The sequence below is a fragment of the Kangiella shandongensis genome (genome assembly GCF_020005365.1).
Classification (GTDB): Bacteria; Pseudomonadota; Gammaproteobacteria; order Enterobacterales; family Kangiellaceae; genus Kangiella; species Kangiella shandongensis.
This window is the reverse complement of sequence record NZ_JACNML010000001.1, coordinates 288,356-346,026: the sequence shown is the minus strand read 5'-3', so window position 1 is coordinate 346,026 and position 57,671 is coordinate 288,356. Positions and strand designations below refer to the sequence as shown.

Genomic DNA, 57,671 nt, shown 5'->3' with positions numbered 1-57,671 from the left:
ATATCAAGACTCTCAGAGATCAAAACATCGGAGTTATGCTGGCGAATTGCGACGGGAAGGTGGATGGATACACGAAAAAAACGACGAGCATCGCTTTGAATTTGCTCATTAGTGGCATCGGCCTCAGTCTTGGCAGCATTTCTTTTATGCTGATCGTCTTGCTCTACTCTCATAAACTGCTCCTCTAGACTTGCATCCTTTACCTATACTAGACTAGCAAAAAATGTGAAAAAGTCCACATTTTTTGCTTAGCCGGACTGCTCCACATATCGGCAAATATGGATAAAATCATCTAATGACAAGCGCTCTGCCCTTTCTGTGCCAGATAAACCGACTTTCTCGAAATCCTCCGGCTGAAGCCATTGCTTTAAGCTGTTGCGAATAGTCTTTCTTCTCTGGTTAAAGGCTGCCGTAACAATTTTCGCTAATATATCAGCATCGCTAACGGCTTTAGGCAGGTTAGTGTAAGGTTGCAAACAAACAATTGCCGACTCGACTTTAGGGGGAGGGGAAAATGCACCCGGAGGTACTGAAAAGAGCATACTGGCCTGGCAATAATACTGTGTCATCACACTCAGGCGGCCATATTGTTTGCTGCCTGGGCTGGCACATATGCGTTCAACAACCTCTTTCTGCAACATAAAGTACATATCCTGAATGACATGTCGTTGCTTAAGAAGGTGGAAAATAAGAGGAGTGGAAATGTTATAGGGCAAATTACCGACAATACGTAGCGGCTGCTCTGGATCCGTCTGGAGCTGGGTAAAATCGAACTTTAAGGCATCACTCTGGTGGATCTTAAAGTTAGCATAGTGGCTGAATGTGTTCTCGAGCCGCGGAATAAGATCGCGATCCAGTTCTATAACATCCAGCATACCCGCTCGTTGGATAAGGTGCTGGGTAATGGCTCCCAGCCCCGGGCCAATTTCAACAATGTGTTGATCGGTTTGTGGCGCAATTGATTCAATAATCTTAGAAACATAAAAGTCATCAGACAGAAAGTTCTGACCAAACCGTTTTCTTGCTTGATGACCTTGAACAACTTTAGAGTGAGCCATGAGATTGCTTACGTCGCTGGATGAGATCTTGAGTAAATTGTAGCGCATATTGCATGCTTCCGGTATCGGCAATACTTTGGCCGGCGATATCCAGGCCGGTGCCATGGTCAACGGAAGTTCGAATATAAGGAAGGCCCAATGTCACGTTAACGGCTTTGCCAAAGCCTTTGTATTTTAGCGTAGGAAGACCTTGGTCATGGTACATGGCTAAAACTGTATCGACGTCTGCTATTTTATTCGGTTGAAAGGCCGTGTCCGCTGGTAGGGGCCCGATAAGTTCAGCTTCAAGCTGTTGCCGAAGTGTTGCCAGTGTTGGCTCGATTACTTCTTGTTCTTCTGAGCCCAGGTGGCCATTCTCTCCGGCATGTGGGTTGAGACCACAGACTAAGATCTTAGGTCGTTTGATTGCAAACTTTTGTCGCAATTCAGCATCTACAATGGTAATGACCTGAGTTAAGAGCTCTGATGTAATGGTTTTGGATACATCTTGTAACGGTAAGTGAGTGGTTGCTAAGGCTACTCTAAGCCCCTCGGTAGCCAACATCATCACGACCTTATCGCACCCACTTCGATCGGCAAAAAACTCAGTATGGCCTGAGAAGTGTAGCCCTGAGTCATTAATAATGCCTTTATGAACGGGACCGGTCAGTATCGCGTCAACAGAGCCATTTTGCGCCATATCGTTGGCGGTTTGTAGTGTTGCTAGTACATACGGTGCATGTTCTACATTGAGCTGCCCGAAATGAACGCCATCACTATCAAGTTCATGAGGGATCAGCCAAAGATGGCCGGGGCGATGTGGCGTTGGCTCCGCCTGTGGATCAAATTCGGTTAATTCGAGGGGTAAGCCAGTGCTCTTGGCTGCTTTGTTGAGTAACTCAGGTGCTGCACAGACTATGATTTGGTCAGAGCATGGCGCTTGTGCTAACTTTGCAACCAGTTCTGGACCTATGCCGGCGGGTTCCCCCGCCGTAATTAGGATTCTAGCAATATCCATCGCTGCATTACCTTTGGGGATTAGGCTGAGAATTACGAGTCTTCTTCAACCACTTTTTTTACATAAGCTTCGTCGCGGATTTCACGGACCCAGTTCTCAACTTCTTCAGAAAACTTACGTTGACGCAAGATTTTTGCGGCCTGTTGACGCTTCATTTCATCCGTTTGATCGTCTTGTCGCTTACCCGTTAATTGCACGATATGCCAACCGAAACTGCTTTGGAACGGTTGACTGATTTCATCAATTTTCAGATTGGCTAAAGTTTCTTCAAACACTGGGTCGTAAACACCGACATTATTCCAGCCCAGCTCACCACCTAAGTTAGCCGAACCGGGGTCGTCTGAGTGCTTTCTCGCCATATCGCCAAAGTCCGTTTCCCCGGTCAGTACCTGTTGGCGTATATGCTGTAGTAAGTCCTTGGCATCTTCTTCTGTGGTAATGGCGTCGGGTTGAACGAGTATATGCCGTGCTTTGGTTTGCTGTACAACGTGTTCCAGATCGCCCCGTTTATCGTATAACTTTAAGATATGAAAGCCTGCAGGGCTTCGGATCAGACGGGAGATCCCGCCTTTTTTCATATAATAAACGGGATCTCTAAAGAGCTCCGGTAGGTTCTTCTCGGTATTCCAGCCAAAGTCACCGCCGTCACTGGCATCAGAGCCATCGGAGTGTTTTTCAGCCATACCGGCAAAGTCCTTACCTTGTTCCAACTGGCGTTTGATCGTTAAGGCTTCTTTTTTGGCGGTTGCGACTTCACTTTCAGTGGCGCTTTCATCGGCAGCGATAAGAATGTGCCCTAGATGGTATTCAACGCTACTCTTAGAGTCCATGGCTTTGACCAGTGAATCGATTTCTTTTTCGCTGATCTTAATTCGACGGGCGACAAAGGCATCTCGAAAACGAGACGTTAGAATCTCTTTACGTAAGTCATCTAGAAATAACTCATAGGCAATACCCTGTTGCTCCATATGAAGGCGAAACTCATCCAGTGACATGCCGCTCTGCTGGGCAACACGTGTAGCAATTTGTTGTAACTCGGCAGATTGAATTTGCATACCAGAGCGTGACGCCATTTGATACTGTAGACTTTGTATAATTAATTGTTCGAGTAATTCTCTTTCAAGGATATTCTGTGGCGGAAGCTGTCCACCTCGGGCCTGAATTTGTTGTTTTGCCTGTATAACCTTTCGCTCGAGCTCACTCTGCAAGATCACGTCTTCATCAACTTGCGCAATAACTTTATCAATAGTCTCGGCAGCGTGTACATTTTGTGCCGTTAATGAGCTTAATGAAGCAACCAGTAAGCAAGCCGAAATCAAATGTTTCAATGTCATATTATTTGCCTAATAAATCTTCGTATCCGTAAATACTGTCTTCTAAAAATTGTGTGGTGCTGCCTCGGAGGCTACCAATTCCCTTGAGAACAAACTGGAGGTAAACCCCAGAGCTGTGTTCGTCTGGTTGATTAGGGAGGAGTGCACCTTGGCTATCGAGTTGTATATTTATATAGCGTCTTGCGACCATTCTAACCGCCCAACAACAGGACTCATATTCTAGACCAATAAATGAGTCGTTAGTTCGATTTTCAGTGAGGTCTTGGTTATATCGACCCAAAAGACGCCAATCTTGGGCTAATGGCCAAGCAAATGCAAGCTCAGCTTCTTCCTGAGTACGACTTGGTGTTTTACGATAGCGATGCCCTAAGTTTATGATGTGGTTCGTCTGGGGCTCATAGTGCATATTAATCAGGCCATGGGTGGTTTCATTCTCCTGATCATCCCACTCGATAGCTGATTTAACTTCAATATTATCGGTCCAGCGCCAATTAATTTCAGCCAATAACCCTGACTGCTTATTGGTTTCAACCGGCATATCCAGCATCGTAACTTTACGATCTTTCAGGTAAACCGTTCGACCAACTGAAATAGAGGCTTTCTCCCGGCCTTCATCATCGAGGAAGCGACTGGTAAGAGCGCCACTGATCTGGTTAGCGTCACCGATGCGATCGATACCGCTAAAACGGTTACGGCTGAACAGCTGGGTAAAGTTAAACGTCGGCAAACTGGTATCGTAAATACCTATCTCGCTCTGATCCTGATAGGGGGTATAGAGATAGAAAACCCTCGGCTCGAGCGTCTGTGTCAGATCGCCGTCGTCGAAATTCAGCGTACGCTCAAAGAACAGGCCAGTATCTATCGATAGTGTGGGTAAACTTCGATCAGCGGTTTCTACATTGTCACTAATATCGGTTTGCTTGTATTGGGTGTAGGCAAAGCTGAGTTCTGGCCGGAAAAAGCTATAAAGCGTTTCGTGACTCCAGCCAATGGAAGGTTCAATATGGTAGCGCTCCGCGGTGTCGGCACCATCCTTATCAAAGCGTGTCAGCTCACTGTGAATTTTGGCTTCAAAGCTATTCTCATTGGGTTCGAAAAAACGGGTTAACTGGACTCGTGGAGCAATCGTATAGCGCTCTACAGGACTGTTTAGCAGCTGCCAGTCCTGATACTCAGTGCGCATAAACCAGTCCTGGCTTAAGTATTGTACATAGAGGTTCTGGCTTAATATGTCCTGGTTACTGTCCTGAATACTCCCACCAAAATCCTGATAATAACTGTCATCACTTACCTTACGAGCCACCATGCCGGTGCTCCAGTGATCAGAAAGTTGTGTTAAATGATCCACGCTGTACTGCCAGCGCTGATCCGGTAGGTTTTCAGGATTATCGGAACCAGCTGCTTTATCATCCGGTAAATATTCGAAGAAAAGTTCGCCATTACTCTGCTCAGTCAGGTAACGAAACTCTGAGCCAAGCATGGAACCCCGAGACGTCATATACCTTGGCGTCAAGGTCAGATCATAATTGGGTGCCAGGTTTAAATAATAGGGGATACTTAAATCGCGACCGTTGCGGTTTGAGTTGCTGAATGACGGTGGTAATAAGCCTGTTTTGCGGCGATCATCGACCGGAAAGGTAATATAGGGTATATAGAAAACAGGAATATCAGCGACTTTGACCACGCTGTTGTAGGCTTTACCCCAGCCGCTCTCACGATCAATGATGATTTCACCAGACTCGAAGACCCAACTTTTCTGATCTTCTGGACAGGTTGAGAAGTCCGTATCAGTTAACGTCAGTAGTTGCTTGTTATCAACGCGAATCTTTTGAGCAGTACCGTTTCCGTTATTACTGTATAGGTGGAAGCGAGTATTTCTGATTTCCGTTGAGCCCTGAAGCGAGTAATAGTCAAGACTATCCGCACCCACAACAAAATTATTGTTGGTAAATAACAGGTCTCCCTGCGCATGATACGACTTGGTTTCATTATCCGCGGTTAACTGGTCTGCTGTTAGCTTCTGTTGGGATTGGGTAACCTGAACATTACCGGTTAAATAGGCTTTATTGCCTTCACGATAAGCTTCATCGGAATAAACCCGAATGGGGGCATTAGTCTCGACCAGTTGCGGCTGGTAACGAGTTGGTTCAACTGGTTGGCTGGGACAGGTCTTGAATTCAGGGAATTGATAAGCCTGATGATTTTCATTAGTTGTAGGCATAGCCTCGGCCTCAGCCGAGTTGAGCTGAGGCTTATCAACGATGTTTTGTTCTTTACTAGACTCTGCGGCGAGACCTGACGGCGTAGCCATCATTACTGCGATACTAACGCTAGAGACCAAAAAAGATTTTACCCAACGGACTTTCTTGCTTACCATGTACTTTTCGTGTTTTTTTACGGGTTGGTCACAAAATAGATAGCCCGACAATTCAAGGGCCTACGCTTTGTAACTGTCATCAGTTATAAAGGCCTAATGATAAACGCTTACGGGACAGATTGAAAATCAATAATGACAAAAGATAGCCGACAGACATTATTAAAGGAGTGGTCACAGCAACGTGTGAGTCGTTTGCTGGCTGACGAAGAGCAGATATTAGCTAATCTGAAATGGAGCATGGTCTCGGGAGATGCCAGTTTCCGACGATATTTTCGTTGGCAGGATGAACGGAGCGGCAATAGCTGGATTGTGGTAGACGCCCCGCCTGAGCATGAAAACAGCCGACAATTTATAAGGGTTGCGGAATTACTTGAAAGCGTGAATGCGCCGAGAGTTCTGGCGCAGGATTTAGAGCAGGGCTTTATGCTGCTGTCGGATCTGGGGGACCAACTGTATCTGCCTTTACTCAAAGAAGCTCAGTCTTCGGGTAATTTGGGCGCTGCTGATGAGCTATACCACAACGCCATCAATAGCTTGATTGAAATGCAGAAGATATCACCGGGTCGATTGCCGGATTATGATGACAAACTGCTCCGAACAGAAATGGAGCTGTTTAGGGACTGGTTCCTTAGCAAACATTTGTCGATAGAGTTAACCCCAGTCGAGCATCGCCTGTTAGATACGACCTTTGAGCATCTCATCCAGAGCGCTCAGTCACAGCCGCAGGTGTTTGTCCATCGAGACTATCACTCGAGAAACCTGATGCAGTGTGACGATACCGATGAACCGGGCATTATTGATTTTCAGGATGCTGTTCGAGGGCCATTAACCTACGATCTACTATCTTTATTGAGAGACTGCTATATCCAGTGGACGCCTCAACAAGTGGATGCCTGGGTTAATTATTACCTGAAGCGCTCGCCGGCCATTTTAGATAAAGAGCAGTTTGAACAGTGGTTTGACTGGATGGGGCTGCAACGTCATATCAAGGTCGCTGGTATTTTCTGTCGTCTGAATTATCGCGATGGCAAAGCGGATTACTTGAAAGATATTCCCTTAACCCTCACTTATATTATTCAGCAAGCGGAAAAATATCCTCAGATGACAGAGTTTTATCAGTGGCTGACCAGTAAGATCATTCCTGCTTTTGAAGAGAAGCAAGGCTCTATTTCATGAAAGCAATGATTTTAGCGGCCGGACGCGGCGAGCGCATGCGGCCTTTGACTGAGCGCCATCCCAAGCCATTGCTCAAGGTGGACGGACGAGCACTGATCGAGTGGCATATTGAGGCGCTTAAAGACGCGGGTATTAAAGATATTCTGATTAATACCTCCTGGTTAGGTGATCAAATCCCGGAATATTTGGGCGATGGAGCTTACTGGGGGGTGAGGCTGACCTTCTCACACGAAAGACAGGCCCTGGAAACGGCGGGCGGTATCCGTAATGCCCTGGATTTTTTTGACGACGAACCTTTTATTGTTGTGAATGGCGATGTTTGGTCCGAATACGACTATGAAAAGTTGTTGCTGCAACCAACTAAAAAAGCTCATATCGTTTTAGTACCAAACCCTGACCACCATCCACAAGGTGACTTTCAACTGAGAAGCGATGGTCTGGTTATTGCTGAGGGTGACGATAAACATACTTTTACCGGAATTGGCGTTTATCAACCAGAGGTATTTGCTGATGTACCGCTTGGGGAGCCATGTCGGCTGGCACCAGTACTAAGAGAGTTGATGGTAGAAGCGGAAGTAACAGGAGAATTATTTCAAGGGCGTTGGTTCGATATCGGAACACCCGAGCGACTGAAGCAGCTGAATGAAAGCTTTCAGCGGCGGATTAAAACAATTGAATATGACGGAAAGCTATAACGATGAGTTGGTTTGGTAAAGTAATCGGTGGTGTCCTGGGTTTCTCCCTTGGCGGAGGGCCATTAGGAGCCATTATTGGTGCTGTGCTGGGACATCAGTTGGATAAAAAGAGCGATGATTATCAAGAGCGCTATGCGCCGGGTGATCAGGAGCGGGTACAAGCCGCTTTCTTCACGGCGACCTTTTCAGTCATGGGCCATATCGCAAAAGCGGATGGGCGCGTGACGCAGAATGAAATTCGGCACGCTGAAAATGTCATGAGCCGGATGGGCCTGGATAGTGATGCGCGTAAGTTTGCTATTGACTTGTTTCAGCAGGGCAAAAGCAGTGACTTTGACCTTGAGGCTGTGGTCGATCAATTTAAGCAGGAGTGTCATCGTCGTCGTAATTTGATGCAGATGTTCCTCGAAGTACAGATTACCATGGCGCTGGCGGACGGAACCATGCATGAATATGAACGTGCCGTGTTGCACCGCGTAGGAAAGCACCTCGGTTTTGCCAACTTTATGATCGATCAGCTGATCAAAATGGTACAGGCGCAACAACGTTTCTATGGCTATTCGGAGCAACAAGGACAGGCAGGCGGTGGACATGGAGGTACTTATCAGCAGGCACCAGACGCACCCAGTGTCGACCAGGCCTATCAAGTGCTGGGTGTGAAAAGTAGCGATGATCAAAAAACGATAAAGCGGGCTTACCGTCGCCTGATGTCACAACACCATCCTGATAAGCTGGTCGCCAAGGGCTTGCCGGAAGAAATGATCAAAATGGCTAATGAAAAGACTCAGGAAATTAAAGCGGCATACGAACTGATCAAAAGAAGCCGCGGTTGGTAGTGAAGGCCTTATTTTTGCTATGATGGAAGTGTAGACAGGATCTTAAATTTTACTTATGTGGGTAGAGTCATGAATAAAGCATTAATGGTAAAGCAGGTTGCAACCATGCTGGAAATGCAAAATGCAATGAATACGAAAGTCCATGAAAAATGGTTCGAGCAGAACTATGAATGGTATCGAGCAATTTGGATTGAGTGCGCTGAGATGCTGGACCATTATGGGTGGAAGTGGTGGAAGCACCAGACGCCTGAGATCGAACAGGTCAAAATGGAATTGGTGGATATTTTTCACTTCGGTTTAAGCTCGCGTATTGATGGTGAGCGGTCATTTGATGATATTGCCGAAGAGCTAACCAATGAAATGTGGGAGCCTTTGGAGAAGGATGACTTTAAACAGACGCTTGAAGCGTTAGCCGGGCAGGCCGTAATGTATCAGCACTTTGATGGCTCCAGTTTTGCCGGCTGCATGAAACAAATCAATATGCCGTTTGAAGAACTGTTTAAAAGTTATGTTGGTAAAAATACCTTAAACTTTTTCCGTCAAGACAAAGGCTACAAAGAAGGTACTTATATCAAAGAATGGTATGGCAAAGAAGATAATGAAGTCTTAGTCGAGATTCTAGAGAAGTTAGATGCTTCTGAAGATGATTTTAAGCATCTAGTATATCAGGGGTTAGCGGATAATTATCCTCGCCCAGAATAAAAAGAGGTCCCTATATGTCTGAAGGTGGATACAAGGTCGTCATAAAAGGGTATGGCGACTCTGAACGTGGTAAGTTTTATATCGAGCAAGAGTTAGCCGAGTTATTTAACATCGAACAAAAGGTCGCGAAGAAATTACTCGAAGTTTCCGGTGAGTCGCCACGTGACGTAAAGCTGAATGTGAATAGTGAAACGGCAGAGCGTTACTTAAAAGCATTAAAAGCGACCGGTGCTGACGGCGAAGTGATCGACACCCGTTTTGACTTTAGCCACTTATCGTTGGAGTAAGCTTTTATATCAATGGAAATTGATAATGACGCTCTCTATCATATTAAAAATGCAAAATGCGTGACTATTCTTACCGGCGCCGGAGTCTCTGCAGAATCCGGCGTTGCCACATTTAGATCCTACAAAGATGAAACGAAAGAAAGCCTGTGGAGCCAGTACGATCCACAAAAAATGGCGAGTCTCGAAGGTTTCCTGGAAAATCCGAACCGCGTATGGCAGTGGTATCAATGGCGTCGAAGTGAACTGAAAACCAAAGAGCCCAACGACGCACACAAAGCCATCGCCAAATGGCAACAATCCAATTCACAAAGCGTCACACTAATCACGCAAAATGTTGATGGCCTGCACCAGGCTGGTGGCTCTCAAAACGTTACTGAATTACACGGTAATATCTGGGGCAATCACTGCCTACAATGTCGAACTGAATACAAAGAAGGTGTAGATGACATTGAAGAAGTAATAGAATGTCCTGAATGTGGTGGACAGATTCGTCCTTCTGTGGTCTGGTTTGGCGAAGCCTTACCCGAACACGCCTGGCGCGACGCCGAAAGCGCCTCTTACTCCTGTGACCTATTTTTATCGGTAGGAACTTCCAGCCAAGTCTATCCGGCCGCAGGGCTCGCCGCGCTCGCCAAAAGCCAAGGCGCTACCGTGATAGAAATTAACCCAGAGCCAACGGAGAGTTCGGTAGTGGATTATTGCGTTAAAGGGATAGCCTCTAAATTCTTTCTGGAGTCTCTTTAATGAAGAAAGGCATAGGGTTATTAATTATTCTAGTTATTATTTCAATCTTCTTTATCTGGGGTGGACTTGAAGATGGTACCCATAACTATAAACAAACGATTAGCAATAGTGCAGAGCTTGTTAGTAAAACTAGTAAAAAAATTGTTAGACAAAAGGAAGCACGCTCAAAAAACTCCGAAGCTACAAGTAGTAAGAATGAATATTTTATAGCAGGTAACAGATATAAGATTAGCGATAGCTGTTCATTTGATATTGCTAGTTATTTATATCAATATATTGAGGCTGACTTAAAAGGAAGGGTTTGGCTTGAAAAGAGAGGTTACACGCTGTTTTATAGTGGGTTTAATTTCCGAGATTATCAAGACTTAAACAACGAAGATCTGAAAATACTTGTTGAGAGTAATGACGTGGTAGCTATGTGGCAACTAGCAGATAATATGTTTTATGAAGATGAGGATGCTGCAAAAAATATATTGGAAAATATGCTGGTACAGACAGGTAATTTCACAGCTTTAAATACAATAATTAATACGAGTCCTTATACTGAAAAGCCAGATATGAAGCCTTTAGTTGAGAGTTATGAAGAGTGGTTAACTTGGTTAGCTTTGAATAAGAAACTTAATGGACTATTTGTTTTTGCGTTTGATGATCAATATAAGTTAATTCAAGCCGAGCATGAGCTGCTTGCAGACAAAAAGTTAGAAAGTATTAATCAGCGAAGAAAGAGACTTGGCTTGGATAGCCTTCCCAATGATCCTCTCCCCAAGCACCTGCAAGATGAAGTAGATAAGTTTTATATATTTGTAAAATCTCAAAAAGACAAAGGGGTTACTAATAAATTAACTTGTAATAGCTAGATTCTCTCAACAAGATATGCGAACAGTGAGACCTAAGAGTAGGAAACTATTCAACTATTGGTTGAGATAAGATCCAAAGACTTAGCATGGTATAAGCAATCATTAAAATCAGCATTGGGATTTGGCTCATTAACGTTTGTTTATGGTTTTGGTAAATTTTTATAGCAGAATAATGTGCTAAAACAACAGCTATGATATGGCCAATGATGATGGCGTATATAGAGATAAACCATACCGTCTTAGCATTAATGACTCCAATATCCATAGTGTAATTTTTAGTGCCAAAAATATCCCAGCCGTAACCAAATGGATCTGACAGGAGTGGAATGATTTGTTGCCCTGCGATCATTAAGTAGAAAATATAATGAGCTATATGATAAGCCAGAGCAATTGGGACTAGCGACAAAACGTAATGCCCCGCAGCTTCTGTGAGAGACATTTTCTTGCCGCCAGTTTTCACGCTGAGATAACAAAATATTAGAAACACACTTAATAGCAGACAAGGAACTATTAACAAAGCCAAACTCTTAATGAGTGTGATGATATCAATACCATTGCCCTGTAAATCGATCAGCAGGGGTCTTATCAATTGATTCTCAGCAATAAAGTCGAGCAAATTTTTCCACAGCGGCGTTTCTAATATGCCATCAAAAGATACGGTAGAAAGCAGTAAAACTACGAAGAAAGTTTCGGAAAAATGTAATGGCTTGTCATGGGTTAATCCGGAACCAGGCAAACGCAGTTGCACCTTATCACTTTTCACATTGAACAATGCAAAGCGACCAAAGAGGTTAAAGAAATGACTGAATACATCGCCATGGCGTAACCAGTTGTTGATGCCAAAAATAGCCATCCCCAGCCAGGTATAGAAGCTATAGATAGTGATTAACCAGAAGAGGACCTTGGGAGTTTCCGGTCCTTGTGCAATAAGTTCTAACCAGGCAAAAATAATAAAGATGATAACGACTGGCCATGCACCTAGTTTTTCCGGATAGGGGCGGTGACTTTTTACTTTAAATAAATGACTCCATAGTGCCAGTGTTCGCCACGGGTTAAGAGCTGGCCAGAAATTACCAACTAGCGCAACGATAAACGTGAATCCTACCCACCAGATTATCCAGACAAATGTTGGGGAAAAATTATTGAAAGTATTGTTGTCTCCGACATAAGCCGTAACCAATGTTAAAGCAAATAGTGTAACGCCAATTAATTGCAGAATGCTTGTGATGATTTTCCGACTTAAAGAACCGCGCGGGAGAAAACTCTTCAGTTCAATATAAGGTGATAAGTTTGCTAGGCGTGATTGTCGTAAAAAGACTGCCGTAATGACAAAAGAAACCAGCACGACAACAGCTGCCGAAGTTAAATACATTGATAGGGGTAAGGGTAAGTCGTAACGCTCACCAAAGGAGTGTGCCTGAACTGTATTGAAAATTAAATGGCTATAGGCAATGGCTAGAAGTAACGTGCATATGGATTTAATCCCCAGACGTCTCATTGTGGGTAGATCTCAATGTAAAATAGCGCACCATGGCTGTCGTTACCATGAGCGTCGTGGCGTGTTACTGAAAAGCGCCCCGCAACCTGAGCATCAAAACTGAGCTTGGCAGTGATACCTGCTTTTAGATCCAATTTGATATCGTAGCCATGTACATGAAGTTCCATATTCTTGTCCGACTTAATCTCGATATTGATGCTGGTACCCTGATTAAACTTCAGAGTTTGTTCTCCTTTAACTTTACCCTCATGAATAACAATTCGATGAGTGGTAATATCGTTGGTCGCGCCGAGTGGTAAGGGACTTGTTATAACCAGCAAAGTAAAGAGTATATTCAAAACAACTGTAAAAGAATTTGACAGTTTCATTTTACTTATTCTCCACTGAGTCTATTGATTAAAATGTATACATAATCAAGGTTCATTCTAGCAAAGTGCTGTACAATTATTAACCGATTCAAGACTGGTTAACAAGGAGGAAGTTATGTCACGATTGATTATGTTATTCTTCATCATATTGCTCGGTTCACTATCGACTTCGAGCCGAGGAGAGATCTTGGCTTTAATTAATTACGAAAGTAAGCCGGCTGACTCACTGAAGTCTTTAAAGCTCAGTGGGCAACAGCAAAGGGAGGAGGGCATTGCGGTTATGAATGTGGATCCTGACTCGGATGCTTTTGGTCAAATTCTGATGGAGATTCCTTTACCTCCAGATCTCGTCGCGCATCATATCTTCTATGATAAAACCATGAGTAAAGCCTATATCACCGCATTAGGTCGAGGGAATGAGTTAAGGGTGATGAACCTTAAGGAGTTTCCTTACCGTTTGAAAGTGATCAATGTCGATAACTGTAAAGTGGGTGAGGATGTAGTTTTCTCAGACGATAACAGTAAGTGGTATCTGACTTGCATGGGATCGGACACTGTCTATGTCGGCGATGTCAAAAGCGATAAAGTTCTGGCTGAATTGAAAACGCCAAAACCCTACCCACACGGAATCGCTATTAATAATGACATTGATCGTATATTAGTGACCAGTACTGTCAGTCCTGATATGACGAAAGCTGGTGATCATATTTCTGTGTTTGAAGCGAGTACGAATAAAACTTTAGGTGCGATTAAGGTCTCCAATAAGGAGACGCCAGCCGGTGAGGCTCCTGTGGAAGTTTTGTTTGTGCCTAATAGCGACCCTGTCGTTGCTTATGTAACTAATATGCAGGGGGGGACTTTATGGACTTTAACCTGGAATAAACAAACCCAGGATTTTGATGCTGCTGAAGCGTTTGACTTTGCTTCAGAAGAGGCTGCAATGCCGCTCGAAATCTATTTCAGCGATGATGCAAAGACCATGTATGTGACGACAGCCAAGCCTGGTAAAGTTCATGTCTTTGATATTGCAGATAAGGTCACTGAGCCGAAGCTGGTTAAAACTTACAGCACTGCTGAAGGCGCACATCATATTGCATTTACTAAAGATGGTAAGCTGGGTTTCGTTCAGAATTCACTACTGAATTTACCCGGGATGAGCGATGGAGAAATTACGGTGGTGGATATGGAAAACCACTTAGTGACTCATCGAATCGACACTTTTAAAGAAAATGGGTTTAACCCAAACTGTATTGTGTTGTTACCCGAGTGGAATCATCTGGCAGGACATTAGAGTAAGTTGGCGGCCCTAGTGAGCCGCCAATTATCGTACTGTTAAAGCTTAATCAACCAACTTAAATTCGTCTTTTAAGATTTGGATGATTTCGGCTTTTGGATTATCTGACAATTCAATTTTTTCGCCAGTAATCTTTTCAGCAATACCGGTGTAGGTATTGGATACGTCCATCAGAGCTTCAGTTGGCAGCGCGTTATCACGAGCCAGTGCCTGACGCTCGTCCATGCGATCTTTGTTTAATAGAATGTCTGAGTCTTCGAAGTGGTTCAGCAGGAACTGACGGAAACCTTCTTTTGAGTTTTCGACCACTTTGCCGCTGTCGCGGAATGCTGGGCCGTCCCAGATACGTGAGGAATCAGGGGTACCTACTTCATCCATGTAGATCAGTTTTTCGTTGCCTGCTTTGTCAGTGACATAACCAAATTCAAATTTGGTATCGACAAACATCTGGTCCAACTTTTCCAACTCAGAACTAATCACATCGAAACCTTCTTTCAGAAGCTTTTCATACAGGTTGATGTCGTCTTTACTGCGGAACTGGAATGCTTCGTAATTATCGTCGATGTCTTGACGCGTAATGTTAACGTCGTCCGCTTCTGGTACGCCAGGAATACCTTTCAGGATGCCTTTAGTTGAAGGTGTGATTAACAACTCATCAAGTTTCTGATCTTTTTCCAGACCGTCTGGGATACGAATACCGCAGAATTCACGTTCACCTTTAGCGTAAGCGCGCCACATAGAACCAGTGATGTATTGACGCGCAATCGCTTCGATCATGACGGGCTTTGCTTTTTGCACAATCCACACGAATGGATGCGGAATTTCAAGGATATGGCTGTCAGCCAGGCCATTCTCGCGGAACAGTTTAAACCAGTGATTAGAAATAGCGTTGAGCGCGGCACCTTTACCCGGTACACCGTTCATACCGCCTTCACCATGCCAGATGGCATCGAACGCAGAGATACGATCACTGATCACCATGATTGCGAGTGGTGCGTCAGCAGCAACGTCGTAGCCACGTTCTTGAATTAAACGTGCGCTATCTTCTTCGGTTAACCAGTAAACAGAGCGAACTTTACCGCTATGGACAGGTTGATTGGTACGGATCGGTAGATCGTCATTAACGGCTAAAACTTTATCAGCAAGGCTCATGGAATAGTCCTATTGTGTCATGCAGTTAAATTCAATGGGTTATCGGCTTCACCGTAGGTGGTGGAAGCCAAATACGAGGACGCAATGATACCAGAGTTTACGAAATTCTCCACGTATTACGGGCTGTGTAGCAATTTTACAGGATCTTCACGGTCTAAATTTTAAGTTACGTATTATCTGATGTATAGTGAAGAATAGCGTGAAAAAATCATCAATTTATTGATTTATAAGGGAGCCCATGATGAGTGAAGAGGTTATTAATTGTAAGCAGTCTCTCGCTGTTGGCGGTAAGAACTTCGATATATGGAGTCTGAGAGATTTAGAGGCGCAAGGCCATGGTATCAAGAAGATGCCTTTTTCTATCCGAATCCTTCTTGAGAATGCATTGAGAAACTATGATGGGCTGGCGGTAACCAGCGATCATGTGAATACTTTGTTGCAATGGAAGCCGAACCCGGAAAAGAAAGAGGTTCCCTATAAGCCTGCACGAGTGCTGATGCAGGATTTTACGGGGGTACCGGCGGTGGTCGACTTGGCGTCGGTTCGAGCTGAAGCCAGTAACCACGGTGTTGATGGTCAGAAAGTGAATCCTTTGATTCCTGTCGATTTGGTGATTGATCACTCGGTTCAGGTGGATTTCTACGGTGATAAAGATTCCCTAAATAAAAATATCGATATGGAATATGAGCGCAATAAGGAGCGTTATCAGTTCTTAAAGTGGGCACAGACGGCGTTTAATAACTTTACGGTGGTGCCGCCAGGTATGGGTATTTGCCACCAGGTGAATCTGGAGTATCTGGCACAGGGCGTTGTAGAGCGTGATGGGGCCTTATTTCCAGACACTCTTGTCGGTACCGACTCACATACGCCGATGGTTAACGGTATTGGAGTTGTTGGCTGGGGCGTTGGTGGCATTGAAGCCGAAGCGGCTATCCTTGGCCAGCCTATCTTTTTCTTATTACCTGAAGTGGTCGGTTTAAAACTGACGGGTAAGTTACCGATCGGCACTACAGCAACCGACATGGTGCTAACCATTACTGATTTATTGCGTAGGCACGGGGTCGTGGGCAAGTTTGTCGAGGTGTTCGGCGATGGGTTGGATCATCTGACCGTGACCGACCGTGCGACCATTTCCAATATGTCGCCGGAATTTGGTTGTACCGTGACTTATTTCCCAATTGATGATCGTACATTGGATTACATGCGCGACACCAATCGTAGCGAAGAAACGATTGAGCGTGTTGAAGCTTACACCAAGAACAACATGCTGTGGCGCGAAAACGAAGAGGATATTGAATATAGCAGTGTGGTTGAGTTGGATCTGAGTACAGTGGTTCCTACTGCCTCTGGTCCAAAGCGTCCTCAAGACAAAATTGCCATCAGTAACTTAAAAGCCCAGTTTAAATCCCTAATGGAGTTGAATTATGGGCGCGGTTATCAGCCTCTGGAAGATCGCAGTCCGGCCGATAATGATAATGGCCTACTGAAAACGATTAAGGTCGATGATAAAGACAGTGATCAGGATTATGAGTTACACGATGGTTCGATTTCAATTGCTGCGATTACCTCTTGTACCAATACGTCGAACCCGACGGTGATGATTGGCTCTGGTCTCGTGGCGAAAAAAGCCAATGATCTCGGTTTAAAAGTTAAGCCCTGGGTTAAAACCTCGTTGGCACCGGGCTCAAAGGTCGTTACCGACTATTTACACCATTCGGGCTTACTGGATGATCTGGAAGCATTAGATTTCTTCCTGGTCGGTTATGGCTGTACCTCCTGTATTGGTAACTCAGGTCCGCTACCGGATGCGGTGGGTAAAGCGGTGACCGAAAACGATCTGGTGGTGGCATCCGTCCTGTCGGGTAACCGAAATTTTGAGGCTCGCGTGCACCCGGACGTGAAAATGAATTTCCTGATGTCACCAATGCTGGTGGTGGTTTATGCGCTTGCTGGTCGCGTGGATATTGACTTTGAAAATGAGCCTGTAACTCATACACCAGACGGAAAACCGGTGTATTTTAAAGATATCTGGCCTTCAAACGAAGAAATTGAGGAGGTTATGAATAAAGTTCTGACGCCTGCTGACTTCGCCAGAAACTATGGTAAAATCTTCGATGGCAACAAGCAATGGCGCGATATGGAAGTGTCGAAAGACAAAGTTTATCAGTGGGATGATTCTTCTACTTACATTAAGCAGGCACCATTCTTCCAGGGGTTGAAGCCGGAGGTTGGGCAACCGCAGGATATTGTTGGCGCCAACGTGCTATTGAAACTCGGTGATTCGATTACGACTGACCACATTTCTCCAGCCGGCGGCTTTTCTGAGGATAGCCCCGCGGGCCAGTACCTGAAAGGACGAGGCATTGAGCCGCGGATGTTTAATTCCTACGGTTCGCGTCGAGGTAATGATGAAGTGATGGTTCGTGGTACTTTCGCTAACGTCCGCATTAAAAATCAACTGGTTGATAAAGAAGGTGGTTATACCCGTTATATCCCTAGCGGTGAAACCATGACAGTATTTGATGCGTCACAAAAATACCAGGCTGAAGGTATCCCGTTGATTGTGTTAGCGGGACAAGAGTATGGCAGCGGTTCATCGCGTGACTGGGCGGCTAAGGGTACGACGCTGTTAGGTATTAAGGCTGTGATTGCCGAAAGTTATGAGCGAATTCATCGCAGTAATCTGGTCGGTATGGGCGTGATGCCATTGGAGTTTGTCGACGGTCAGGACGCCGAAACGTTAGGGCTAAGCGGTGACGAAAGTTTTACTATCAAGGGTATTGCTAATGGTCTTGATGTAAACCAAATGCTTACGGTTGAAGCGAAAAGCAATGATGGTAGAACCATACACTTTAAGGCTCGCTCACGCCTGGACTCCAAGGTTGAGCTGGAATACTACAAAAATGGCGGTATTTTACATTACGTATTGAGAGACTTTATTAATAAGAAGTAACGGTAACGGCGGCCGGGTCTGCAGGGGTATTCCCAGCAGACCTGGTATATCGCAAGCCATACGACTTCCATGCATGGCCCGGTATTTGGGTAATATCGTGGGGTGGGAGTGATGATTGTTTAGCGCAGATAGCAGAATAGCCTTACAGACTGTGGGCTGTAAGTTCGAGTGACTCAGAGTATAATGCCAACCTAATTTTTCACCTTCACGGCATAAGCCATGAATTACCTTAATTTCGTTAAAAGTAATAAGTACTTGCTTTTATTCGGATTTCTTTGTGTTTTTATCGGAAATCTGGGCCAAACATTCTTTATTTCACTATTCAACAAAGACCTTATTGCGAACTTGCTGTTGGAAAAAGATAACCTGAGTCTGGTCTATTCTATGGCGACGCTGATCAGCGGGTTTACGATATTTTTTGTTGGCGCCAAGATCGATGATATTGAAGTAAAGAAGTTTATGAGCTTCGTCATCATTGGCCTTATTGCTTCCTGTATTCTCTTTGCCAACAGTACCAATTTAATCATGCTGTTCCTTTCTTATCTGGGGATCCGTTTATGCGGTCAGGGCTTGATGACCCATATCGCTGTAACCACTCTCATGCGCTATATTCCAAAACACCGGGGTAAGGCGGTTAGCCTGTCATTACAGGGGATGGCTTTTGGCGAGATGATGATGCCGGCGATTGCGGTCAACTTATTGAAAAATTATGGACATACAGCAAGTTGGCATAGCTACGCTGCTTTCGCATTATTGCTGGTATTCCCGTTATTATTATGGCTACTAAAAAAAGCTGATTTGGTTCCAGTCCATAACGTTACAGAAAGTAGTCTGGAGGCGGGGGAAAATAAAGATTGGTCTCGTGCTCAGGTCATGTCCGATTGGCGTTTCTGGCTAATATTGCCAGCGATAATTGGTCCTGCATTTTTAATTACCGGAATTTTCTTCCATCAGACTGTATTGATTGATGGCAAGGGCTGGACGTTGGACTGGTTGTCATACGGTTTAATGGTGTATGGTCTGACTCACTTCCTGGGAGCCATTCTATCTGGACCCTTAGTGGATGCGTCCCATCCACGAGTCTATATGCGCTGGTACCTGCTGCCATTGGTGCTTGGTATATTTTGTCTGTTCATCGGAAGGCATGAAGCCTGGTTATTTGCATTTATGTTTTTAGCTGGCATAACGGTCGCATCAAGTGGTCCTGTGATTAATTCTTTCTACGCTGAAGTATTTGGCAGTACGCACTTAGGTGCTATCAGAGCACTGGTATCAGCGACCATGATTATCTCAACCGGGGTTGCGCCATATCTATTTTCTCTGTTCGATACCATTGATAGTTTTCTGCTTTTTGCCATTGGCTACGGAATTCTTGCTTCGGTCATGATTCAGAAGAAGTTACTGGCAGAGAAATAAATTCGTGATGCAATAAAAAAGCGCTCCTGCGAGCGCTTGTTTGTCTAAGCTATTGTGGCGAGGAAAGGTAGCTTTCTACGTCCTCCTTATGGAACTTAACTTGAGCTATACAGAGCTCTATCGACTCAATGCTCTGTTGGTAAGGACGTGGTGCGCCAGCCAGTTCATCAACAATAGGTTTAAAGAACTGAATAAAGTCTTTCTTCATTGGCGCGGAACAGAAGTATCGGCCTATGATCGGCATGCGGTGTTGGCCGAACGGTGGAATTCTGGATTTGACAGCATCGATATTGGCCTTAAACCATTCCCACATCGGCTCCTGTAACTTTTCGTCATTCAACTGGCCTAATAGAATTGAGTATATCTCATTATCACGTAGCGATTCTGACAAAACCAGTTCACGCAGTTCTGCCGCATACTGTGGATCTTTTACCGCACCTAAGCCACCGAGCAAGCGGCCACGAACGGTACCGTCGTTGGATGACTCAAGCAGCATTCTCAGGTGCTTGGCAAACGGAGTGCCGAGATCTTCTGTGGCGACCTGGAGGGCAGTTCCGATAATGTTGCTATCAGCGCGATCGGGATGGATATTACCGTCTTCCTGATAACCGGTATAGGCTACGGCCATGTCCGTCAGATACTGCCTCACGGCTTTATCTTCACCTTCTTTGGCCAGAAAGTTAATCAGATCGTTACGTAACTTGATGGTATTAACGGCGTCGCCTTTTTTATTTTCAAGGCCGAGCTCTGTCAGGCGCTGGCCGTAAAGTTCTCGATTCAACTTTGCCAGCTTTGCTTTTTGCTCATCATTTTGTGCCACTTTATGATAGACAAAGCTGAACAGTTGACTCGGTCCCATCACCGTTGCCGCTGACTCGGAAGCAATAATTTGGGGAGCAATATCGATCAAATCGCTAAAGGTTAATTTCCCAGCGTTGATAGCACCCTGTAAGCTGTTATTGACCGACATAAGCTCTCGGGTGCTGAGCTGAGCTTTATTATTGAGAAGAGCTTGCCAGCCATCGTGGGACAGGCTGAAGCGATAATAGCCAGCGCCATCGGCATTCGGCATAAAATAGGCTGGGCAGCCTTGCTCAGGCAGTTCTATCGTTTGGTTTTTACCCTCCAACACTTCACATAACTGGTGCTGGTTACCGTCGATGGCATACTTAAAGCAGGCCGGAATTTTCCAAGTTTGCCTGGTCGAGCCTTTCGAGCCCAGAGGTAAATAACGTGACTGTGACAGTTTGATAACGGATTGCTTCGACTCATCACAAGTCAGTTCAATATTAAGATGCGGGATCCCCGGTTGCTCAAGGAAGCTATTGAATGCATTTTGAATAGTTTCTAATGGCACTTGAGGTGACTTCTCACCAATGGCGGTAATAAAGTCCTGTGCTGTAGCATTATCAAATGCGAACTTTTGCATATAATGCTGGATCCCCGAGCGGAAGTTCTCAGGCCCCAGAAAGGCCTCGAGCATACTTAACACACCGCCCCCTTTCGAGTAGGTGATACCGTCGAAAGCTGACTGAATGTCGTGATTGCTCTGAATTGGCTGACGAATCTGGCGCGCAGTGATCAAGCTATCAGATGCCATAACGCTCAAAGAGCGCTCGAGAAGAGCCTGTCGAAATTTTTGCTCTGGATAGATGTTGTCGTTGGAAACGTGTGCCATCCAGGTTGCAAAAGCTTCATTCAACCAAATATCATCCCACCAGACTGGAGTGACTAAGTTACCAAACCACTGATGCGCTAATTCGTGCGCATGAACATTCATATAGGCGCGTTTCTGCCCGAGAGAAATCGTATTGTCGAACAATAACAGTTGTTCACGATAAGTGATTAAGCCCGCATTTTCCATGGCGCCTGCGTTGAAGTCAGGCACCGCTACAATATCTAACTTTTTATAAGGGTATGGAATCTGGAAGTAGTCTTCGAGAGAATTTAGAATGTCTTTGGTGTTTTTCAGGGCATAAGTCAGGCGATGGCCTTTGCCTTTGGTCGCAATGCCGCGCAGAGGAATCGTGCGATCACGAACTTCTGTTGCTGGGATATCCTGCCATTCGACAACGTCAAAGTCGCCAACAGCAAAGGCGATTAAATACGTAGGCAGAGGCTTGGACTTGGCATAGACGATTTTTTTCCAGCCGTTACCTAAGTCCGTCTCTGAAATCGCTGGCGTATTGGTAAATGCCCTGTGCTCATTACGGACGGTGAGTGTGTAGGTGAAAGGAACCTTAAATGCGGGTTCATCAAAGCTGGGAAAAGCCAGGCGTGCCGCAGTGGCTTCAAACTGGGTAAAGGCATAATTAAGCTCGCCGTCTTTAACCCGGTACAAGCCTTCTAACGCCTCATTAAAAGGTGCCTCGTATTCTATAACTAGCGTTGCGGTTGAGGTCGTAACAGGGTGTTCCAGCGACAGTTTCGCAACGCCCGTGTCATCAAGCTGCTCATAGCGAGCCTGTATAACGGATTTACCCTCTGGAGTGATCGTAACTTTGCTTGGTGTAATATCTTTACCGTGAAGCCAGATATGAGCGGTTGGTATATCCAGAGCGAGATCGATAGTGACTGTTCCGCTAAACGTCGGTTTGTCCGGATCGACTTTCAGTTGAACATCATATTGAGTCGGTGCGATCCCTTCGGGTAAGCGGCCTGTTGGTACCTCTTCCGGGTAGTCAGAGTTAGCAAGGGCTTCTTTAGTTTGCTTATCCAGTGTTTGCTGTTCTTTGGATTGCTGCTCTGCCAGCGATTGAACGACTGTTGTATTTGCCTCTACTTCTGCTGCTTTATCCTGAGACTCTTGTTCACAGCCGGTTAAAGACAGGAGAATTAAGGTGGTGGTCAATGCTATTGTTTTCATATTATTGCCTTTGCTACCTGGTTTTGGTCATAGCATACACGGTTTACCTGCAATTTTTAATAGCTTAGCCAGTGATGCGGGGCTCTCAAAGGACATGAAGTGGTATGTTGTACTGACTCTATTTGAAGATTTTGTTAATTATAAAAAAGTTCTAGGTAAGTAACCATCTAGCGAACATGTCGAGTTCATTTAAAGTAGTCTATTTTTTTGCCCTAATTTATTTCTAAGCAGCGGTATTGTACAACACCATCATTAAATAATAATCTAAGCTTATAAATCGGAACCTGATACTACTATTATGAGAAAAATACTATTGACAATACTGTTGCTACTGACGGTGTTTTTATCGGAAGCAAAAGAAATCGCTATTACGTTTGATGATTCACCAAGAAGTGCCTCGGGTTATTTCGATGGGCCTACTCGAGCGAAAAAGTTAGTCGCCGAGCTGAAAGAACATAACGTAGAGCAGGTGGCTTTCTTCTCTGTCAGTAAGCGCTTGGACGCGGAGGGCATAGAACGCCTAAACACTTACAGTGAGGCTGGGCACATTATCTCTAACCATACCCACAGTCACCCAGACTTTAACCAGCTATCTTTGCAAGACTATTCAAAAGACTTCCTATTAGCTGATGTTAAACTCCAGCAGTTCAATAATTTTCGAAAACTGTTCCGTTTTCCTTATTTAAGAGAAGGTAATACCGCCGAAAAGCGAGACGGTATGCGCAAGTTGCTTAACAAGCACGGCTATAAAAATGCCTACATCACTTTGAATAACTATGACTGGTATATTGAGTCGTTGTTTCAAAACGCTGTTAAGGAAGGGCATGACATTGATATGGAGAAGATGAGTCAGTTTTATGTGCAGCTCTTGATAGAAAGTATCGAATACTATGATGAAATGGCTCAGGAACATTTAGGACGATCACCTAAGCATGTTTTATTACTGCATGAAATGGATATTTCCGCTCTCTTCATCGGTGATCTGGTTAAAGAACTGAGAATACGCGGCTGGAATATTATCACTCCCGACGAAGCCTATAGTGATGACATAGCGAAGTATAAAGTCGATAGAGTCTTAAAGTTTAATCCTGGTCGGATTGGTGAAATAGCTCTGGTCAACGGCCAAAGAAAGGGGTTGTGGCATAAGAATCTGGATGAACGGTATTTAGAAAAACTATTTATGCAGCAAGTGATTAATCACTAGAGCCGGTGCTATATAAAATATAATAACAGCCCTATCTCATATCTCGCATCATTAACACATAATAGCCTGAACCCCAGCGATTATGTGTTAATACGATCAGTCAGCTGCAAACCCAGCGAAAAGGTTAGCTGAGAGGGCATTTATTGGCAAAAACTTAAGCTATTATCGCTGGGTATTAGTGTTGATTAGCCGATATATCAACCTGTAAGATCATTTGTCCGCACTAAATACTCTGCCTGTTATGAGAGCTTTAACTTTTGTCAGGACGGCACGGCGAGCATTGACTATAGCGACACCGAGCAGCAGTGCCGTTAACCAAAAGCCAGTTTCTGTAAGTACAGCGGCTATAGTAACAAGAATAATTAACGCATTCTTTGAGACACCAAATAATAATATCCCACCCGTAATTAGCCAGCTGAGCACGACTATGGACCAAATAACAGAGAGTGCCAGCTTTTTATTAATAGTCTGTAAACGATTAAGCAATGTCATTACTTTTCTCCTGTTAGAAACATTTTAATTTGGTATAAAGTTCATTAATGTAGTCGTGTCCAAAAATTTTTTCTTACATAAGTTTTTGTAATATTTTTGACTCTTCAACGACTGTGATAGTAAGAAATATATTTCCAGTGGAGCTTGACGATTGGCAAAAGAAAATGACTTTAACGACTATGATGTGATCATCCAAAGGTTTTGGCCAAATATAGTGCACTCAGCTTCAGGTTATGAGATTCGTCCAGCATTACGCGAAGAGCTGGCGCAAGAAATGGCGTTAGAAGTTTGGCGTGGGCTCCCTCGGTTTAATAACAAATCCACCTTGAAAACGTACATTTACCGTATTATCCATAACGTTGGCGTTGATCATATTCGACGCTACAGCCGAGCTAGTGAGACGATGCTTGATAGTGAGTTGCTTGATGAGAACTCCAGTCTTGAGACCGCACTTCAGTACGATCAACGTCAAGAGCAACTCGCTCTAATGCTACAGCGCTTACCATTAAGCTTACGCCAGGTCCTTATGCTTAAGCTCGAGGATTTGAGTAATATTGAAATTAGCGATGTTCTGGGACTAAGCGAATCCAATGTAGCCGTACGGCTGAATCGTGCTAAACACAAACTTTCTGAGTTAATGGCAGGAGTTGATAAATGAAAGAATCAGATGACCTAGCTGCTTTATCGCGCTTATGGCAGTCAAAAGTTAGTGAGCCTGCACCGCAGTTAGCCAAGTTAACTAAAAAGTACCGTCGTCAATTTGTCCTGATGGCGATAAATATCATACTGGAAACATCCATATTGTGTGGAGCTGGGTATTTCTTCGCTCAGTCATTGCTAGGAAGCAGTAGTCTTTATATGCAACTTTGGCTGGGTTTTGTAAGCAGTTGGGGGCTGGTGACGTATATCCTGATTAATCGCAGTCGCTGGAAGAGTATCAGATTACTTAACACGCGCTCGGTTAACGCCTCGCTAACCGAGCAAATCAATTTAGTTCGACAAGAAATTGTCCGTTGGCGGCTGAGCTTTATTGCAACGCTAATATTTATGGCTGTATGGGTTATTTTGTTTGTGGCTCGTTCCATTTTTAACGAACAGGAGCTCATTACTACTGCTCAAGTGGTGGTAACAGAGACCATATTAATGTTAGCTCTCGTATTGTTTAAGTGGCGAGAGTATCTGTCCAAACAAGTTCTTAAAAAAATATCTGAATAACGTGTAAGGAATTCTAAATAGCAACGACTCTTAAGTATAAGCAAACCTAAGTGATTAAAGGACTTTATTATGTACCGAATACTTTTTTGTGCGTTGCTAATACCAAACCTTGTTTTTGCACAGGGTCAGACCTTGTATAAAAACGCAGCTTTAATTTTTCCTGAACGCTCTGAAGTGCTACCTAATGGCTATCTTGTGGTTGATGATGGTCATTTCGTTGAGGTGGGTCAGGGGGAGCCAAGCCTCAAGCTTTCTGAATCAGTAGAAACAGTAGACCTAAGGGGAAATTATGTCAGTGCGGGGTTTATTGATACTCATGCACATATCAACCTCGGTGCAGTGAGTTATGAAGTAGCCAATGAAACCATGGTCCTTAAGGCTGATAACTCTCTTGATATAGCGCGCTGGAACGGTCAGCAGTTGCTGAAAGCTGGAGTCACGAGTATTCGTAACCCTGGTGGTGACACGGCAACGAACATTGCATATAGGGAAGCTCAAACTCTCGGTAAAGTAGCTGGTCCTCGAGCCTTTGTTGCGGGAAGCATCATCAATACGGAAGCTTTTGACGGTCTGGTTGATATTGTTAGCGATGAGGATGACATTATAGCAACAGTCGATCGTCAGGCGGCAATGGGTGTTGATTTCATTAAGCTCTACACTGGTCTCGGTGAAGAGCAAATTAAAGTTGCCATTAAGCGTGCTAAGCAGCACAACCTTCCGGTGATTGCCCACCTTGAGGAAGTTAGCTGGACCCAAGGTGTAAATCTGGGCATTGATCACCTGGTTCACGCAATGCCAATTTCATCAGAACTGCTAACAGCTAAAGCAGGTGATGCTTACATCAAGGCTAAGCGTCCAGGGAGTGTTAGTTGGTATCAGTGGTATCAATATATGGAACTTAACAGTGAGCCGATGCGGGAACTTTTTCGTGAGCTAGTAGCGCAGAATACCGCCGTCGACCCAACACTTATCGTGTTCTACAACGCATTCTTTGCGGATCAGGAGAGTGTCACGGACACTACGATGTTACAACAAGCCTACCCAGGAAACCTTAAGAACTGGCGAGACTTTTATCACTTCAATATTGGTTGGCAGGAAAAAGATTATCAAAATGCACAAAGGACTTGGCCTAAGGTACTTGAATTTGTAAAGCAGCTGCATGAGCAAGGGGTTTTACTCAGTGTGGGCACTGATCTTGGTAATCCGTGGGTAATACCTGGTGAAAGCTTCCATCAGGAAATGGAGTTGCTGGCCTCAGCAGGAATACCTCCGATGCAGGTACTCAAGCTAGCTACTGTAAACGGTGCTAAAGTCCTTCACCGAGAAAATGAACTAGGTCGACTGGAGAATGGCTGGCGAGCAGACTTTGTCGTTTTCAGCAGTGACCCGACACAAGATATTTCCAATGTTCGAGACATTGTTGCCGTCTATCAGAGTGGGGAAAGAGCTCATTAACTTTTGCTCGACTGGGTATTGGTGAGCTGTAAAACTATAAAGAGCAGGCCCTCGTGGCCTGATACTTTCTGCCTTGGGGTTAATATGTACGAATGCAATGCAAAAAAGTGTACCTATATTTAACTAAATAATAACTAAGCTCGAAACTGCTTATCCCATGCAGCACGCTGTAACCTTCTTTTCATACTGTCGATCAGAGCTTTTTGCTGTATAAGATTTGAAAGGAGTCGTCGAAATAACTAGTGACAGAAGTTATCACATATGCCACCAAATACAGTTTGATAAACAAGGAACAGTAAGGCATGTAAGAGTGATGGTGGGCCCGCCCCGACTTGAACGGGGGACCTGCCGATTATGAGTCGGATGCTCTAACCAACTGAGCTACGGGCCCGATAGGAGTGCGCAGAAGTCGCGCAAAAAACTATTAACGCGCAGGAGTTTACGAGAAAATTCCTGCGCGTGCAATAACAAATCTGGAGAAATCCGGATCTATTCTAAGTTTTTGTTTTTTAAACTACTCGTCGATGTATGTACGTAACTTCTCTGAGCGGCTTGGGTGACGTAGTTTACGCAGAGCTTTGGCTTCGATTTGACGAATACGCTCACGAGTCACGTCGAACTGTTTGCCGACTTCCTCCAGCGTATGGTCAGTATTCATATCAATACCAAAACGCATACGAAGAACTTTTGCTTCACGAGCGGTTAAGCCTGCCAAGATCTCATCGGTGACTTCTTTCAGGCTTTCGCCTGTGGCTGCATCGACCGGTGAATCGATTGTTGAGTCTTCAATAAAGTCGCCCAGATGCGAATCTTCGTCATCGCCAATTGGCGTCTCCATGGAGATTGGCTCTTTAGCGATTTTAAGAACCTTACGGATCTTGTCTTCAGGCATATCCATACGTTCTGCCAATTCTTCCGGTTGTGGTTCGCGACCCATTTCCTGAAGCATCTGGCGTGAAATACGGTTCAGTTTATTGATCGTTTCGATCATGTGCACCGGAATACGAATAGTACGTGCCTGATCAGCAATCGAACGAGTAATGGCCTGACGAATCCACCAGGTTGCATAAGTCGAGAACTTGTAACCTCGGCGATATTCAAACTTATCCACGGCTTTCATCAAGCCGATGTTACCTTCCTGAATCAAATCCAGGAACTGTAATCCGCGGTTGGTGTATTTCTTGGCGATCGAGATAACCAGACGCAAGTTCGCTTCGACCATCTCTTTTTTCGCACGACGAGCTTTGGCTTCGCCAATCGACATTTCGCGGTTGGCTTCTTTAATCTCGAGTACGCTCAAGTCACAGCTTTCTTCGACTAGCTGCATTTTGCGCTGTGCTTTACGAATATCTTCAGCATGCTCTGCTAAAGCTTCGGAGTATTTGCTCTTCTTCGCCAGATGGCCATCGAGCCATTCTGGATTTGTTTCTGCGCCAGAGAAGGTTGTGATGAAGGTCTTGCGTGGCATGCGAGACTTTCTCACCGCTAAATACATAATGAAACGTTCCTGTTCACGAATACCATCCATTTTGGTACGAAGGTTCTGTACCAGGTATTCGAACATCCGTGGAGCCAGTTTTAGGTTTAAAAACTGCTCACACATGATTTCAATGTGTTTCTTCGCAGACTGGTGGGCACGACCATAGCGCTTGATGGCTTTTACGGTCTTGTCGTACTGTTTAGCCAACTCAGAGAAGCGTTCTTCAGCTTCTTCTGGATCCGGGCCTGTATCGACTTCTTCTTCAGTCTCGTCATCGTCAGTGTCATCGTCGTCAGCATCATCATCGATGTCTTCATCATCAGATTCTTCAGCGCTGGCGTTAGCGATTTGGGCCGCTTCTGACTCTTCCTGCACAAATTCAGCTTCTTCACCATCAAGGAAGCCAGTGACGATATCGGTCAGGCGAATAAATTCATTTTTATACTGGTCGTATTCTTCGAGCAGAATACGGACAGTGTCCGGGTAGTTACCAATGGCCGTAAGGACCTGGCGGATACCTTCTTCAATTCGTTTAGCGATGTCGATTTCGCCTTCACGCGTGAGGAGCTCAACGCTACCCATTTCACGCATGTACATACGAACTGGGTCCGTGGTACGCCCAAACTCACCATCAACGCTGGCTAAAGCTGCCGCAGCTTCTTCTGCAGCTTCTTCATCGGTGACGGACTCATCATTGATCAGCAGTTCATCGGCATCAGGCGTGGTTTCATAAACCTGAATACCCATGTCATTAATCATGCGGATGATATCTTCGATTTGCTCTGGATCGACGATATCGGGCGGTAAGTGATCGTTAACTTCTGCATAAGTTAAGAAGCCTTGTTCCTTACCTCGCGCAATGAGTAACTTTAACTGTGACTGCTGTGACTGTTGCGAATTCTCTGACATCTAGAATACCTTTGTAGTGATCACACCATTTTGCGAATAATAACCCTAGGATCTATACACAGTATAAACCCCTCGCGGTTAGCGCATGGCGAACCGCAAATTATACAGAATATGCACCCATCTCAGCAAGCATTAGCTTCTCTAACGCTTTTGGGGCTTTTGTTTGGCCAACAATAGTAATTGCTGGTATTCGGATTTTTCTGCTGTCGTTAACTTTTGGCCGGATTGTTTATCTTTTAGCCTTAAATAGTCCAGACGCTGGGTCTGAGCTTGTCTTAATAGCCGCTGCATGCAGTCATTAAGCTCTGCCTGTTCATTACCCTGCATGCGCTCTTCACGCTCAACCACGGCTAGTTGCGCCAGTCGGTTGTATAGCTTGTCATGGTCACGCCAATATTCCAGCAGGGTACCTGTACTGATCTTGGGGTTGTTATGAATAATTTCAAGGAGTTGGTACAAGAGTTTTGGGCCTTTCTCCGGCAGTGTTTTCAGCCATGCTACGTTCTTTATACTGAGCCCTAACTGTGGTTTTTGCAACAACAAAGTCAACGCCAATTGGATGGTTTTGTTGATCTTTTGGCCGTTGGTCGTCTGTTTAGGTTGTGATACGGGCTTAGTCGCTTGTTGTGGCTGCTCAATAATTTTCTCTAGCTTCTCTACGGATAGCTGGGCCTTTTCGGCCAGTGCGTTACTGAAAAATTCATGATAAATCGGGTCGGTAACCTTATCCAGGTAGGGCTTTGCCAGATGCACCAGCTGACCGCGTCCGGAGACCGATTCTAAATCAACCTGGGCGGATAAATGTTCCAGTAAGAACTCAAACAGCGGAATGGCTTGCGCTACCTGTTGTAGAAACTCATCCTTACCCACTTTTCTCACCATTGAGTCCGGATCTTCGCCGTCTGGCAGAAACATTAACTTTATTTCTCTCCCATCACGCAGTTGAGACAGTCCGTGCTCCAAAGCACGTAAAGCCGCGTCACGTCCTGCCCGGTCACCATCGAAACATAGCACTAATTCGCGGGTGGCGCGGAATAACTGCTGCAGATGACTTTCGGTGGTTGCGGTGCCAAGCGTTGCGACAGCGTTATTGATATCAAATTGAGCCAGCGCGACCACATCCATATAACCTTCGACGATCAGCAGTCGTTCGAGCTTACGGTTGGCCTGACGTGCCTGATATAGCCCGTAGAGCTCGTTACTCTTGTGAAAAATTGGTGTTTCTGGTGAGTTCAGGTACTTAGGTTCTCCCTGATCAATAATACGGCCACCAAAGGCAATAACGCGTCCGCGTTTATCTTTGATCGGGAACATGATGCGATCACGAAAGCGATCATACATGGAGTTGTCTTTTTTGATCAGCATGCCACAGTCGATCAGCTGTTTCTGTAACGTTTGATCCGTTTTCAGTTGTGGAAAGACTTTTTCCAGGTTACGCCATTCACTTGGCACATAACCGATAGCGAAGCGTTTCGCGATTTCACCACTCAGGCCGCGTTTTTTTAAATAGTTTACGGCTGGTTTGCCTTGTGGTGAGCTCAGTTGACGCTGATAGAACTTAGCGATTTTATTCATCAGCTCATACAGCGAGGCGTCGACTTTAGGACGGCTGGGAGCATTGTCATCGCGCGGTACTTCCAGCCCCAAACTGGCTGCGAGTTCTTCTACTGCATCCGGAAATTCAAGACGGTCATACTCCATGACAAAACTAATGGCATTGCCATGAACACCACAACCAAAGCAGTGATAAAACTGCTTATCCTGACTGACGGTAAAAGAGGGTGTTTTTTCACCATGGAAAGGGCAGCATGCCTTATAGTTCGCGCCAGCTTTTTTCAGCGGAATACGCGAGTCGATCAAATCGACAATATCGATTCGAGCCAGTAGTTCTTGAATAAACTGCTGCGGAATTAAGGCCATTAAATGTAATTATAGAATATAATCAGGTAGCTCAATAATAGCAGAGCCCTGATATTTTACCTAGTTTGTCAAATTGAAAAGTCAGATTAAGACAGACGCGCCTTAATTTTACCACTGACGGCGCCCATATCGGCACGGCCCTGAAGCTGTGGTTTTAGCATCCCCATGACTTTACCCATGTCTTTCATCGACTCGGCACCAGTTTTAGCAACCGCATCTTCGATGAGGGCATCAATTTCTTCGTCAGTCAGAGGCTGTGGAAGGAATTCTTGAAGAATGTCGATTTCAGCTTTTTCGACATCAGCCAGCTCTTGGCGACCAGCATCTTCATATTGTTTAATGGAGTCACGACGCTGTTTCACCAGCTTGTCTAAGATAGCAAGAATGGCCGCGTCATCAAGTGTCTCACGAGTATCGACTTCAACCTGCTTAATAGCAGATAAAGCCAGGCGAACAGTACTCAGGCGCTCCTTATCTTTGGCGCGCATGGCTTCTTTCATTGCCTCTTTAAGACGATCATGTAGTTCTGACACGGCTATTCCCTCACTTATTTATGGCTATTTTCTATAAAATAAAAAAATTGCTTAAAATAAGCGCTTAATACAAGCGAATGCGACGAGCGTTTTCGCGAGCTACTTTTTTCGCTGCACGCTTTACTGCCGCTGCTTTTTGACGCTTGCGAACAGCTGTTGGCTTCTCGTAATGTTCACGCTTACGAACTTCAGCCAAAATACCTGCTTTCTCGCATGAGCGCTTGAAGCGACGTAATGCAACGTCAAATGGCTCGTTATCTTTTACTCTTACGCTTGGCATTAAAAATCACCTAACCTTTAAGTTAATGTTAATAAAATCAGAAAGTTACCCATCCGTGATAAGCTATTACCACAGGAAGGGCGCAAATTTTAAACATTTTCGACGTAAAAAGCAAAGAGATCTCATGAAATAACCATGATTTTATTCATAAATGAGCAAATTTCACGCTGGTCTCGCTAATTGGGCTAAACTTCTTTAAAATTTGACATTCTTCTGAATATAGGCAAAGCAAACTGGCATAAGCATGAAAGTTCTTGGTATTGAAACCTCTTGTGATGAAACGGGCGTGGCCATCTATGATTCCGGGAAAGGGATTATTGGTGATGCTCTTTATAGCCAAGTTGAACTGCATGCCGAATATGGCGGTGTGGTGCCTGAGCTTGCATCAAGAGATCATGTGCGTAAGACCATTCCTTTGGTAAAAGAAGTGCTACAACAGGCAAACTGTACTAAAGATGATATAGACGCGATTGCCTATACCAAAGGGCCTGGGCTAATCGGAGCCTTGTTCGTTGGCGTGGGTGTGGGCCGAAGCCTGGCTTATGCTTGGGGAATCCCTGCGATAGGTGTGCACCATATGGAAGGACACTTATTGGCACCTATGCTGGAAGATGAAAAGCCAGACTTTCCCTTTGTTGCCTTGTTGGTATCGGGCGGTCATACATTATTGGTCGACGTCAAAGGTTTGGGTCAATACGATATTTTAGGCGAGTCGATTGATGACGCTGCTGGCGAAGCTTTCGATAAAACCGCTAAGATTATGGGGCTGGGTTATCCAGGTGGACCTGCATTAGCAAAGCTTGCTGAAAAAGGTAGAGCCGGGATATATAAATTACCTCGCCCGATGACTGACCGTCCCGGATTAGACTTTAGCTTCAGTGGCTTAAAAACTGCAGTTGCCAATTTATACAAAGACTCTGATCAGTCTGACCAATCGCTTGCCGATATTGCTTATGCCTTTCAGGAAGCGGTGGTGGATACGATATTTATTAAATGCCGTCGAGCGCTAGAGCAAACGGGGCATAAGCGACTGGTGGTCGCCGGTGGCGTCAGCGCCAACGTGGCCTTACGAGCAAAACTAACCGACCTGCTCGAATCCAAAGGCGGCAAGGCCTACTACCCACGTCCCAAATTCTGCACCGACAACGGTGCCATGATCGCCTACGCCGGCTATTGTCGCTATCAAGCGGTACAACAGAAGCAAGGCCAATTCGAAGAACCAGTTGTTCGAGCTAAGCCACGATGGCCGATAGCGGAGTTAGATTAGCTTTCGGGGATTTCGAAGCGCTCCTTTAGGGAGCCACCATCTTTTCCCATGACCAACTGAGTAATCATATAGGTATTTTTAAATTGATGGTTTAATATTTTCTCTTGATCGTGAGTTCCTTGATAGATCCAGGAAGTTTCAGATTGAGGGTCCTTGTAATAGACTTCTTTTGTGTTGCCTGATTTTAAAACTCTAATAATGGTGACTTTATCACCTTTAAAATCTTTGGGATTGAGTAATAGGGTACCGTTTGGGAGCGCTTCACCAATACCTTTGGTATTCCATTTACCCAAGTAAACTCTAGTGGATACCTTTACTAGTTCATTATTAAAGGTATTCTCTTTTTTTTCTGTGGCACAGGCAGCCACAGTTAGGATTAAGAAAAATAAGTAGACAATAGTTTTTTTCATAGAATTAACCACATTTTACTTCTGATATTTGACTGAGTAGGTGTCTATAGTCTGGTGGCGTGACGATAATGCCAGAGTGCCATTGAAATTTGCTGAGAGCCGTTTGAGTATATAAATCTGCTCCTATGGATGACCAGTGTGACTCCATGACCTCTCCTTTTGAATAAAGCCAGACATGGGAGCCTCCTCTAGACATGCCTAACCCAAAAGGTACCTTTTTAAATAGGTTGTAGTTGACCATTGTTTTTTCAGTGAGATTCAAGTATTGGTTAACTTTTTTTGTGTTTGGACTATAGTTGATAACTTTTCTATTTACAGGAACTCTAGCAACACTGTATTGGCATCTCTTTTTGACTTGATTGTAATAACTGAATGTATGCTCACCGTCTCCGTCAAGTGGATGGTTTACATCAGGATTATAATAAACACCGTTCCAGTTATGATGACTGATTAGATATTTAGCCAGACTCGTTCCTTTTTCTCCAAGCGTTCCTACTTTGGATGCGACGTCAGGCTTGCCAATTTTTTCAAAAGCATATTTTAATACCCAAATAGCCATGGTTATGCAGTCGCTGGACATATAATCTTTGTATTTGTCTGGATGCTGTCTTTTAAGCTCACTACCGACATGATTATCGTGGTTTTCAAAAATATCATTGATCTTATCAATAGCGTGCAGTGAGAAAGTTTTGCTCATAGTTCGTCCTTGGTTAGCAGATGTTCCTTATACAACTTTCAATTCTACTTAGCATAAATAAGTTATCTGAGAACTATCTCGCAGAATAAGGTGTTACCCTATTCTGATGACTTCAAAGCTTTGCAGCCTGTCTTAAATTCATCAACTGCACAATAAACACCATGACTACCGAGACCATAACCAACCAGGCGAAGTTACTCGGTGTGCCGTCGTAGAGTAGAGCGAGCAGTGGGCCGGCGATGGCTCCAGAGCCGAAGCGGAGGGTGCCGATAACGGCGGTGGCGGTGCCGCTTTTTTCGGCGAAGGTGTTGAGCACCAGACCATCTGAGTTTGTTGCAATAAAGGCGAGTGAGCCGAGTAGGAAGAATAAGGCAACTGCTGTCCAGTAGATTCCTAAATCCAGCTGTATCACGGCGAAGAAGAAACTGCCAGTAAAGAGCGCATAAACGGTGCCAAAGCGCAGCAGTTTGCGTGAACCCAACCTTTCGACAAGGCGGCTATTGATCAGGTTACTGGCCAGTAGGCTGACGACATTTATGCCGAATAAAATACTGAATGTTTTTTCGCTTGCGCCAAAGTAATCGATGTAAACGTACGAAATGGACGTCAGGTAACAGAAAAAAGCAAAAGTCGCAAACATGGCGCTGAAAATATCCAGTCGCGCGGTTCTGTGGGTAAATACGGTTTTGTAGTTATTAAGAAACTCATGCAGCCATTTACGGTTTTTCTTTGATGGCATGCTGCTCGGCATCTTCCATAACGAGAAAGCTAAAATTATTAAGCTGTAAGCAGCGAGTACAATAAATATGGCACGCCAGTTAGCAAAATGCAGGATAGCGCTACCAATACTCGGTGCGATCATGGGTGCGATCATCATGATCATACTGACGTAAGACAAGCCCTTGGCCGTATGTTTGCCGTACATATCTCGGATCACGCCAGGCACGACGACGGTGGCGCCACTACTGATAGCAGCCTGTAGAAAACGTAGCGATAAAAAGCTTTCGATATTCTGCGCGAAAGAAAGGGCGATTGAGCAGAGCGCAAAACCAATCAAGCCAATGATGACAACTTTGCGGCGACCAATTCGATCCGCTACTGGTCCAAAAATCAGCATGCCGATGGCGTAACCCGCAAGGTAAATACTTAAAGAATTTTGTACAGCCGTTGGTGAGGTCGATAAGTCTTTGGCAATGGTCGGCATTGCTGGCAGGTACATATCAATTGCCAGCGGAGATATGGCGACGATAGAAGCGAGTAGAGGTAGTAACCTTAGCGGGTTCGGGTTGTGACCGTGGCTCATTCAGACCTCTTCTTTTTTCTCGAAAACTTTTTGTCAGTAATTTTACGCTCTTTTCCCTGCCGCAGGTTCTTTATATTTTGGCGGTGACGCCATAGCATAATCAGGAACATGGCGAATAATGGGAAGAAATACCTATGATCCATGTAAAAACCAAACGCTGCAACAGCAAAACTGGATAGCAGGGATGCCAGTGACGCATAACGCGTGAAAAAGGCGGTAACCAGCCAAGTTACAATACAGTAGGCGAGTAGTAACGGTGACAGTGCGACCAGTGCCCCAAAATAAGTCGCCATGCCCTTGCCGCCTTTAAAGTTAAAATACAGCGGATAAAGATGGCCAATAAAGGCCATAAAACCTACCCAGCCAAGGTTCCGGTTGTGTAGCTCCAGCGCGTAGCCAATTAAGATCGGGATCACGGCTTTTAGCATGTCGCCAATCAAGGTAAAGAGAGCGGCTTTTTTTCCGCCAAGGCGAAGGACGTTGGTGGCACCAGGGTTATGCGATCCGAAGTCACGAGGATCGGGCAGCTGCATAATGCGGCAGACGATGACAGCACTGGATATGGAGCCTGTTAAATAGGCTAAAATCCATAATCCAATGACTTCCCACTCCATGCTCGAGTCCTTTATTCCTTGATATGTTGAGGCAGGGCAGGAGCAGGTTCCAGCACCTTAGCAGTGCTGTTTCTGTCGTGGTCGTTTCGGCTCCTGTTGGTCATGCCATATTCTCTGTGTTTTGTCTGTCGGCTGCTTCGCAACTCTTGTTGGGTGTAGTGTATACAAAAAGTTAGCGGATTGATAACAAATTGCCTGGAATTTGATATTCTATCGGATTAACAACACCAATAAATGAGAAGTGCAGTGGATATCGTTTTTATTGAAGACTTAAAAGTCGATACCGTGATTGGTATTTATGACTGGGAACGGCAAATTCGTCAAACCATCAGTATCGATCTGGAAATGGCACATGATATTCGCCCCGCAGCCGAAGAAGATACGATCGATCAGTGTCTGGACTATAAGTCGGTTGCTAAGCGTGTGATAAGCTTTGTAGAAGAGTCCGAGTTTCAGTTGGTTGAAACCTTGGCAGAAAAGATTGCTCAGATTATTCAAGAGGAATTTGGCGTGTCCTGGTTAAAGCTGAAGTTAAGTAAGCCAGGCGCTGTTCGCGGCTCAAAGAATGTTGGCGTTTTGATTGAGCGCGGCACGAAATCGTAATGAGCTCAGAAGGTTAGCTATATGGCTACAGTTTATATCAGTATTGGTAGCAATCAGGACGCTGAGCGTCAGATCCGCTACGGACTGAAGCAGTTGGGTTACTACTTTTCCGATCTGAATATATCACGGGTTTACGAAAGTGAGGCGGTTGGTTTTGAGGGCGACAACTTTCTCAACCTGGTGGCTTCTGCGCGGACACAAATGACCATTTCTCAAGTGGATAGAGCATTTAAGCAGATTGAGAAAGATGCCGGACGGGTTCGAGGTGAAGCCAAGTTTAGCAATCGAATCTTGGATATCGACTTGTTGTTGTATGACGAGATTGTGTGCGAGAAACCGATTCGTTTACCGCGAGGGGAAGTGTTGTACCATGCATTTGTATTGCAGCCTCTGGCGGAAATTGCTCCAAATGTAAAGCATCCTGTAGAAGATGAAACCTACCAACAGCTGTGGCAGACATTTAGCAAAAAAGAAGAACAAAGATTGTGGCCAATTGATTTTGACTGGAGTTAGAAGGGGAGAGTCATGGTTAGAAAAACAGCTCTGATAACGGGCGGGGCTATCCGAGTGGGAAGAGCAGTTGCCTTAGCTCTTGCTGAGCAAGGATATGACATTGCTTTGCATTATAACCATTCATCGAAAGAAGCCGTACAAACGGTGGAAGACATAAAGAAGTTTGGTGTCGGTGTAAAACTTTATCAGGCTAACCTGTCGTTACCCGAGCAATGTCGCGAACTGATTGAGCGAGTATTTGCCGATAATCATTTGTCTATTTTGGTTAACAGCGCCGCTATTTTTCCGCAGGAAGACTCTATCCTTGGGAATTTGGGAGATTGGGATTCAGTCATGGGGCTGAATTTAAGAGCTCCTTTACTGCTTGCGCAAGCTTTTGTGGATCATGCGCCTATTGCCAGTCATATCATTAATATTTTAGATGCAAGAACGAATCAACCCGGAGGAGATCATCTTGTTTATCGTCTGTCAAAATCCGGCTTGTGGCACTTAACCGAGTCGCTTGCCCGCGAGCTGGCGCCTAACGTTCAAGTTAATGGTTTAGCTCTTGGCGCCATTTTGCCACCGCCAGGTGCCGATCAGGATCATTTCGAGCGTATGGCTGAGCAAATCCCTCTGGCCCGCACCGGGTCGCCAAAAGCTGTCGGTGACGCCGTTAACTTTTTGGTGGGGCAGGACTTTATTACGGGAACTGTATTACCCATCGATGGTGGTGAGTTTTTATAATGTCGGTGATGGACAGTTCAAGGTTCCCTACGTTTTGTTGCGACAGAAGCGACTATCAGCAGTTAATCGAGGAGCAATGCCGCACGCTGGAGTTACCCGAACCGAATTCTGCTGCGGTTGATGTGAGCTTTGCCTTAGCGCAAAAGGTATCCGAGCTGATTAATCTGAAACAAAAAATTCCTTTTTCAGACTTTATGCAGCAGGCGCTGTATGCACCTGGGCTCGGCTATTACAGTGCCGGTAGTTATAAGTTGGGAGCACAGGGGGATTTTGTTACTGCGCCAGAGCTGTCTCCTTTATTTGGGAAAACTCTGGCGCAAAGTATCATGCAGGCATTTGAACATACTCAGCCCGTTATCCTTGAGTTAGGTGCGGGCTCTGGGCGCTTAATGTGTGATCTGTTACGGCAACTGGAAGTCGAAGAGCGTGTGCCGGAAACTTATTATATTCTCGAAGTTTCTGCTGAATTGCGCCAGCGCCAGCAGCAGCTGCTTAAAGCAGAGCTTCCCCACCTGGTCACTAAAGTTGTCTGGTTGGATAAACTGCCGCAGAGTTTTAAAGGGGTGATCATTGGCAACGAAGTGATTGATGCCATTCCTTTTGAGTTGCTAATGAAAACGGAGCATGGGTTAGCTCAGGGTTTTGTTAAATACAATGAGCGCGGATTCAGCTTAGAGTTTCATGTCACGGACTACAGCCGCGGTTGGCAGAAGAGGAATTTTAATTCTTATTCAATGTGGCCCGAAGGTTATCTGGTGGAAACGTCCGAGTTACGCAATGACTGGATGCGAACACTGATGGAGAGCCTCGAACAAGGCTGCGTCATACTGTTGGATTATGGCTATGAGCAAGAAGAGCTTTACTCGCCATATCGCCCACAGGGCACGTTGCAGTGTTATTACCGTCAGCGAAAGCATTCGACGCCACTTGCTTTACTGGGCTTGCAGGACATCACCTGTTCCGTGAACTTTACTCAACTGGCAGAAACTGCACAGCAACAGGGGAGTGATATCTTGGGTTTTACGTCACAAGCTCTTTTCCTGACCTTAAGTGGCATTGAGCAGTTCGTGGCGCAGGCACAAGATTCTGATACAATAGCCGGCCTGTCGGTTGCTCAGCAGTTACAAACACTGTTAATGCCTGCTGAAATGGGACAAACTATTAAAGTCCTTGGACTGTCCAAAAACTTCTCAGGCACATTATCTGGGTTTAAATCACTATGAAAAAAGTAATTTTTGCAGGCTTGATTGGGTTGTTTTCGCCACTGACCTTTGCCGCAGCGGGTAAAGATGACAGCTGGTACTGGTTATTGGCACTGGCCGTTGTAATATCGGCTGGACTGTCTGCGCTTTTAGTGTGGCGCAGTAAAAAGCTCAATACTTTTACTTTAAAGGCTGTGGGTTTTGGTGCCTGGTTTTGGTTTATTATTTTTGTTGAGGTTATGATCTATGGCTTCTATGTTGGAGTCACTAAGTAATCCACTGTCTATTTTGTCCTTATGCTTTGTTAGAGTAAAAAGTTAAAAAAGTCATTTATTAGAATAAACTCCTTTTTTATCCTTTTCACTCCGCCGCGCCTAAGAACAAAATATTTCAGTGAAGTGATATTTGTCAGTTTGAGGAATGGCTTTCAGGCAACTTTAGGGCCCTCTTGGAGTTAGCTGAAAGCATTAAAGGTTATCATGCAAATTGGGCAGGAAGCCCAATTTAGTCAAGACGAAACAGGATGTTTCGTTTGACGGCATGTTTTTAACCTTTAATGATTGAAGGAAGTCGAAAGACCTAACGACCGGGGCATCTTTTCTTTTCGCCCTTTTCTTTGGACGAGCAAAGAAAAGGGTAATTAAAAATGTAAACATAAATAATATTGAGATAACAATATGGATTGGCTACAAGCAGTATTCTTAGCCCTGATTCAGGGGCTAACAGAGTTTTTACCGATTTCGAGCTCGGCACACCTGATTCTGACTTCGAAAGTATTGAGCTGGCAGGATCAGGGGCTGGCTTTTGACGTAGCAGTGCACGTGGGGACTCTGACCGCTGTGCTGATCTATTTCCGCAAGGAAGTGGTGGAGATGGTCACGGCCTGGTGTGGTTCGGTGGCCGGTAAGGGCTCGACGCCAAATTCGAGGCTGGCATGGGCGGTTATCTGGGGCACGATTCCCGTGGGTCTGTTTGGTCTTTTCTTAGAATATTTCGATATCGTTGATAATTATTTACGATCGATTTCGGTGATCGCAGCGACCACGATTGTTTTTGGCTTATTACTGGCCTTTGCTGAAACGCAGTATAACGGCAAAAAACGCAGTCAGTTCAAAAATGAATATGAGCTGCGCTGGAAAGATGTCCTGGTGATTGGTGTGGCGCAGGCGTTGGCTTTAATACCCGGCACGTCGCGTTCTGGCATTACTATGACGGCAGCGGCGATGTTGGGTTTCTCACGTACAGCGGCAGCACGGTATTCGTTTCTGTTATCTATTCCGGCGATTTTGTTACCGGGTGGTTTAAAGGGCTATCAGTTAGTTGAAGAAGGGGCTAAATTCGATTGGAGCTTTTTGATCCTGGGGATCATCGTGTCAGCGGTTAGTGCCTTTACCTGTATTCATTTTTTCCTGAAGTGGCTGGAAAAAATCGGTTTTATGCCATTCGTGTGGTATCGAATGGTACTGGGTATTGTTCTACTGTTCTTTGTCTTTAGTTGATAGAAAAGCGGCCTACGAGCCGTTTTTTGCTTTCTGAAGACTGTGTTTGATTCTGGCTATGCGTTCGCGTTCGATCGCTTTGCCGAGTTCAGCTCCTTCAAATCCTCGTTCCATTAACGGCCTGGCATCAATAAACTGGGAGATCTTAAAGCAGTCGCGCAACAGATTTGCCTGGGGGTAAGGCTCGTTCTCCAGTCCCAGACGACCGTTAAAGTCGGCTTCGCAGGCGAGAATAAAGGGCTCCAAGATATTGTTTTTTCGATAAGCGCCAATCGATTTGAGTACCTTGTAAACGGTCTTTGGTCTCAGTTCAAACATCTTATGGCTGTGTAGGTGAAAACGGGAGACCTGGATAGCCAGGTACTCGTAATCCTTGGGAGCTTTGATTCGGCGGCACAACGACTTGATCAGTGGAACGCCAGACTCTTCATGACCACGGTGCTGCGGCCAGTGTTCCTCGGGTGTGACACCTTTACCCAAATCATGCATCACGGCGGCAAAACGGGCTACGGTGTTATCGGTTTTTTTTGCGGCCTGCTCCAGCACCATCATGGTATGCACTCCGGTATCGATTTCAGGGTGCCACTTTTCAGGGTTGGGGATCCCCCACAGGCAGTCCAGTTCAGGAAACAGCTCTTTTAAGGCACCGCATTCGCGCAATACTTCAAAATACACCTGGGGAGACTGAGCTGACAGGGCTTTGTGCGTTTCTGTCCAGACGCGCTCGGCAGTAAGGTATTGCATCTCACCCTGATTAACCAGCTCGGTCATTAGCGCCAGAGTTTCAGGGGCGACTTCAAACTCGAGGTGGTGGAACCTGGCAGCAAAGCGGGCAACGCGCAGTACTCGTAGTGGATCTTCGGCAAAGGCCGGTGACACGTGACGCAGTATCTTGTGCTTAATGTCGTTCTGACCGCCATAAGGATCGACGATAGTGCCGTCTTCGGCCTGTGCCAGAGCATTAATGGTCAGATCGCGGCGAACTAAGTCGTCTTCCAGCGTGATGTCTTTGGAGAAGTTAACTTCAAACCCTCTATAGCCGCGCCCGGATTTGCGCTCGGTGCGTGCCAGCGCATACTCTTCACCAGTTTCGGGGTGCAGAAATACCGGAAAATCTTTGCCCACAGCCTTAAAGCCCTGTGCTTCCATGTCTTCCGGAGTCGCACCGACGACGACATAGTCATGGTCGGTCACGCTTAAGCCTAACAGGCGGTCACGGACTGCACCGCCAACGAGGTAAACCTTCATTCTATTAATCACATACCTGAGTATTGGGGTTCTTTGCCATACAGTGTAGCAGGGTGTTGAGTTTGGGATCAGCCTTGTGGCAATTTTTTAGCGTGATTTTTTTCTTCATTTCTTCCAGCTCAGTGAGCTTGTCTGCAAACTGGATGTCATTGATTTCCTTGCGCTTCAGTCTCTGCTCGATTTTTTTCCGGTGGTTCTGGTAACTATTGGTAAAGTTATCGACCGCTTTCTGACATTCGACCGCGCTTAACGGCTTGGTCTTTACCGGACGTGGCATGTCAGTCACGTTCATATTATCCAAGCTTTGCTCGGTGGTTTTGATAGTCTTGTTCTTGGGCGGTTTGTCTGAGAAATGTGTATTACCGTGTTCATCGACCCACTTGTAGATTTTTGCATGGGCTGCTGAAACCATTAAACTCGTTATGATAAGCAGTAATATGCGTCTTCCTTTAAACATAAAAATTGTACCAATTGTGGCTTTGCACTATATTAGTCATAATAAGCAAAGCGGATAAGTTAGACAATATCTGCTCAACAGGGCTGTGAGCTGCGTTATGTATAACGACTTTTTTGGGTTTAAAAATACGCCTTTTACTATTGCACCGGATCCTCGCTTCCTATTTATGAGTGAGCGGCACCGCGATGCTTTGGCACACCTGCTGTACGGCATTGGCTCCGGCGGTGGTTTTGTGATGTTAACCGGCGAAGTGGGTACCGGCAAGACAACTGTGTGTCGTTGCCTTTTGGAGCAGCTGTCATCGAATGTTCGGCTAGCCTATATCCTTAATCCAAAGCTCAATGCTATCGAACTGATGGCAACTATGTGCGATGAGCTGGGGATCCAGTACCAGCCGGGTGAGCAAAGCCTTAAAGCATTTACCGATCTGCTGAGGGATTATTTACTTAGCAACCATGAGCAAGGATTGAATACCGTTTTAATGATCGATGAGGCTCAGAACCTGAGCGTCGAAGTGATGGAACAAATTCGTTTGTTAACCAACCTCGAGACCAACGAAAAGAAACTGTTACAGATTATTCTTATTGGTCAGCCTGAATTGCAGGAGTTATTGGCCAAGAAGGAGTTGCGCCAGTTAGCGCAAAGGGTGACCGCTCGTTATCATCTGAAACCACTCGATTTAAATGAAACGGCATCTTATATTGAGCACCGTCTGCGAGTTGCCGGTCTGCAGCGCTCCTTGTTTAAGTCCGCAGCGATCAAGGAAATCCACAGGGCTAGCGGTGGTGTGCCGCGCTTAATCAATGTGATATCGGATCGGGCATTGCTGGGGACGTCGGTTGAAAAAAAGAGCATGGTCTCGGTGCCGATTGTAAAGCGGGCGATCAAAGAAGTTCTGGGCGAAGAAGAACAGGAGAGCGGCAAAGGTACACGACATGGCTTCTTATGGGGCATTGCTGCCTGTCTACTACTCATTATTGTGGCAGCATATTGGTTTGTACCGCAATATTATCCGCAGTGGGCGCAATTGTCCGATCAGCAGCAGTCTGAAATTGGCGTAGCAAAGCAGCCGACTCAAACAACAAATGAAGAAGAGCTGGCCAACGAAACTTCTGCCGTCAACGATAAGGCGGATAAGGTCTCTTCGATTAAGAGCAATGGTGACATTGCACAGGAGCTGTGGGGAGAGCAGAGCTGGGATCGTACCGGGATCACCTCGGCGCGTAATTTATTCGCTTTATGGGGCGTCACCTATTACCCTTACCAGTCCAGTCGCCCTTGTGACTTTGCCGCAGGCTATAACTTAAGCTGTGATTCTGGCATGGCTGACTGGGCCTATATCAAGCAATTGAACCGCCCATTAAATTTAAAGTTCGGAACCGAAACATCAGGCGTTTTCTGGGGAACGTTGAAGGCGATTGAAGGTGAGTATTTTGTATTGCAATTTGGTGATAATGAAGTACGCATGAAGCAGGTTCAGTTAAACCCGTTGTGGCTGGGTGAGTACCAACTATTCTGGAAGATGCCGGATGGCTTTGTTGAGCAAACCAGTATGGGGGACTCTGGTCCGGTTGTGCGCTGGTTAACTGACGCTATTTTTAGCATTGATAATATTAATATCATGCCTGCTGATCGGTTTAATAAAGAAGTGGAAGCCTGGCTGTTAAAATTCCAACAGAATCATGGTTTGGTGGCTGACGGTATTTTAGGTAAGCACTCCGTTATTATGATTAACAATCAGGTAGTTGATAATATCCCTAAACTCATTCCTTCAAACAGTGGCAATAGTCAGCCTGGAGGACGCTAATGTCATATATTCTCGATGCCCTGAAAAAAGACAAAACGGATTCGAATAAAGAGCAGGATGAGATCCCGGATTTATCCAGTGAGCATGCCATTTATGAGTTTGAAGAAGAAAAGTCAGCAATCCGCTGGTTTTGGCCTATTGTGGTCATGGTATTAGTCTTAATCATTTGTGTTTTATTGTTTATGCTGTTTAATCCGTCGTCGCAACAGTTTGCAAAATATATAGAGCAACAGCCTAAACAAGTTGCTCAGCCCAGTAAGATAGTAGCTACGGCAAAAAAAGAGCAGCAAGCAGACGCTGCTGTGGCAGAAGTCAATCAAACCCAGCTACAACAGGAGTCGATGGTGGCGTCCAAGCCAATTCAGGTTGCTTCGCCTGTAGTCGAAAGGGTTGAGAGAAAGCCGGTTGCCAGAACATCAAATACAGCTTCACAGATATCAGCTCATGAGGGTACAGAGCGTGCGAACTCAACGGACGCTATTAGCAAAGCTGACCTACCGTCACTGGTCTACACCACTCATATTTACGCCACTCAGCCTAAAGATCGCTTTGTCATGCTTAATGGGCGAGCCTATGCCGAAGGCGACAGGATCAGCAAAGACTTTCACGTTAAAGAAATTCTGGAAAATGATCTGGTGGTGAGTTTTAAAGGTAAGGAATTTATACTACCGAGTCTTGAAGACGTTAACGTTGACTCACCTTAAGCGACACTGTTATCTCGCACCAGATCTCTGGGCAGCCAGTTTTTTAAGCGGTTGCCGAGGTGCTTAACCAGGCCTAGTGGCAGCCGTTGGTAGCTGATCAGAAATTCTTTATGTTCAGGCTTGGAGCTGCCCTCCAGATGAATATCTTTACCCTTCAGATAATCTTGAGCCTGCTCTGCTGAGAGTTCAATGATTTGTTGGTTGAACTCTTGGCCAAAGCACTGTGCAGCCTGATGGTGTAACTTAAAACCCTGCTTGATGATATCAGCCAGTTTCATGCCGTAACGATTGAGTTTGATGTGCTGGGCTAACGCTTCACAGCGTTCGGGTAACAGCCATACTTCCAGCGATTTGGACTTATTTTCTTTTACCCATAAGCGATTCTGTATATCGCTAATATCCCAGCCGAATATTTTGCAATAGGCGGTAAATGCCTGCAGTTGTTTGTTGGTCATGGGTTGGAAGTTAAATCGTTTGGGGCTTGCTGGACGATGAGGTTGTGCTGCGGCACTCTGACTTTTATCAAAGCAGGCAACAAAGAAGCCTTCGCTATCATAAATATGTGGATACACATGTAAGTAGCCTTCGGCAGTGGTGGCAGCTTCAGCACCCTCAAACAGGTTATCCAATGGGTGCACTGTTATGCTGTCCGGAAACTGCTGCAATAAGTATTGGCAGACTTCCTGATTTTCTTCCCGGGACAGGGTGCAGGTGGAGTAGACCAGTCGGCCACCGGGTTTTAACGCTTTATAGGCACTGACGATCAGCTCTTTTTGTAGTGCTGCCATGGAGCGAACACTATCAATATTCCAGTCGGCCAGAGCCTGTTCGTCTTTACGCACAGTGCCTTCGCCGCCGCAGGGTGCATCAAGCAGAATGGCGTCAAAAAATTCAGGCGTGGTGTCGCCAAACAAACGGCCATCAAGGTGGGACAGACAGGTGTTGCTGACTCCGCAGCGCTGCACATTGTAGTGCAACCCTTTGAGGCGAGAAGAGGATAACTCATTAGCTACGATTAAGCCTTGGTTGCTTAGCGCTGCTGCTAACTGAGTTGTTTTCGAACCTGGCGCTGCCGCCATATCCAGCATTGATACTCTTTCATTGATTTGCAATTCGTGCAGCAGGGCGAGAGCTGGCAGCATGGAGCTAGCTTCCTGGATGTAAAATTGCCCCTGCAAGTGTGGTACCCAGTTTCCAAGGTCGTTAGTCGGGGCGGAGTCCAGCCAGAAGCCTTCTTCACACCAGGGGATTGGTTGTAACTGGTAACCTTTATTCTCAAGCAGCTGCTTAAGCTCTTGAGACGTAGTTTTTAACCGGTTGGCTCGAACACTTTTCCGTAAGGGCCGCCGGCAGGCGGACAACAGGGACTCCAGCTGTTCACTATTGCGCAGCTGCTGCGACATATGTTGAATAAAGTCTTCGGAAATTTTTGCCATGGTCATGTTTATGTTACTGATACAGAAAAGGCACAGACGAGCTGTGCCTTTTATTGCTTATCTTACCACTGGACTTGTAAAAAGTCTCTATTTAAGAGTCTTGCTCCCGCTGCAGGAACTCCGGTGATACATCTTCGTCACCAAGCGATAGCAGTGAAGCATTACCACCGATGGCGGCCGTGTTGTTGGTACGCGTATGCTCGGTCGCAAAGCGATACAGGTAGAAAGGACCACCGGCTTTTGGACCTGTACCCGACAGACCCTGACCACCGAATGGCTGCACCCCAACGGTGGCACCAATCATGTTGCGGTTGATGTACACGTTACCCACACGCGCGCGTTTATCGATGTAGTGTGCTGTGGTTTCGTTACGCGAGTGGACGCCGAGCGTTAGACCAAAGCCGTAATCATTAATTTGCTCGATAACCTTGTCCAAATCTTTCGCTTTGTAGCGTACGATGTGGACGATAGGGCCGAACCATTCCTGTTCCAGATCGTTAATATGATTGATTTCGAACGTCACCGGGGAGAGGAAGCTGCCATGACCTTCCAGGCCTTCCGGCATTGGCGTTTCAGCGATTAACTTACCTGCCGCCTTAAGTTCATCGATATGCCCCTGTAGCTCTTCGCGCGCCGCCATATCGATTACCGGACCAACGTCAGTCGATAGGTCTGTAGGGTTGCCCAAACGAAGCTCCTGCATTGCACCCGATAAGACTTCGATAATTTTGTCTGCGATCTCTTCCTGTAAATAAAGGACTCGAAGAGCCGAGCAGCGTTGACCCGCACTGGTGAAAGCCGAGTGAATGACGTCCTCTACCACCTGTTCTGGTAACGCTGAACTGTCGACGATCATCGCGTTCTGACCACCGGTTTCCGCAATTAACGGTGACAGCATGGCATCACGAGAAGCCAGTGTGCGGTTGATGGTGTGAGCCGTGCTGGTTGAGCCGGTAAAAGCAACACCGCCGATACGGTTGTCCGATAAGATGACTTTACCAAGAACCGAGCCACGGATGGGTACAAACTGCAACACGCTGGTCGGGATACCGGCTTCGTGCATCAGTTGGACCGCACGGTAAGCGACCAAAGTCGTTTGATCAGCTGGCTTGGCGATGACGGTATTCCCGGCAACCAATGCCGCCGCTACCTGACCGACAAAAATCGCCAGTGGGAAGTTCCATGGACTGATACAGGCAAAGACGCCACGCCCCTGTAGATATAGGTCGTTGCTTTCACCCGTTGGGCCCGGTAAGTGGATTTCATGACCAAACTGATTACGTGCGTTGTAGGCGTAATAACGGCAGAAATCAATCGCTTCACGAACCTCATCAATACCGTCTTGCAAACTCTTACCGCCATCACGACTGCACAGGGCGATTAGTTCATGCTTATTCGCTTCGAGTGCTTCAGCAACTTTATCCAGCAAAGCTGAGCGCTGCTGGACCGGGGTGACGTCCCAGGCGATAAAGTTCTGATGCGCTATATCCAGCGCCTTAAGAGCCTGCTCTTCAGTGGCCTTATGGACCGTACCGACAGTATGGTTATGGTCGTAAGGACAAATCACTGGTTCTTCTTCACTGGTATATTCTTGACCATCAATAATTGGCTTGGCATGCCACTGGTTATCTAAGTAATGTTTGACCTGGTTCATAAACGGCTCTGTCTCACTCTGAATATGTAAATTAGTACCACGCGAATTTAGACGCATTTCGCCAAAATCCTCATAGATGTGTGGCGGCAGCGGAATTCGATCATTGTGCAGGGTTTCAAAACTCTTGAGCACGATTGCTGGATGCTCAGCAAGTTCCATCACAGGGGTATTTTCATCGACTAACTGGTGTACAAAGGAAGTATTGGCACCATTCTCCAATAGACGCCGAACTAAATAGGGCAGCAGATCTTTGTGGTTACCGACTGGGGCATAAATACGACAATGGAGATCCGGGTACTGCTTAAGGATCCGATCATATAACGCTTCTCCCATACCATGTAGCCGCTGGAACTCGAAGTTACGTTTGCTACCAGCCATGTCCATGATACTGAAGACGGTTTGTGCATTGTGCGTGGCAAACTGGGGATAAAACTTACCATCGGCGTTGAGTAGGTAATTGACACAAGCCAGATAAGAGACATCGGTACCACACTTGCGCGTAAAGACAGGATAGTTTGAATAACCACCCTGTTGAGACCATTTAATCTCGGAATCCCAGTAAGCACCTTTTACTAAGCGCAGGGGGATTCTACGGCCATGCTTTTTAGAAAGAGCGTTTAGCCAACCCAGAACCGGCAGAGCACGTTTCGAGTAGGCCTGCACGACCATTCCAAAGCCTTCCCAGCCATCGCAAATGGGTGAGGCGTAAATGGCTTTGAATACATCCAGCGAGAGTTCCAGACGGTCCGCTTCTTCGGCGTCAATGGTGACCGCGACGTCAAGCTCTTGCGCCTGTTTGACCAGCTTACTAACTGTTTCCACCATTTCGGTAAGAATACGCTCACGCTGCCACTCTTCATAACGAGGATGAAGGGCGGAAAGTTTAATCGAAATACTCGGAGCTTCATTGCCATCCTGCACTTTTACTGCTCCAATTTCAGCGATGGCATTACTGTAAGCTTCGTAATAACGTTGGGCATCTTTGGCGGTATAGGCCGCCTCGCCGAGCATATCAAAGGAATGGGTATAACCTTTCTGGACACTTCTGGCACCACGCTTCAGTGCCTCTTTAATGGTCCGCCCTAAGACGAACTGACGTCCCATGATGCGCATGGCCTGGTTCATTGCCTGGCGAATAACCGGCTCCCCAAACTTAGCGATTAAGCCGCGTAGCAGGGTATCGGGTTTACCGTCACCATCCTGGTCAACATCAATGATTTTTCCGGTTAACATCAGGCCCCAGGTCGAAGCATTCACAAAGTAGGAGTCACTTTGCCCCGTGTGCTTTTCCCAGTCTGCTGCCGTCAGCTTATCGCGGATCAGGTCGTTGGCAACTCGGGAGTCAGGGATACGCAATAATGCTTCAGCCAGACACATCAGAATAATGCCCTCTCTGGTGCTCAGACTGTATTGCTGTAGAAATGCCTCTACGCCGTCTTTGGAGCGTTCATCCTGTCGAATGGATTCAACTAGCTCGCTGGCTTGGCGTGTAATTTTTTCTATAGTGTCCTTATCGGGTGTGGCTAGCGCCAGCAGTTCATTCAGATAATCTGACTCGTCAACTGCATAATTTTGGGTGATCAACGTCTGCCACTCTTCCAGGGGCAGGTCTTTATAATTATCTGAAAATATATGACTAGCTCTTAACATTCTCTTTAATACCTAAAACATAAACCTATAAACCTTAACGCCAGCCAGAGCGATGACGTTTCTTTTGACTAAATCTCGAAAGAATCCAACTTAAAAACATACCAAACAATAACACTACTGCGCCTGCATAGAAAACATCTTTATGAAAACGATCTTTCTGTAGCGCAGTCTGCTGTCGCAACATGTCTCTTTCATTTTCCAACTCGGAGACCTGCTGTTGTAGCTTATTATTAAGCTGAATAACGTTGTCTTTATCGGCGATATCTTGTGTCAGCTCATCAAGCTGTTGTTTTAACTTCTGATTTTCAGCTAAAACCTCTTGATGCTTGGCCTGAACGGTTGGCTCATCGGTAATGTAGTCGGATCGAATCCAGCCCGAGTCACCGTCGGCAACCTGCACTTTAGTGCTGTCGTTAGCGGTATCGCTTTGAAGAATCTTAATGGGGGTGCCCGCTGTAATTTTTCCGATGACTCGGTAGCGGTTTGTTGGGCCACTTCGTAGAACCACACCTATGTCATCTGAAACGTAATATTGAGCGTCAGAAGCGGTGGTTTGAGGGGACGTTTCAGCGGCAGCAAATACCGTGCTGCTTAACAGTCCAGAAGTGAATACGATAGCCCATACAGTCAGGATACGGAACATGTAAAATCCTGTTAAATTGAAACGGTTTAAGAGGGCAAGTATATGTAGGTTTTTATACCCAGGCAACCTGAATATTCGCGTTTCAGAACTTTTGCAATACTTTCAGTACAAGGCTTGGGGCTGAAGCAATGTTATTTATTTTGCAAAGTGGTGTCGCGACACAATTCGAATGTGTACCGATGTTCTCAGAAGGCGGTGCTAAAAATGCTGAAGTCGTGAATTTTCAGGTTGCTGGGGAGGGTGGGAAAAAGGTGATCGACTGATGCGACCACCTTTTCTTACAGGCTTTAGAACCAATTGATATATTATTGGAAAATAGCCTTGAAAATATAGAAGAAAATAACCGAAAGAATTGCCCCTGCAGGTAATGTAACTACCCAGGATACAAAGATGTTTCGGACGACACTCAAGTTCAATGCGGCGATACCACGGGCCATTCCCACGCCTAACACCGCACCAACCAGTGTTTGAGTGGTAGAAATCGGTAAGCCAGCACCACTGGCAATTATCACCGTAGAGGCCGCAGCTAACTCTGCCGCAAAGCCACGGCTTGGCGTTAAGTGCGTGATTTTTTGACCGACAGTGGCCATTACACGGCTGCCCAGCACGATTAAGCCGATCACGATACCGATAGCACCGACCAGTAGGATACGTGGATCTACAGACGCTTTAGCGCCGATTTCACCACTGTTCTGAATGACGCTGACTACTGCTGCTAATGGGCCGATCGCATTCGCCACGTCGTTTGAACCATGGGCGAAAGCCATACCACAGGCCGTAACCACCATCAGAACGGCAAACACTTTCTCTACACTGGCAAACTGGTATTCTCTATTTTCTTTCTTATCGACCTTGATGCGGCTAATAAAAATAGCGCCAATAATGGCGATAATCGCACCGACACCTATGGCGATCAGGTAGACTTCACCCAAACTCAGCTCGATGCTTTTATCCTTGAAGATATGTTTAAGTCCTTTAAGAATGGTTACCAGCGCAATAACAAACCCCGCGAGGAACATGTAAACGGGCACGTAACGCTTAGCTTTTTCGAAAGGATCACTGGTGTTGAGGATTAGCTTTTGTACGCTGAGTACAATTAAGAACGCGATGACACCAGCCAATACCGGCGTGATAACCCAGCTGCCGACGATAGAACCGACTTTGCCCCAGTTAACCGCCTGTGTTGTCACTCCAACCGCGGCGAAACCAACGATAGCACCAACGATAGAGTGGGTGGTGGATACGGGCCAGCCTAGGCGTGAAGCGACCAGCAGCCAGATACCTGCGGCCAGTAACGCCGCCATCATACCGTACACCAGCAGTTCGGGCTGGCCGGTAAAGTAATTGGCATCGATCATGCCTTTGCGGATGGTTTTGGTGACTTCGCCACCGGCTAAATATGCACCTGCGAACTCAAAAATAGCTGCAACAATAATGGCTTGCTTTAAAGTCAGTGCTTTTGCACCGACTGAAGTGCCCATGGCATTAGCAACGTCGTTCGCACCGACACCAAATGCCATTAGAAAGCCAAAAGCGACAGCGATCCAGATGATGGTGTCAGCATTCTGTAATAAAAAATCCAAAAGTTCCCCCTAAATGAACTCGGTTTATCAATTAACGCGCAATCGTCATTTCAAGGCGAGAGCCAACGCTTTGAGCGCTATCAGCCAGGTCGCCAATTTGTTTTATTACCTTATACATGAACATGACCGCAACAGGCGGCAACTCTTCTTCCTGTTCAAAGATCTTGAATAATAAGGCTCGTTGTAAATCATCAGTATCGTTTTCAATCAGGTCCAGCTGCTCGATTAACTCTTCGACCAGGGTTGCTTCACGACCTCTAAACCCGGTTGCCAGTAGCTCATCCAGCTCATTAATCGCTTTAAATGCTTGTTTCGAGGCATCTAAAGAGCGTTGAACCAACTCCAGAAGATCCGTATGGACATTTTCTGGGAACTCCATTTTTCGCGCAAAAACAACGCCAGCAATATCTCGAGCTATGTTAGCGATTTTGTCCTGTTTGCTGAGTAGCGAAAGAAGGTCGGTTCTTGCTACTGGCAGGAATAAGCCTTTCGGTAAGTGCATGCGAAGGTCATGCTTTAAGTCGTCAGCATCATTTTCAAGTTGGCGAATATAATCTTTTATTTTTTCAGCTTCTTGCCAGTCTTTGGCGATCGTCGCTTTGAAGAACGGTATAAGCTGCTTGGCACACTCGTGCACTTTGCCCATATGGTCCTGCATTGGACGAATTGGTGATGACGCAAACATATCGAGTATTGAATTGGCCATATCTACCCCAGGAAGGTTAAAAAAGAATGAATTTTAACGCCATATTATAGTTAACTCGGTAGGCCATGGCTAGATAAAGGTTTGGCAAGATAGAATTCGCACTGTAAACTGAGGCAATGAGTTTGCTATTAAGCACGTATAAACGATGTCGATTGAAATAGAATTAAAGCTGTCAGCAAGCACCGATAAAATCCAAAAAGTTAAGCAATGGTTGGCGGAAATGGGGACCTCTGAGGATAATTCTGCAGAGTTAGAGTGGGAGACGAAATACCTCCACAACACCTATTACGACTCGAAGAACCATCGCCTGAGAGAAACTAATATTGGCCTTCGCATCCGCAAGGATGGCGAGCAGTATATTCAATCGGTCAAATCGGCTGGCCGCGTGGTTGGTGGGCTCTATCAGCGCAATGAATCAGAAACTGAGTTACCGACTAACGAACTGCAACTTGATTTAGTGACCGAGCCTTATCTTATGATCTTACTGGAAGAGGCTGAAGAGGAAGATGGTCCTTTCGCCCCTATTTTTACCACGAATTTTCATCGTGAGGTGGCCATCATTAATGTTGATGGTGCCGTTATTGAAGCGGCTCTGGATCAGGGGCAAATCAGCTGTATTGATAAAGAAACCGAGGCTCCACGGGAGTTGTGTGAAGTCGAGCTGGAATTAAAAGGTGGGGATGATGCCACCGTTTTGTTTGAACTGGGGCAGGAACTGATCGACAAGTTTGAGCTGGTATTGGATAGCGAAAGCAAGGCCGAGCGAGGTTATCGCCTCTGTCGCTCGGCTCCGGAATATACTCGCCGACTGGACTTGGTGAATCTGACCTCAAAAACTTCAGCCGAAGGAGCTTTCGAAAGTGTCGCCCACAAAGGGCTGGGGCACTGGCAGTATTACATCAAGCGTATAAAACGGGAGCCGAGCATAGAAGCGGTGTTGCAACTCAATCGAGCTTTGATGTTTATGCAGACTATGTACTCGGTATTCGCTGCGGTGATCCCAAGACATAGCCTGCAACACTTACGCCGCGACTGGCGTGAAATTACACACAAGTTTTCCAAACTGTTTACCATCGCTGAAGAGTTGAACTGGTTAAAAAGCAGTAAGTTGTATGGCTTCCATTATGCCGAGTTGGTGCCGTTGGAAGAAGGGCTGGAGCATTCATTCTATAAAGAACATAAACGCTTTGTCGAGTTTCTGAATACGCCCTCCTATAATCTGAAATTACTGCGTTTTTCGCGTTGGCTCTATATGAAAGAATGGCGCGACGCTTTGCGGGAAGGTGATCGGGAAAAAATACAAAAGAAAGAAGTTTTCCCCTATGCAATCAAACAGTTACAACATTTGCTTAGAGATTTAAAGCGGCATCTGGCAGATAAGATGACGCTCGGCAAACAGGATTACATCAATTACTTGCCTAAAATGTCCCGAACGCTGGATATCGGTTTGTTTTTCGGCAGCTTATTCGACGATCGAGCGAGACGCGAATATCGCCGTGGCTGGGCCGATATCGTTGCCAATATTCAATTATTACAACAGCTGATTTATCTGGAGAAATCGCTCGAAGCCGAAGGCGTCGAAGACCCGTTATTGGAAGAAACCGAAATGGAAACGCTGGTTGTGCTTAAAGGTATGCGCGAAGAAGCGCTGGCACGGAATCCGTATTGGAACTAAGCACCGTAACAAGATCTGAAGTAGCATCTCTACTTTCATATCAATTGTTTCGGTATGATGTTGGTCACGATAAATTCTAAGTAAGACTTTAATACTCACATTCCTGACGCTATAATCCTGCCGTTAAGTTGAGATATATTTGAAATTATAGGATACAAAAAAGATGAACATGGATGAACTGTCATCAGTACAGGGTGCGGATGACCCTGTCTTTCCTTGTGAGGAAAAAAATTACGAGATATCTATCCTGCCCGCTTTGGGTTCTCGCCGTTGCATTTACAGCAATTTTCCTTTAACGATAACCCGGACATAGGAAGGCGAAGAGAGCTTGATTCCTTTGATTTCGAAGTGCGTAAATTGCGACAGGGTTATGTTTACCTTTACATCGAAAGCGGTATTTACCCAGAAAAGCACCGAACCGATCCAGCGACCGGAAACTGGATGGTTTTTTGGTATGAAACCAATGTTGCTGATGATAATGCCAGTTTTCTTAAGTTTTCGGTACATGACTTTAATGGTTGTTTTAGAGAGCAAACCTTTACGCGTCTAATCTGGCCAGGAAGTGATCCTGCTGAAAAGTGGGAGCTTGTCAGTGGCTCAACTTTTGACACCATAAAAATACCGGAAGATATCAAGCGAATTGAGGTAGCTTACTCAGAAGAGCCATGGCCGGCCGACTGGTTTAGAAACTGTGAGAGCGATGCAGCCTTTCGTGCCGAATTGATGATGCCAGTGGAGCTTGAGCCCGAGCTAACCACAGCCAGCTGTGCTATCAGCCTTATTGAAAACTATGTAGAAGAGTTTAAGCACGATGCTGCCAATAAAGCAGTTGATTATGACATTGCTCATACGGGCTTTAGTCCCACGAATAAAAATAAACTGGGCTTAAACGAGTCCCAACAATTTTACGGGCGTGTTGTTGTTGTTCCCGATCCAGTAGGAGAGTTATTAGAGCTTGAGCGTCAGGCAATTAATGTGAATGCTACATTAATGAAACATAGTGCAGATTATTTGTATCCCTTAACCACGGGCGAGTGTATAGAGTCTGTTAACTCTGCGATATTTTCGACTCGGAATAAACTTCAGGATAAGACACCGTTCTTTGACATGCCAACTCAGTTTGATGAAATTAGGCGTCAACTGATTCAGGAAAATGACGAGTTATCGACGACGGTAAGACGACTGGTTAAGAATCATACGGCGCTGTTACAGATCGATGCTCCCTATGAAGCCCTTACTCAGTTAAGGCTAATGCTTGATGGCGTTACTCAGGTCGACAAGAAGTCGGCACTTAGACGACTGGTTTTGGCCTCCCGCCTGTTCGTGCGGTGCTTTATGAATATTAATGATACTGACGAAGGGTCGCTGGCTCTTGTGGCATTGCTGAATCCTGATAATGGTTATGCTCTCGGGACACTGTTCCGTAATTTGATGCAGACATGGGCCAGTGTTTCCGAAGGTTTGTTGGATAGTCATCTGGAGGCTTTAAATGCTTTTGATGTAGTACTTGAAGTCACTTCGAAAGAGCTGGGAATCCTGGGCACCGCTAAAATTAAATCGTTGGGTGTTAGCGAGGCCATAAACAAGCTTCACCCGATCCAGAGCCTGGGACGACAGCCGATGTCCGCCAGCGACTTAAGCGAATTGATCAAAACCGGCGAGCTGCCGCCTTTAACCTCAGGAGGTAAGGTCATTACAGACTATAAACAGTTCGCTAAAACCAGGGTGTATGCCGGTGATGTCGAAGTGACTCCTGGCATTCCCGAAAAAGATACGGTTGAAGTTCAGCACTTTATGGTGGATGGTCAGGTTCGTCCGGGAGCGCACTTCAAAAATGTGGCTGACTCACAAAGACCACAGCGAGGATATGGTGTTGGATTGAGTCTTTTTATCAATGCCTGGACTTTTTTTGATCTCGCTAACCAGAAGGGCGAAGTCGGTTATGCCAATACCTGGTTTGGCCGGGTGTCCAACGATACCCGACTAAATTTAGGACTGGGCTTCGTCGCCATCGTTTCGGATTTAGAAAAATTTACCCAGTTTAAATTAAACTATGTTGACGACCTGAGCACTAATACCCTGCGCCAGGGCGGCGCCAGCAATTTCTTTAACAATATTAAAGGCAAGCTGTTTAACCGTCAGTCGGTAAAAGCCATCTCCACAGGAAAAACAGGCGTTGCCCAAAAAGTCACCTCAAAAATTAAAACTGCGGGTAAGATCGCCGGTTGGGCGGGGGTGGTGTTAGCGTTTTTTGGAGCTATTGAAGCTTATGGCAATAAACAGAAAACGAAAGCGTATTTACTTGGAGTGGAAGTTGTATCGGGAGCCATATTCTTAGGTTATGGAGCCTCCAACCCCGTCGGTTTAGCCGCTGGTATTGTTTTAGGTATTGCAATGGCCGCCGAGTACTTATTTACCCGCGATAAGATAACCGCCTGGGCTGAGCATGGTTTTTGGGGAAGCTCAGAGGAGTACTGGGGAGCTGAGCGACTTAAAAAGATCGAGGAACAGATGAAAAAAGCTAGAGAGATCATTCTGGAAGGAAGCCCTATCACACAGTATTATCGTGAAGAAATCCAGCATTTTGAGCGTCTGGTCTATCAGGTAAAGGTCAAAGCTCTGGGACAGAAAAGTGGTAAGACAGAGCTGTTTCTACCGCGGTTGTCTCAAGGGGATTTTACCCTGAGAACCAAAGTGTTTGTTAAGTATCAGACACATAAAATTCCCGAGCTGGAATACTTTAGCGGTAAGGTGGATAAAACGGTAACTTATCTGCATGGTTTTGAAGTGCGCACGCAACTTGCGGAAAATAAAGTGCTGATTGATTTGAACCAGCACCTTCGTGCTCATGCGCCCGAGCAGCCGGGCTACGTTCAGTATATTTATTTACATTATGAATATACGGACTCAAAGGGGCATTTTACCTCAGGTGAGGTTCAAATTTATGATGACAAACACCCGCACTGTAAGGAGATATTACCAAATCGCTGGTGGTATCGACTACCTAAAAGCGTATGAAAAGAAAAGGCTAATTAACGAATGAAACAGAATATTGATTACGATAAGCACTCAGAAAGCATAGAGTATCCTTATACCATTTCTAACTCGGTCAAACAGGTGAATAATGATGGTAGTTTTGAGTTAAAAGACTTATCCCACGGACAGCTGGCTTGGGT

General features: G+C 45.6%; 51 protein-coding genes and 1 tRNA gene (2 of these 52 running past the window's edge). 26 read left to right on the top strand and 26 right to left on the bottom strand.

Going from position 1 to position 57,671, the window contains the following annotated elements:
* From H7708_RS01500 to H7708_RS01480, 5 genes are all read right to left on the bottom strand, one after another.
* Nucleotides 1-173, bottom strand: partial view of a PilZ domain-containing protein gene (locus tag H7708_RS01500; protein WP_223668693.1) — the 5' portion only. It extends 172 nt beyond the left edge of the window; only the first 173 of its 345 coding nucleotides appear in the window; its start codon is at nucleotides 171-173; the stop codon falls past the left edge of the window.
* Nucleotides 174-248: 75 nt separating this feature from the next.
* Nucleotides 249-1,058 carry a 16S rRNA (adenine(1518)-N(6)/adenine(1519)-N(6))-dimethyltransferase RsmA gene (gene rsmA, locus H7708_RS01495; RefSeq protein WP_223668692.1) on the bottom strand — a complete coding sequence of 270 codons (810 nt, stop codon included), beginning with the start codon at nucleotides 1,056-1,058 and terminating at the stop codon, nucleotides 249-251.
* A complete protein-coding gene (gene pdxA, locus H7708_RS01490) occupies nucleotides 1,045-2,055 on the bottom strand; it encodes a 4-hydroxythreonine-4-phosphate dehydrogenase PdxA (protein WP_223668691.1) in 1,011 nt (336 codons plus the stop codon). The genes rsmA and pdxA overlap by 14 nt, the downstream gene beginning before the upstream one ends.
* A gap of 32 nt (nucleotides 2,056-2,087) precedes the next feature.
* Entirely contained in the window at nucleotides 2,088-3,389 is a 1,302-nt protein-coding gene (locus H7708_RS01485) for a peptidylprolyl isomerase (protein ID WP_223668690.1), read from the bottom strand.
* A gap of 1 nt (nucleotide 3,390) precedes the next feature.
* Entirely contained in the window at nucleotides 3,391-5,766 is a 2,376-nt protein-coding gene (locus tag H7708_RS01480; protein WP_223668689.1) for an LPS-assembly protein LptD, read from the bottom strand.
* Between the two features lie 132 nt (nucleotides 5,767-5,898).
* Between H7708_RS01480 and H7708_RS01475 the strand changes: the two genes are divergently transcribed.
* The 7 genes from H7708_RS01475 to H7708_RS01445 all read left to right on the top strand — a co-directional run bounded on the left by H7708_RS01475 (nucleotide 5,899) and on the right by H7708_RS01445 (nucleotide 11,063).
* Nucleotides 5,899-6,942, top strand: coding sequence for an aminoglycoside phosphotransferase family protein (locus tag H7708_RS01475; RefSeq protein WP_223668688.1), 1,044 nt, complete (start codon nucleotides 5,899-5,901; stop codon nucleotides 6,940-6,942).
* On the top strand, nucleotides 6,939-7,637 hold the full coding sequence (gene murU / locus H7708_RS01470) for an N-acetylmuramate alpha-1-phosphate uridylyltransferase MurU (protein WP_223668687.1): 699 nt from the start codon (nucleotides 6,939-6,941) through the stop codon (nucleotides 7,635-7,637). Before H7708_RS01475 ends, murU begins: the two co-directional genes overlap by 4 nt.
* Before the next feature lie 2 nt (nucleotides 7,638-7,639).
* On the top strand, nucleotides 7,640-8,473 hold the full coding sequence (gene djlA, locus H7708_RS01465) for a co-chaperone DjlA (protein ID WP_223668686.1): 834 nt from the start codon (nucleotides 7,640-7,642) through the stop codon (nucleotides 8,471-8,473).
* A gap of 69 nt (nucleotides 8,474-8,542) precedes the next feature.
* Nucleotides 8,543-9,175 carry a dUTP diphosphatase gene (locus H7708_RS01460; RefSeq protein WP_223668685.1) on the top strand — a complete coding sequence of 211 codons (633 nt, stop codon included), beginning with the start codon at nucleotides 8,543-8,545 and terminating at the stop codon, nucleotides 9,173-9,175.
* A gap of 14 nt (nucleotides 9,176-9,189) precedes the next feature.
* The gene (locus H7708_RS01455) at nucleotides 9,190-9,462 is read left to right on the top strand and encodes a hypothetical protein (protein ID WP_223668684.1); all 273 of its coding nucleotides are present in this window, start codon (nucleotides 9,190-9,192) and stop codon (nucleotides 9,460-9,462) included.
* A gap of 12 nt (nucleotides 9,463-9,474) precedes the next feature.
* Entirely contained in the window at nucleotides 9,475-10,206 is a 732-nt protein-coding gene (locus H7708_RS01450; protein ID WP_223668683.1) for an SIR2 family NAD-dependent protein deacylase, read from the top strand.
* On the top strand, nucleotides 10,206-11,063 hold the full coding sequence (locus H7708_RS01445; RefSeq protein ID WP_223668682.1) for a hypothetical protein: 858 nt from the start codon (nucleotides 10,206-10,208) through the stop codon (nucleotides 11,061-11,063). The genes H7708_RS01450 and H7708_RS01445 overlap by 1 nt, the downstream gene beginning before the upstream one ends.
* 46 nt (nucleotides 11,064-11,109) lie before the next feature.
* Here H7708_RS01445 and H7708_RS01440 read toward each other — a convergent pair whose 3' ends face one another.
* Both H7708_RS01440 and H7708_RS01435 read right to left on the bottom strand, forming a co-directional pair.
* Nucleotides 11,110-12,561 carry a hypothetical protein gene (locus H7708_RS01440; protein ID WP_223668681.1) on the bottom strand — a complete coding sequence of 484 codons (1,452 nt, stop codon included), beginning with the start codon at nucleotides 12,559-12,561 and terminating at the stop codon, nucleotides 11,110-11,112.
* Complete coding sequence (locus tag H7708_RS01435) at nucleotides 12,558-12,929, bottom strand: hypothetical protein (RefSeq protein ID WP_223668680.1); 372 nt, start codon at nucleotides 12,927-12,929, stop codon at nucleotides 12,558-12,560. The genes H7708_RS01440 and H7708_RS01435 overlap by 4 nt, the downstream gene beginning before the upstream one ends.
* Nucleotides 12,930-13,044: 115 nt before the next feature.
* Here H7708_RS01435 and H7708_RS01430 point away from each other — a divergent pair, with 115 nt between their 5' ends.
* Nucleotides 13,045-14,220, top strand: coding sequence for a YncE family protein (locus H7708_RS01430; protein ID WP_223668679.1), 1,176 nt, complete (start codon nucleotides 13,045-13,047; stop codon nucleotides 14,218-14,220).
* A 48-nt stretch (nucleotides 14,221-14,268) separates the two neighbouring features.
* Here the strand turns inward: H7708_RS01430 and H7708_RS01425 are convergent, their stop codons facing one another.
* A complete protein-coding gene (locus tag H7708_RS01425; RefSeq protein WP_223668678.1) occupies nucleotides 14,269-15,375 on the bottom strand; it encodes a phosphoribosylaminoimidazolesuccinocarboxamide synthase in 1,107 nt (368 codons plus the stop codon).
* A gap of 241 nt (nucleotides 15,376-15,616) precedes the next feature.
* Here H7708_RS01425 and acnA point away from each other — a divergent pair, with 241 nt between their 5' ends.
* Nucleotides 15,617-18,328 carry an aconitate hydratase AcnA gene (acnA, locus tag H7708_RS01420; RefSeq protein WP_223668677.1) on the top strand — a complete coding sequence of 904 codons (2,712 nt, stop codon included), beginning with the start codon at nucleotides 15,617-15,619 and terminating at the stop codon, nucleotides 18,326-18,328.
* Nucleotides 18,329-18,547: 219 nt separating this feature from the next.
* Nucleotides 18,548-19,744: an MFS transporter gene (locus tag H7708_RS01415; protein WP_223668676.1), complete on the top strand. Its 1,197-nt coding sequence runs from the start codon at nucleotides 18,548-18,550 to the stop codon at nucleotides 19,742-19,744.
* A gap of 49 nt (nucleotides 19,745-19,793) precedes the next feature.
* Here H7708_RS01415 and H7708_RS01410 read toward each other — a convergent pair whose 3' ends face one another.
* Complete coding sequence (locus H7708_RS01410; protein ID WP_223668675.1) at nucleotides 19,794-22,610, bottom strand: M1 family metallopeptidase; 2,817 nt, start codon at nucleotides 22,608-22,610, stop codon at nucleotides 19,794-19,796.
* A gap of 298 nt (nucleotides 22,611-22,908) precedes the next feature.
* Between H7708_RS01410 and H7708_RS01405 the strand changes: the two genes are divergently transcribed.
* On the top strand, nucleotides 22,909-23,814 hold the full coding sequence (locus H7708_RS01405) for a polysaccharide deacetylase family protein (protein WP_223668674.1): 906 nt from the start codon (nucleotides 22,909-22,911) through the stop codon (nucleotides 23,812-23,814).
* Between the two features lie 210 nt (nucleotides 23,815-24,024).
* On the opposite strand, the gene H7708_RS01400 is transcribed toward H7708_RS01405, so the two are convergent.
* The gene (locus tag H7708_RS01400) at nucleotides 24,025-24,306 is read right to left on the bottom strand and encodes a hypothetical protein (protein WP_223668673.1); all 282 of its coding nucleotides are present in this window, start codon (nucleotides 24,304-24,306) and stop codon (nucleotides 24,025-24,027) included.
* Nucleotides 24,307-24,457: 151 nt separating this feature from the next.
* Here H7708_RS01400 and H7708_RS01395 point away from each other — a divergent pair, with 151 nt between their 5' ends.
* The 3 genes from H7708_RS01395 to H7708_RS01385 all read left to right on the top strand — a co-directional run bounded on the left by H7708_RS01395 (nucleotide 24,458) and on the right by H7708_RS01385 (nucleotide 26,976).
* The gene (locus H7708_RS01395) at nucleotides 24,458-24,964 is read left to right on the top strand and encodes an RNA polymerase sigma factor (protein WP_223668672.1); all 507 of its coding nucleotides are present in this window, start codon (nucleotides 24,458-24,460) and stop codon (nucleotides 24,962-24,964) included.
* On the top strand, nucleotides 24,961-25,521 hold the full coding sequence (locus H7708_RS01390; RefSeq protein WP_223668671.1) for a hypothetical protein: 561 nt from the start codon (nucleotides 24,961-24,963) through the stop codon (nucleotides 25,519-25,521). Before H7708_RS01395 ends, H7708_RS01390 begins: the two co-directional genes overlap by 4 nt.
* Nucleotides 25,522-25,590: 69 nt before the next feature.
* Nucleotides 25,591-26,976: an amidohydrolase family protein gene (locus tag H7708_RS01385; RefSeq protein WP_223668670.1), complete on the top strand. Its 1,386-nt coding sequence runs from the start codon at nucleotides 25,591-25,593 to the stop codon at nucleotides 26,974-26,976.
* Nucleotides 26,977-27,290: 314 nt separating this feature from the next.
* Here the strand turns inward: H7708_RS01385 and H7708_RS01380 are convergent.
* From H7708_RS01380 to rpsU, 5 genes are all read right to left on the bottom strand, one after another.
* A tRNA-Ile gene (locus tag H7708_RS01380) sits at nucleotides 27,291-27,367 on the bottom strand.
* 123 nt (nucleotides 27,368-27,490) lie between these two features.
* Nucleotides 27,491-29,365 (bottom strand): RNA polymerase sigma factor RpoD, encoded by a 1,875-nt coding sequence (rpoD, locus tag H7708_RS01375; protein ID WP_223668669.1) that lies wholly within the window; start codon nucleotides 29,363-29,365, stop codon nucleotides 27,491-27,493.
* Between the two features lie 141 nt (nucleotides 29,366-29,506).
* A complete protein-coding gene (dnaG, locus tag H7708_RS01370; protein WP_223668668.1) occupies nucleotides 29,507-31,285 on the bottom strand; it encodes a DNA primase in 1,779 nt (592 codons plus the stop codon).
* An 86-nt stretch (nucleotides 31,286-31,371) separates the two neighbouring features.
* The gene (locus tag H7708_RS01365) at nucleotides 31,372-31,818 is read right to left on the bottom strand and encodes a GatB/YqeY domain-containing protein (protein WP_223668667.1); all 447 of its coding nucleotides are present in this window, start codon (nucleotides 31,816-31,818) and stop codon (nucleotides 31,372-31,374) included.
* A 64-nt stretch (nucleotides 31,819-31,882) separates the two neighbouring features.
* Nucleotides 31,883-32,098, bottom strand: coding sequence for a 30S ribosomal protein S21 (gene rpsU / locus H7708_RS01360; protein ID WP_068989009.1), 216 nt, complete (start codon nucleotides 32,096-32,098; stop codon nucleotides 31,883-31,885).
* 244 nt (nucleotides 32,099-32,342) lie between these two features.
* Between rpsU and tsaD the strand changes: the two genes are divergently transcribed.
* Nucleotides 32,343-33,365 (top strand): tRNA (adenosine(37)-N6)-threonylcarbamoyltransferase complex transferase subunit TsaD, encoded by a 1,023-nt coding sequence (gene tsaD / locus H7708_RS01355; protein WP_223668666.1) that lies wholly within the window; start codon nucleotides 32,343-32,345, stop codon nucleotides 33,363-33,365.
* Here the strand turns inward: tsaD and H7708_RS01350 are convergent.
* The 4 genes from H7708_RS01350 to plsY form a co-directional block, all read right to left on the bottom strand.
* Nucleotides 33,362-33,775 (bottom strand): hypothetical protein, encoded by a 414-nt coding sequence (locus tag H7708_RS01350; protein ID WP_223668665.1) that lies wholly within the window; start codon nucleotides 33,773-33,775, stop codon nucleotides 33,362-33,364. The two genes, tsaD and H7708_RS01350, sit on opposite strands and share 4 nt — an antisense overlap.
* 4 nt (nucleotides 33,776-33,779) lie before the next feature.
* Nucleotides 33,780-34,472: a hypothetical protein gene (locus tag H7708_RS01345; protein ID WP_223668664.1), complete on the bottom strand. Its 693-nt coding sequence runs from the start codon at nucleotides 34,470-34,472 to the stop codon at nucleotides 33,780-33,782.
* 112 nt (nucleotides 34,473-34,584) lie between these two features.
* Complete coding sequence (locus H7708_RS01340; RefSeq protein ID WP_223668663.1) at nucleotides 34,585-35,775, bottom strand: Bcr/CflA family efflux MFS transporter; 1,191 nt, start codon at nucleotides 35,773-35,775, stop codon at nucleotides 34,585-34,587.
* Nucleotides 35,772-36,389, bottom strand: coding sequence for a glycerol-3-phosphate 1-O-acyltransferase PlsY (gene plsY, locus H7708_RS01335; RefSeq protein ID WP_223668662.1), 618 nt, complete (start codon nucleotides 36,387-36,389; stop codon nucleotides 35,772-35,774). Before plsY ends, H7708_RS01340 begins: the two co-directional genes overlap by 4 nt.
* 246 nt (nucleotides 36,390-36,635) lie before the next feature.
* On the opposite strand from plsY, the gene folB reads away from it, so the two are divergent.
* The 6 genes from folB (at nucleotide 36,636) to H7708_RS01305 (ending at nucleotide 40,932) form a co-directional block, all read left to right on the top strand.
* A complete protein-coding gene (gene folB, locus H7708_RS01330) occupies nucleotides 36,636-36,992 on the top strand; it encodes a dihydroneopterin aldolase (RefSeq protein WP_223668785.1) in 357 nt (118 codons plus the stop codon).
* Between the two features lie 21 nt (nucleotides 36,993-37,013).
* Entirely contained in the window at nucleotides 37,014-37,505 is a 492-nt protein-coding gene (gene folK, locus H7708_RS01325) for a 2-amino-4-hydroxy-6-hydroxymethyldihydropteridine diphosphokinase (RefSeq protein ID WP_223668661.1), read from the top strand.
* A gap of 12 nt (nucleotides 37,506-37,517) precedes the next feature.
* Complete coding sequence (locus H7708_RS01320) at nucleotides 37,518-38,231, top strand: SDR family oxidoreductase (protein ID WP_223668660.1); 714 nt, start codon at nucleotides 37,518-37,520, stop codon at nucleotides 38,229-38,231.
* On the top strand, nucleotides 38,231-39,454 hold the full coding sequence (locus H7708_RS01315; protein WP_223668659.1) for a class I SAM-dependent methyltransferase: 1,224 nt from the start codon (nucleotides 38,231-38,233) through the stop codon (nucleotides 39,452-39,454). The genes H7708_RS01320 and H7708_RS01315 overlap by 1 nt, the downstream gene beginning before the upstream one ends.
* Nucleotides 39,451-39,708 (top strand): hypothetical protein, encoded by a 258-nt coding sequence (locus H7708_RS01310; protein WP_223668658.1) that lies wholly within the window; start codon nucleotides 39,451-39,453, stop codon nucleotides 39,706-39,708. Before H7708_RS01315 ends, H7708_RS01310 begins: the two co-directional genes overlap by 4 nt.
* A 402-nt stretch (nucleotides 39,709-40,110) precedes the next feature.
* A complete protein-coding gene (locus tag H7708_RS01305; RefSeq protein WP_223668657.1) occupies nucleotides 40,111-40,932 on the top strand; it encodes an undecaprenyl-diphosphate phosphatase in 822 nt (273 codons plus the stop codon).
* Between the two features lie 12 nt (nucleotides 40,933-40,944).
* Here the strand turns inward: H7708_RS01305 and H7708_RS01300 are convergent, their stop codons facing one another.
* Both H7708_RS01300 and H7708_RS01295 read right to left on the bottom strand, forming a co-directional pair.
* Entirely contained in the window at nucleotides 40,945-42,180 is a 1,236-nt protein-coding gene (locus H7708_RS01300; RefSeq protein ID WP_223668656.1) for a multifunctional CCA addition/repair protein, read from the bottom strand.
* Between the two features lie 4 nt (nucleotides 42,181-42,184).
* Nucleotides 42,185-42,637, bottom strand: a complete 453-nt coding sequence (locus tag H7708_RS01295) for a DUF4124 domain-containing protein (protein ID WP_223668655.1) — start codon at nucleotides 42,635-42,637, stop codon at nucleotides 42,185-42,187.
* Nucleotides 42,638-42,734: 97 nt separating this feature from the next.
* On the opposite strand from H7708_RS01295, the gene H7708_RS01290 reads away from it, so the two are divergent.
* A complete protein-coding gene (locus H7708_RS01290; RefSeq protein ID WP_223668654.1) occupies nucleotides 42,735-44,444 on the top strand; it encodes an ExeA family protein in 1,710 nt (569 codons plus the stop codon).
* Nucleotides 44,444-45,148, top strand: a complete 705-nt coding sequence (locus H7708_RS01285) for a general secretion pathway protein GspB (RefSeq protein WP_223668653.1) — start codon at nucleotides 44,444-44,446, stop codon at nucleotides 45,146-45,148. The genes H7708_RS01290 and H7708_RS01285 overlap by 1 nt, the downstream gene beginning before the upstream one ends.
* On the opposite strand, the gene rsmF is transcribed toward H7708_RS01285, so the two are convergent.
* From rsmF to H7708_RS01260, 5 genes are all read right to left on the bottom strand, one after another.
* Nucleotides 45,145-46,590, bottom strand: a complete 1,446-nt coding sequence (gene rsmF, locus H7708_RS01280) for a 16S rRNA (cytosine(1407)-C(5))-methyltransferase RsmF (RefSeq protein WP_223668652.1) — start codon at nucleotides 46,588-46,590, stop codon at nucleotides 45,145-45,147. The two genes, H7708_RS01285 and rsmF, sit on opposite strands and share 4 nt — an antisense overlap.
* 85 nt (nucleotides 46,591-46,675) lie before the next feature.
* Nucleotides 46,676-49,888 carry a bifunctional proline dehydrogenase/L-glutamate gamma-semialdehyde dehydrogenase PutA gene (gene putA / locus H7708_RS01275; protein ID WP_223668651.1) on the bottom strand — a complete coding sequence of 1,071 codons (3,213 nt, stop codon included), beginning with the start codon at nucleotides 49,886-49,888 and terminating at the stop codon, nucleotides 46,676-46,678.
* A 34-nt stretch (nucleotides 49,889-49,922) separates the two neighbouring features.
* The gene (locus tag H7708_RS01270; protein ID WP_223668650.1) at nucleotides 49,923-50,531 is read right to left on the bottom strand and encodes a TIGR04211 family SH3 domain-containing protein; all 609 of its coding nucleotides are present in this window, start codon (nucleotides 50,529-50,531) and stop codon (nucleotides 49,923-49,925) included.
* 305 nt (nucleotides 50,532-50,836) lie between these two features.
* Entirely contained in the window at nucleotides 50,837-52,114 is a 1,278-nt protein-coding gene (locus H7708_RS01265; RefSeq protein ID WP_223668649.1) for an inorganic phosphate transporter, read from the bottom strand.
* Nucleotides 52,115-52,145: 31 nt separating this feature from the next.
* Nucleotides 52,146-52,820: a TIGR00153 family protein gene (locus H7708_RS01260; protein WP_223668648.1), complete on the bottom strand. Its 675-nt coding sequence runs from the start codon at nucleotides 52,818-52,820 to the stop codon at nucleotides 52,146-52,148.
* 145 nt (nucleotides 52,821-52,965) lie between these two features.
* On the opposite strand from H7708_RS01260, the gene H7708_RS01255 reads away from it, so the two are divergent.
* The 3 genes from H7708_RS01255 to H7708_RS01245 all read left to right on the top strand — a co-directional run.
* A complete protein-coding gene (locus H7708_RS01255; RefSeq protein WP_223668647.1) occupies nucleotides 52,966-54,495 on the top strand; it encodes a CYTH and CHAD domain-containing protein in 1,530 nt (509 codons plus the stop codon).
* 240 nt (nucleotides 54,496-54,735) lie between these two features.
* A complete protein-coding gene (locus H7708_RS01250; RefSeq protein ID WP_328798958.1) occupies nucleotides 54,736-57,513 on the top strand; it encodes a toxin VasX in 2,778 nt (925 codons plus the stop codon).
* A gap of 21 nt (nucleotides 57,514-57,534) precedes the next feature.
* Nucleotides 57,535-57,671 carry the 5' end (the start) of a hypothetical protein gene (locus tag H7708_RS01245; protein WP_223668645.1) on the top strand. The gene runs 760 nt beyond the window's last position, so the window shows 137 of its 897 coding nt (coding positions 1-137); the start codon lies at nucleotides 57,535-57,537; the stop codon falls past the right edge of the window.

Coding starts and splice junctions, on each gene's coding strand:
- H7708_RS01385 (WP_223668670.1), top strand. CDS start 25,591: ATGTACCGAATACTTTTTTGTGCGTTGCTAATACCAAACCTTGTTTTT.
- H7708_RS01260 (WP_223668648.1), bottom strand. CDS start 52,820: ATGGCCAATTCAATACTCGATATGTTTGCGTCATCACCAATTCGTCCA.
- H7708_RS01320 (WP_223668660.1), top strand. CDS start 37,518: ATGGTTAGAAAAACAGCTCTGATAACGGGCGGGGCTATCCGAGTGGGA.
- H7708_RS01415 (WP_223668676.1), top strand. CDS start 18,548: ATGAATTACCTTAATTTCGTTAAAAGTAATAAGTACTTGCTTTTATTC.
- plsY (WP_223668662.1), bottom strand. CDS start 36,389: ATGGAGTGGGAAGTCATTGGATTATGGATTTTAGCCTATTTAACAGGC.
- H7708_RS01390 (WP_223668671.1), top strand. CDS start 24,961: ATGAAAGAATCAGATGACCTAGCTGCTTTATCGCGCTTATGGCAGTCA.
- H7708_RS01425 (WP_223668678.1), bottom strand. CDS start 15,375: ATGAGCCTTGCTGATAAAGTTTTAGCCGTTAATGACGATCTACCGATC.
- H7708_RS01485 (WP_223668690.1), bottom strand. CDS start 3,389: ATGACATTGAAACATTTGATTTCGGCTTGCTTACTGGTTGCTTCATTA.
- rsmF (WP_223668652.1), bottom strand. CDS start 46,590: ATGACCATGGCAAAAATTTCCGAAGACTTTATTCAACATATGTCGCAG.
- H7708_RS01310 (WP_223668658.1), top strand. CDS start 39,451: ATGAAAAAAGTAATTTTTGCAGGCTTGATTGGGTTGTTTTCGCCACTG.
- H7708_RS01295 (WP_223668655.1), bottom strand. CDS start 42,637: ATGTTTAAAGGAAGACGCATATTACTGCTTATCATAACGAGTTTAATG.
- H7708_RS01450 (WP_223668683.1), top strand. CDS start 9,475: ATGGAAATTGATAATGACGCTCTCTATCATATTAAAAATGCAAAATGC.
- pdxA (WP_223668691.1), bottom strand. CDS start 2,055: ATGGATATTGCTAGAATCCTAATTACGGCGGGGGAACCCGCCGGCATA.
- H7708_RS01405 (WP_223668674.1), top strand. CDS start 22,909: ATGAGAAAAATACTATTGACAATACTGTTGCTACTGACGGTGTTTTTA.
- djlA (WP_223668686.1), top strand. CDS start 7,640: ATGAGTTGGTTTGGTAAAGTAATCGGTGGTGTCCTGGGTTTCTCCCTT.
- H7708_RS01350 (WP_223668665.1), bottom strand. CDS start 33,775: ATGAAAAAAACTATTGTCTACTTATTTTTCTTAATCCTAACTGTGGCT.
- murU (WP_223668687.1), top strand. CDS start 6,939: ATGAAAGCAATGATTTTAGCGGCCGGACGCGGCGAGCGCATGCGGCCT.
- H7708_RS01255 (WP_223668647.1), top strand. CDS start 52,966: ATGTCGATTGAAATAGAATTAAAGCTGTCAGCAAGCACCGATAAAATC.
- H7708_RS01290 (WP_223668654.1), top strand. CDS start 42,735: ATGTATAACGACTTTTTTGGGTTTAAAAATACGCCTTTTACTATTGCA.
- folK (WP_223668661.1), top strand. CDS start 37,014: ATGGCTACAGTTTATATCAGTATTGGTAGCAATCAGGACGCTGAGCGT.
- rpoD (WP_223668669.1), bottom strand. CDS start 29,365: ATGTCAGAGAATTCGCAACAGTCACAGCAGTCACAGTTAAAGTTACTC.
- acnA (WP_223668677.1), top strand. CDS start 15,617: ATGAGTGAAGAGGTTATTAATTGTAAGCAGTCTCTCGCTGTTGGCGGT.
- H7708_RS01340 (WP_223668663.1), bottom strand. CDS start 35,775: ATGAGCCACGGTCACAACCCGAACCCGCTAAGGTTACTACCTCTACTC.
- H7708_RS01460 (WP_223668685.1), top strand. CDS start 8,543: ATGAATAAAGCATTAATGGTAAAGCAGGTTGCAACCATGCTGGAAATG.
- H7708_RS01315 (WP_223668659.1), top strand. CDS start 38,231: ATGTCGGTGATGGACAGTTCAAGGTTCCCTACGTTTTGTTGCGACAGA.
- H7708_RS01285 (WP_223668653.1), top strand. CDS start 44,444: ATGTCATATATTCTCGATGCCCTGAAAAAAGACAAAACGGATTCGAAT.
- H7708_RS01305 (WP_223668657.1), top strand. CDS start 40,111: ATGGATTGGCTACAAGCAGTATTCTTAGCCCTGATTCAGGGGCTAACA.
- tsaD (WP_223668666.1), top strand. CDS start 32,343: ATGAAAGTTCTTGGTATTGAAACCTCTTGTGATGAAACGGGCGTGGCC.
- H7708_RS01300 (WP_223668656.1), bottom strand. CDS start 42,180: ATGAAGGTTTACCTCGTTGGCGGTGCAGTCCGTGACCGCCTGTTAGGC.
- H7708_RS01400 (WP_223668673.1), bottom strand. CDS start 24,306: ATGACATTGCTTAATCGTTTACAGACTATTAATAAAAAGCTGGCACTC.
- H7708_RS01440 (WP_223668681.1), bottom strand. CDS start 12,561: ATGAGACGTCTGGGGATTAAATCCATATGCACGTTACTTCTAGCCATT.
- H7708_RS01270 (WP_223668650.1), bottom strand. CDS start 50,531: ATGTTCCGTATCCTGACTGTATGGGCTATCGTATTCACTTCTGGACTG.
- dnaG (WP_223668668.1), bottom strand. CDS start 31,285: ATGGCCTTAATTCCGCAGCAGTTTATTCAAGAACTACTGGCTCGAATC.
- rsmA (WP_223668692.1), bottom strand. CDS start 1,058: ATGGCTCACTCTAAAGTTGTTCAAGGTCATCAAGCAAGAAAACGGTTT.
- H7708_RS01435 (WP_223668680.1), bottom strand. CDS start 12,929: ATGAAACTGTCAAATTCTTTTACAGTTGTTTTGAATATACTCTTTACT.
- H7708_RS01430 (WP_223668679.1), top strand. CDS start 13,045: ATGTCACGATTGATTATGTTATTCTTCATCATATTGCTCGGTTCACTA.
- H7708_RS01475 (WP_223668688.1), top strand. CDS start 5,899: ATGACAAAAGATAGCCGACAGACATTATTAAAGGAGTGGTCACAGCAA.
- H7708_RS01410 (WP_223668675.1), bottom strand. CDS start 22,610: ATGAAAACAATAGCATTGACCACCACCTTAATTCTCCTGTCTTTAACC.
- H7708_RS01445 (WP_223668682.1), top strand. CDS start 10,206: ATGAAGAAAGGCATAGGGTTATTAATTATTCTAGTTATTATTTCAATC.
- H7708_RS01480 (WP_223668689.1), bottom strand. CDS start 5,766: ATGGTAAGCAAGAAAGTCCGTTGGGTAAAATCTTTTTTGGTCTCTAGC.
- H7708_RS01345 (WP_223668664.1), bottom strand. CDS start 34,472: ATGAGCAAAACTTTCTCACTGCACGCTATTGATAAGATCAATGATATT.
- rpsU (WP_068989009.1), bottom strand. CDS start 32,098: ATGCCAAGCGTAAGAGTAAAAGATAACGAGCCATTTGACGTTGCATTA.
- putA (WP_223668651.1), bottom strand. CDS start 49,888: ATGTTAAGAGCTAGTCATATATTTTCAGATAATTATAAAGACCTGCCC.
- H7708_RS01455 (WP_223668684.1), top strand. CDS start 9,190: ATGTCTGAAGGTGGATACAAGGTCGTCATAAAAGGGTATGGCGACTCT.